This is a genomic window from Brevibacillus aydinogluensis, assembly GCF_961514395.1.
Lineage (GTDB): Bacteria > Bacillota > Bacilli > Brevibacillales > Brevibacillaceae > Brevibacillus > Brevibacillus aydinogluensis.
Window position 1 is genome coordinate 2,217,419 of the sequence record NZ_OY569118.1, and the last position, 54,876, is coordinate 2,272,294.

The following is a 54,876-nucleotide window of genomic DNA, read 5'->3' on the forward strand; positions in this document are numbered from 1 at the left end:
TCAGACCGGTTGCCACCGGACGGCGGGACGGACGGCGTTCTTTGCTGGTATCCAGCCACGGAGCCAGCAGCAGCGCACCAAAGGCAATACCCGGAATGATGACCGTACCCAGGACTACCCAGTCACCTGCCGCCCACGGATACTTGAGCATTTGATACAGAAACAGGAAGTACCAGTCCGGCAGCGGAATGAACGACGTGTCGTTCGGGTTGGCCTTGTCGGTCAGCGGGGACGGGTGAGAGACAGTCAACACCAGAAACCCGACCAGACAGACGGCTGCCACCATCCACTCTTTCAGCAGGAAGTTCGGCCAGAACGGCTCCGTTTTTCCCGGAAAGTCGGAGTACGACGGGGCAATGTTTGGAATGCGCTTCGCCGGTATCCGGGAGTCTCCGACGAAGGTAGCATCTTTTTCGTGTTTCGCCATGCTATTTCCTCCTTATAATCGAAGACTCATCATAGTGGACCCGAGATACCTTGCGCGCGAATCATGATAAAGTGTGCTCCCAACAGACCCAAGAGGGCACCTGGCAGGAAGAACACGTGAATCGCGAAGAAGCGGGACAGGGTTTGTGCCCCTACGATTTCGCCGCCGGTCAGCAGGGTTTTGACGTACGGACCGATTAACGGCACGGAGTTCGCGATCTCCAGACCTACCTTGGTCGCGAAGTACGCTGTGTTGTCCCAAGGCAGCAGGTAACCGGTGAAACCAAGGCCGAGCATGACGAAGAAAATCAACACGCCCACTACCCAGTTCAATTCACGCGGTTTTTTGTACGCACCGGTAAAGAACACACGCAGCGTGTGCAGAAACATCATGACAATGACCAGGCTGGCCCCCCAGTGGTGCATGCCGCGCACGATTACCCCGAATGCCACTTCGTTCTGCAGGTATTTGACCGATTCATACGCATTGATAATGTCCGGTACATAGTACATGGTCAGGAACATACCAGACAGGATTTGAATGACTGTAATAAAGAACGTAAGGCCACCAAAGCAATACACAAACGCGGAAAAATGGTGTGCCGGGTTTACGTGCTCTGGGACTTCGTGGTCGGCCAAATCGCGCCACATCGGGGTGATGTTCAGGCGCTCATCAACCCAGTCATACATTTTTTGCAACATCTTAGCCACTCACCCCCGGACGAGGATTTGGTTTCAGTTTGCCCAAATAGAGCTTGCCGTCCTTCACTTCCGTCTCGTATACATCGAGGGATGCTGTCGGCGGAGTTCCCAAAATGTGCGCACCTTCCTTGTCATAACGACCCAGGTGGCACGGACAGAAATACTGGTTGGGATGATTCGGGTCAGTGTTCCAGTCCACTGTACAGCCCAAGTGCTTACAGATCGGGGACAGTGCGAGAATCTCGCCCTTCTCATTCTTGGTCACCCACGCAGCCAACGTCGACTCGGACTCATACCACCCGTCCTTGGTATGTACCTTGAAATCCACACGCTTCGGCTCTGGACCGAACTCGTCCACGCTGCCGACAGCCACTTTATCTGTACCCGCACTGCTTTGCAGCAAGGGGTCGACTGCAAAACGAAGCATTGGTGTGATTATTCCTGCAGCGAGGAATCCGCCTGTTCCCATGAGTGCGTAGTTGAGGAACGTACGTCTGGAAATTTCCCGTTTGTCGCCCATGTCTTTTTCCCTCCTTACTCTGTAGAATAGCGCAACTTTGGCGATTTCCATACATATACACTAGGTCAATCCCAATCATAGCTAAACGCCTATAGAGATGTCAAGAATATCCGGGGGACGGGCCCGGCTCCAACCTCGTCTGATTGAGAGATTGTTGCCATTTTGTCAAATATGGCAACTCTCCCCTGATTGATATAGTATTTCCTGAAATATTTCCGCTTATTGACGGCCGCCGTGCTGCCAGTGACGAATAATTTCCTGGCTGAGGACATCGATCGTTACCTCAAAGCGGAGTGCCGATTCCAGGTCTTCATCTCCCACTGTCAGCCTCAAGCGACTGCCTTCACCCTCGTGTGCATCCAGCCGATCCCCGCTGAACTGCAGCAGGACGTAGTGGGCAAACCCGGCCGGCAGCCGTTGGGCAAGCGGCTCGTCACCGATCTGGTAACAGAGCGGGAACATCAGCACCCGTCCCTTCAAACGCTGTTCGATTGAAGCGGCCACCTGCACCAGATAACTCATCCGCTGCACGTGCTCCTTCACCGGCTTCTCCGGTCGGTACAAATAAAGAGGGAGCAGCGCGGTGTCCACATAGGTCCGCAGCTCCTCCCAATTTTCCAGTTCTTGAACATTCCACTGCATCAGGCGTCTCCTCTTTCCATTACTATCTGAAATTAAGCGTACCATGAACAGGAGGAGACAGGCAATCCACCATCACCTGCCCAACGTTACGATTGTTCGTAGGCCATGATCTGGCGCAGTTCGTCGGTCAGACGCATAAACCGCTCCTTGTTTTTCATCGCCAGCGCTTCGTCGATCTCCTTGTACAGGGTGCGCTTACGATACAGACGCACTTGCTCGTCAATCACCATTTCCGACAACAGCCCCGACACCAATTGGTTATTCGTCCCGTACACATTGGAATTGGAATAAAAATTTGGCCACTCCATGATACATCCCTCACTTCAATAAAATAGTCGATTCGGCAAAGCCATTGTATTTGCGAAGCCATGTCTGGCTGGCATACGTCCCGGCGTACAGCCACTGACCGCTTTCATCCTGTCCGACCCGGAGCAGCCCCAGATGGACCATCATTTTCAGGACGCGGTTGGTCAGAATGTTGACTGGGTCATCGTAGTAAAACGGCCTGATCCAGGGTAGCAGCCGGTCCGAAAGCGCGTCTTGGCTGACCCAGCCTCCCGCTCCCAGCAGGGGAATCAGTTGGACAAGCATCGGCAGATTGGGGACCGACCGCTTGTACAGCCGCATCCAGAAGCGGATCAGATCGTGGTGCAGTTGATCGTCATACGGCTGGTTCAACCGTTCTTCTCCCGCTTCCGTAAGCATTACCTGCCCCGGCATCTCTTCGATCCATTTCTGGTAGTAGCAGTAGTCGTAAAGCAGCGAGAACCGGTCCGGGTACAGGTCGAAGTGAAGCCCGTAGCCAAAACGCCATTTCTGCGGCGTGAGCGGCTCTTCCTTGATGTGCAGAAACTGAAACAACTGCTGCTGGTACCGCTTGTACATGGCACCGTCCGCAGTCAGCGGAACAGGCTCCTGCTGCAGGAATTGTAAAAATTGCATGATATCGTCACAGAGTGCGGTTCCTTCGTCGCGATAGGCCGTCGGTTCCGCTGCTGTAACAGTAACCCGCCATTTGTCCAGCCACGCCTGCAGGTACGGTTCCCGCATGTCCAGGGGAATCTGGTACTGGCCGCCCGCCCTGCTTTTTGCCGGGAAGATCCAGCCGCGCCGCATTGCGTCGGCGATAAATTTGCGCGCGTTTTCAGCCTTACGTTCCTTGTGTGCATCCAGTGCCAAGCCGGCCTTGGCCATCAGGTCTTCGAGCGACATCAACGTGCGCTTGTCGAGAAAGAGCAGGAGGAAAAAATGGGCTTCTTCCAGCGAAAGCCGCTCCACTTCCCGGGTGATGGTCTCCCGGTATCGTAAATTGGCAAGAAGTGACGTGATCAGTTCATTCTTGGAGTGAGGGTTGCATTCACAGCCGTAGTAATCGGCGATTTGATGGAGCTGCCGGATGTCGGTGTACACCAAGATCTCAGCCAAGTTCATCTGAGCATCCCTACTTTGCAAGGGTTTTTCTTACCCACCATTCTTGCCAAATTACGGCAAAATAAACAGGAAGCCGCCAGTGCAGCTTCCTGCCAGAGCCGTTTGTTATTCGTCGTCTATATTCCATTCGTCGTGCAGCTTTTGGTATTCCTTGGCTTCTTCGTAGCGGCCCGCTTGCGTCAACAGGGCGATCAGGCGGCGAATGTGGTCCAGGTCAAACCCGGACAGTGCCACGTATTGCTTGAGCGCATCGATCGCCTTTTCCGTTCGGCCGAGCGAGAGGTAGATGTCAGCCGCAAGCGGATAGGCGGCGACGTATTCCTCATCGATCGCCTGCAGGCTGGACACCAGCTCCGCCGCTTCCTCCAGCCTGCCGAGGTGAAACGCCATCAGCGCGCAGCCGTACAGCACTTCCTCCGAGCGCTCCAGGGCCAGCGCCTGGTGATACACCTGATACGCCTGTTCAAACTGTCCGCTTTGGGCGAGTGAGCGTCCCTTGGCCAAAAGCAGCGGCAAGCTCTCCGCTCCGGCCTGCTCCAGCAGTTTCATTGCCTCCGCATCGCGTCCCACGCGGAAATACATGTCGCCCAGTGCGGCGAGGATGTCGGGATCGTCCGGCTCCTTCTGACGGGCCTGTTCCAGGTACTTGACCGCTACTTCGTCGAGGTCCTGCATGGCGTACAGATCAGCCAGCAGCAGATCCAGCCGGATGTGTTCCATCCCCGATTCCTTCAATTCGTACAACAGGTGCTGCGCGGTCTCAAAATCACTCAGATCCAGCGCAATTTCCGCCATCATCATCTGGCATTCTTGCCGCTGCGCCGCCTGTAACCCGGGATGTTCCTGCAGTATGTTGGAGAGCAGACTGGAAGCCTGTTCGAGATGGCCAAGGCGGTACCACACTTCCGCCAGGTACATCATGACCTCCGGCAAATCCTTGCCGTGCTCCTGTACCTTTTGCAGCGCTTTGAGCCCCAGTTCCACCTCGTCGTTTTCAATCCGTTTGATTGCTTCGTCTATGACGTACAGCCATTTGTCTGTCATCGTCCTCACCTCGTATGTATGGTTGCTCTCGTCATGTAAAAGAGCCGCAAAAGACCGTCCGAAGACGGTCTTTTTCCGTATGTTCCTTCTATTAAATCATATACCATTATGCCCGTGTCAACCAACTCATGGAGAGGACGGTGACCAAGATGCCAAACACGCTCAGCACGATCCCGTAGTTGGGTTGGGTTGGGTCAGTCGGCGAATGCACACTGTTGAACGGTACGATCGAGGCCGTCTCCCTGACCAGCGGCTTTTCATCAGATACCAACGGCTGCGGTTCCACGACGTAGGTGCCGTCCTCCGTCTGCATGGAGGATGTGATGACTTGCGCCTTTTTCCCCATCGCTACCACTTCCCCGTCAATCATCAGGGAGTTGGCCTGCTCGGTACTGCTCGTATTGACGTACAACGTAAACGAGCAGAGCATCAGCAGGATAATGGCGGCACACGCGCCAACGCGTCGCATCCGGGCCGTCACGGTAAACACTTTTTTCCCAATCGGAATCGCCCACTTCTCTTCCGAAAGAATTCGGGCCATTACGGCATCGACAATCGATTTGGAAGGCGTGACAGCATGGTACCGTTCCCTGTCCGCTTTCATCCAATCGCTGCTTCCTTTCCACAACGCGAAATCGGCACTGCAGGCACGGCAGTTCGTCAAGTGATTGTCAATCCGCCGGCGCGTCAATTCGGACAGCAGGCCGTCGGCGTAATCAGGCATCAATTCCTGTACTTCTTCACATCTCATCATCGATTCATCCCTTCAGCTTCATCCAAATGAGGGTCCAGGATGTAGGCTTCCAACTGTGCTCTAATGCTCTGCCGCGCCCGAAACAACAGGGATTTTACCGAACTCACCGTCAAGTCTAGAATGGTGGCGATCTCGTTGTAATCCATCTGCTCGTATTCCCTCAGGATCAAGGCTGAACGCTGCTTTTCCGGCAGGTTGTTGATTGCCTGTCTGACCAGGTGCTCCCGTTCGTTTCGCAGCAGGACCTGCTCCGGCAGGCGATCGTACGACGCAAGCGGAACTTGCGGATTATCCTCAAGGTATACGTCCGAATTCCGGCTTTTGCGCAGCTCGCTCAGCACGGTATTGCGGGCTATGGTGTAGAGCCACGTAGAAAAGGTCGCTTCTACATCGCGGAACGAGTGAATGCTTTTATATGCCTTGTAAAACGTATCCTGACAGATATCCTCCGCCATGTGCTCCAGATGAGCCTGGCGAAGCAAGTGAGTGACAAATGCAAGAATCTTTTTTTCGTATCGCCGGATCAGTTCGGCATAGCATTCCAGGTTGCCTTCTTTAATTTCACGGATAAGCTGGGAATCGGTCATGTGCAGGAATACCTCCTATTGCAATTCCGATCCCTCAGCGGCCTTTGTTACATTAGACTGCTGGGGATGTAAAAAGTTGCGCTGCCCGGGCAATTCTTTTGCCTCACCCGAGGCTGGCATCCACTGCGAAAAAACCCCAGATGTTGGGGCTATATGACATAATTATACGGCTTGATATCGAGGAGGCATCGTCCCATTCCTATTGTCGAAGCATAACACTGGTTTCGGTACAACCACTTTCCATTTGACATGACAGATGTTGGCAGAAAAAATTCACTCAGGTTGAGAATAGTGGAAAGAGCAAAATTTGTCAACCAGTGTTCTTTTTTCAGGAAAAGAATGTCAGCATCAGCACCAGGCATGATGCGGCCCTTGCGCGGATACAGACCAGCGGCCTTGGCAGCGTTTGTCGAAGCGACGCGAACAAGCAGGCACAAGAGCGATTCGGGGTCATAGTCTGTGTGTCGCAAGTCGACCTGCACCTCGTCCAGCGCAGCAACGACCGGCAGCGAACGGAACCAGTGGCCGACGAGCTGACGCAGCGCCCGTTCACATTGCTCGCCGCGAAGACGGAAGACGTGGTAGTACGGGTCGCAGTCCTTCAAGTCAAGCGCGGGATCTCCCTCCACCCACGTGCGGATTTTCCAATGGCGGCACAGGGAAAGCCACTGCCGATGCAGACGGAGACGCTCCTCATGATGTAATTTCGCTTCCTTCGGCACCCGCAACTGCAGCATCACCTTGTATGACGTAAGAAGGGGTGAAATCGTTTCCCAATCTATGCGAAAAAGTTCTTCGGGTCGGTGCACGACGACCCGCAGCAACCGGTATCCTTCGCCGCACCACCTGCGGACCGTCTTGCCGTTCAGCCACGAAGCCGGCAGTTCCACCAGCAACGTGTAATCGATCAGATTGTTAAAGTGCATCGCCGTCTGGTAGCGCACCTGCGAATGATCCATCCACGCTTCCGGCTGGAGCGTGTCCACCAGACAGGTATATCCCTGCCGGATGAGCAGACGGATTGCATCAAGGTACTCGGGCAGCCGCCTGGTCCGCCCGTGCGGCCGTTCCGGCATGGCGACAAAGCCTGGCAGCAGGTACATCCCGGATGCGTCGATCTCGTAAGGACGTGCCTTTCCCATCACAGCTTTTGGCAAGCTGTCTTTGGCGATCCGGCGGATAATCCCACGGGAAATCCAGACGTCTGCTTCGATGATTCCGTATGACGTCACGACGTTTCCTCCACGTATCACAACCTCTTCCTGCCCCACAGCTCGTCCCTCCCCCCGCCATCCGGCGGCTTGTTTCAGTACGAACTTATGCGCAGAAAGTGAAAAAAGAACAAAAAAAGACCGCCGTTAATGTAAGCGCATTCAAAACGGCGGTAGCACTATTCGTGCAACAATATATTGGATAGGAGTGGAGAGAAACCATACTGTACCTTTATTATAGCGTAAGGTAAGCTCTTGTCAAATCTTTTTTTTCAAGTTTCGTTTTATATTGGTCACTGGCACGAAGCAGCAAACAGCGCGATCGCGATGAAAAAACCCGCGCTTGGCGGGTTTCTCTCGCTTGGTTCTGGACGCTCTAGTTTGCTTACCGTATGCTGATGCGCGCCAACAGGTCGGCAAAGCCGGGGAAAGAGACGTTGATCGCCGCGTCATTTGCGATCACGGTTTCGCCCTCCGCCGCCAGACCGGCGATCGCCATCGCCATGCCGATGCGGTGGTCGCCCATGCTGTCGATCGCTGCTCCGGTCAGCTGCGTCGCCCCCTCCACGATCAAACCGTCCGGTGTGGGCGTTACGCTCGCCCCAAACTTGGACAGTTGGCTGGCTACGGTCGCGATCCGGTCCGTCTCTTTTACACGCAGTTCTTCGGCGTCGCGAATCACCGTACGACCGTTGGCCCGCGTGGCCATCACAGCGATGACGGGGATTTCATCGATCAGGCGCGGAATGATTTCACCGCCGATCTCGATGCCGCGCAGCTCGGAATGGGTGACGAGCAGGTCGGCTACCGGCTCTTCGTTGACGATCCGTTCGTTTTGCAGCTCGATACGGCCGCCCATGGCGCGGACCACATCGATAATCCCCGTGCGGCTGGGGTTGACGCCCACGTTTTCGATCAAGAGGGAACTGCCGGGCACCATCATCACGGCTGCGATCAAAAACGCCGCTGACGAGATGTCGCCTGGCACGCGGATCGCCCTGCCCGTCAAGGTTTGTCCACCTTCGACGGATACGGTCAGACCGTCGCGGACCACCTTCACGCCAAACGCCTGCAGCATGCGTTCCGTATGGTCGCGGGAGAGCTGCGGCTCTGTCACACTGGTGACGCCTGTGGCCTGCAGACCGGCCAGAAGAATCGCCGATTTTACCTGGGCACTGGCAACCGGCGACTGGTACGAGATGCCTTGCAGGCCGCCGCCGCGGATGGACAGCGGAGTGTATTCGCCGTCTTTGCGGCCGTCAATTTTGGCCCCCATCTGACGCAGCGGTCCGATGACGCGCCGCATCGGCCGCTTGGCAATCGACTCGTCCCCCTCCATGACGGCGTGAAACGGCTGCGTTGCCAAAATCCCCGCCATGAGCCGGATGGTCGTGCCGGAGTTGCCCACGTCCAGGTGCTGCGACGGTTCCTCCAGTCCGTACCAGCCTTTGCCGTAAACAGTAACACGATCTCCGGCCTGTTCGATCTTCACGCCCATCCTGCGGAAGCAGTCGATGGTGCTCAGGCAGTCAGCCCCCGGCAGAAAGCCTTCGATCGTGGTGGTTCCTTCCGCCAGTGCGCCAAACATGACGGCACGGTGCGAGATTGACTTGTCCCCGGGCACCCGGACTGTCCCTTCTATCCGTTTTACTGGTTGTACGCGAAGCACAGTTCCACTCCCCTTTTTCTCTGTTACGTCTATTACGTCTATCGGTGCAAAAAGTTGGCGACAGTCGCGCGTCAAAGCGTCTACGCCTCAAAGCACGAAGGTACGCCCACGCTACTCGCGCCTGTATACATTGTAATCGAAAAAGCGCAGGAGTTCTTCACCCTTTTCCAGTTCCGCCAGGGAGCGGAAGGTGATCCGCAGCACGCCCAACATATCTTCCCGGGTTTCCCTGATTTGGATGTTGGTGATGTTGATCTGCTTGGCACCAAGCAGGGTGGTGATCCGTCCGATCTCCCCCGGATGGTCGGGAATGTCGATGTACAAGTCGTACAGCGGCGGCAGCGCTCCCTTTTTCCGCTCCGGCAGTCCGTCGCGGAATTCGCGTGCCGACTTGAAAAACTGCTCGATGCGGTCGGCGTCTCCCTCGCGGACCAATGCCATGACTCCGTCCAGCGCCCTGGCCCAGTCGTCGGCGATTTTCAGCAAGTGCTCGCGGTTGTTCAGGAGCACATCCCGCCACATGCGCGGGTTGCTGGACGCAATGCGGGTGATGTCGCGAAATCCTCCGGCGGCCAGCCTGTGGTGCCAAGGGTTTTCGTTGTCATACCCGGCCACCAGATTGACCAGGGCGGAAGCCAGGATATGCGGAAAATGGCTGACTGCTCCCACTACCTGATCGTGTTCGTCCGGGTCCATCCGCACCACTTTGGCACGGGTCAGCGCCAGCAGCTTCTCGAGCCGCTCCACCTGCTCCTCCGGTGTCCCCGGCGCGGGCGTCAGCACGTAGTACGCATTTTCAAACAGACGATCCGAAGCCGCTTCCACGCCCGACTTGTGCGAGCCGGCCATCGGGTGACCGCCGATGAACGTCACATCGGACGGGATATGTGCCTCGGCAAAGCGGACGACGCCCGATTTGGTGCTGCCCACGTCCGTGACGATGACGCCGGGCTTCAGGTCCAGATTGCGTAGTCGGTCCAGTGTGGCATATATCTGTTCCACCGGCACGGCGAGAAAAATCACGTCCGCTTCCCGCACGGCCTCCTGCAGGTCGGTCGTGCCCGCGTGAATGACGCCGAGTGCCAACGCCTTGTCCAGAAAATCCTGCCGGACGTCGAAGCCGATGATACGGTTGTGCTCATCCCCACGCAGGGCAAGTGCGATCGAACCGCCGATCAACCCGACGCCGATTACAGTGATGGTTGTCGTATTCATCTCCACTGTCTATCCTCTCTGTGTACGTGTAGACAAAGATGCCGGACGAACGCCGGCATCCTCGTCGTTATTTCAATGCGCCAGCCACGATGCTGCCAAGCGCCTGCAAAACCTTCTCGTTTTGTTCCGCCGAGCCGACCGTGATCCGCTGATATCCGGGGAAACCAAGCGCCCGGCCGGAGCGCACGATGATTCCCTGCTCCAGCAGCTTGCGGAAGACAGCGTCGGAGTCCTGCTGCAAATCGACCAGGACAAAGTTGGTCTGGGACGGAAAATACGACAGTCCCCACTCGTCAAAGCGGTCGGTCAACTGCTTCATGCCCTCCCGGTTGCGCTTGCGGCATTCCTCCACGAACGCCTGGTCCTGCAGCGCGGCGCGGGCGGCTGCCTGAGCCAGGGTATTGGTGTTGAAGGGTTCACGCACATGGTCGAGGTGGCCGACAATCTCTTCCGACGCGATGCCGTATCCGATCCGAAGCGCCGCCAGACCATAAATTTTGGAGAACGTGCGCAGGATGATCAGATTGGGGTAGTGCTCCAGCATCGGCACGGTTTGCGGATAGGCCGGGTCCACCACGTACTCGTAATAGGCCTCGTCCAGCACCACCAGGACGTCCTTCGGCACTTTTTGCAAAAACGCCTCCAGCTCGTCACGCGTGACGATCGTTCCGGAAGGATTGTTGGGGTTGCACACCCAGACGACGCGCGTCTGATCGTTGATCGCCGCCGCCATCGCTTCCAGATCGTGCACACCGTTTTTCAGCGGCACCTCGATCAGTTCCGCGCCCTCGATGATGGCATTGGAGCGGTACTGCGAAAAGGTGGGCGTCGCCATCACCGTGTTGGTGCCTTGCTCCAGATAGGCGCGGGCGATCATCTGCACCACTTCGTCCGAACCGTTTCCGAAAATCAACTGCGCAGGCTTGACGCCGAGAAACTCTGCCAACTCCCAACGAAGCATGAGACTGGCGCCGTCCGGATAGATGGCCAGCGTATCCAGTTGGGCGGCAATCGCTTCTTTCGCCTTCGGTGAGCAGCCAAACGGATTTTCATTGGACGCCAGCTTGATTACTTCCGTCAGTCCGAATTCTCGTTTCACATCGTCGATCGGCTTCCCGGGCTGATACACCGGGGCGCCGAGAATGCGCTGTTTCGGCAGCATCTGGTCTCACTCCAGTCAAGTCGCATTTTCCCCTTATTGTAGCGCACCGGCCAGCCGTTGTACAAACGTTTTTATTTTTTTGACACCCTGTTTTAACTGTTTGGGATCGGACAGCAGCTCCAGATGCCGTTCCATCTCCTGCACGATCGCACTGCCGACGATTACCCCATCCGTGTGCTGTGCCACCGCCCGAACCTGCTCGGGTGTGGAGATGCCGAACCCGACAGCCGTGGGCACGGAGGTGCTCGTCTTGACCCGCTGCAAAAACTGGGCAAGATCCTCACGCAGGCTGTCGCGGGCGCCAGTCACGCCGAGCGACGACACGCAGTACAGAAATCCGCTCGCCTGCGCGCCAATTGTCCGGATGCGGGATTCCGATGTGGGGGCTACCAGCGAGATGACATGCAGCCCGTGCGCTTGGGCAGCAGCCACTGCCGGCCCGTTTTCCTCCACCGGCAGGTCAGGAATGACGATGCCGTCCGCGCCTTTTTCCGCCAGTACGGCAAAGAAGCGCTCCACGCCGTACTGCAGGACCGGGTTGTAGTAAGAGAAAAGCACGATCGGCACCTGCATCCCGGATGCGCGCAGGTTGGCGACCAGTTCCAGGGCGTCGTCGATCGTCACCCCGTTTGCCAGTGCCCGTTGGGAAGCGCGCTGAATGGTCGGGCCATCCGCCAGCGGGTCCGAATAGGGAACCCCCAGCTCCAGCATGTCGGCTCCCGCTTCCACCAGGGCGTGCGCAATCTGAAACGTCGCGTCAAGGTTTGGGTCGCCAACCGTGATGAACGGGATGAAACGCTTGCGGCTGCTGTCGGCAAACAGCCGGTCGATTCGATTCACGGGCGCTGTCATTGTGCGTCTCCCCCTCTCGGTTCGTCGTCAAGCGCTGCCTGGATCGTCGCCACGTCTTTGTCTCCGCGGCCTGACAGACAGATGACCAGGACTTGATCCGCTCCCATCTGCGGCGCCCGTTTGATCGCCTCGGCAACGGCGTGGGCGCTCTCCAGAGCCGGGATGATCCCCTCCGTCCGGCAAAGCAGTTGAACCGCCTCCAGCGCCTCCCGGTCCGTGACGGAGGTGTACTGCACCCGTCCGGTTTCCTTCAGGTAGGCGTGCTCGGGTCCCACGCCCGGGTAATCCAGCCCGGCCGAGATGGAGTGCGCCTCCTGCACCTGCCCGTACTGATCCTGCAAAAGATACGTCATCGCGCCGTGAATCACGCCGGGCCGTCCGAGCGTAAGCGTCGCCGCATGCTTGTCGCTGTCCAAGCCATGTCCGGCTGCCTCCACGCCCCGCAGGGCAACATGTTCGTCCTGCAAGAACGGGTAAAACATGCCGATCGCATTGCTTCCTCCGCCCACGCAGGCAATCACTTCATCAGGCAGGCGTCCCACCTGTTCGAGAATCTGGCTGCGCGTCTCTTCGCCGATGATTTTCTGAAACTCCCTCACCATGTAGGGATACGGATGGGGGCCTACGACCGAGCCGATCACGTAAAACGTCTCATCCACGTGGGAGACCCAGTAGCGAATCGCTTCGTTCGTCGCGTCTTTCAGGGTGCGGGTGCCGGTCACGGCGGGAATGACCTCCGCACCGAGCAGCTTCATGCGAAACACGTTCAGCGCCTGCCGTTTGATGTCCTCTTCGCCCATGAACACCTTGCAGGACAGCCCCAGTTTGGCGGCGACCGTGGCGCTGGCCACACCGTGCTGCCCTGCCCCGGTCTCGGCGATAATGGACGTCTTGCCCATCCGCTTGGCCAGCAGACCTTGTCCCAGTGCGTTGTTCAGCTTGTGGGCACCGGTGTGGTTGAGATCTTCCCGCTTCAGATAGATACGCGCCCCTCCCAGCGCTTCCGTCAGTTTGTCAGCGTAGGTCAGAGGAGTCGGCCGTCCGGCGTATTCGCGCAACAACTGCCCCAGCTCAGCGCGAAACGACGGATCACGCCGCGCCTCTTCAAATGCCTGTTCCAATTCCGCCAGGGCGCTCATCAGCGTCTCCGGCACAAACTTGCCGCCAAATGGTCCAAAGCGTCCATGCTTGTCAGGCACGGTACGCGTTTCCTTCTGTGATACGGTCATGTTCCCTCACCCTCTCCACGAATTGTCTGATTTTCTCCGCGTCTTTTTCTCCGTCGCTCTCCACGCCGCTGGACACGTCGATAATCGCGGGCCTATATCTGCCCACCAGCTCGGCTACGTTGTCCGCGTTGATGCCGCCTGCGATGATGCAGGGGGCAGGTGCCGTCCATTTGCGCAACAGGGGAATCTGCTCCCAGGAAAAGCGTTTGCCCGTGCCGCCCGCCTGCCGGGGATCATAGGTGTCAAACAAAAACGCGTCGGCTGCTCCCCGGTACGCGTCCACGACATTCTCCAGCGGCTCGCCGCCCCCGACTGCCAGCGCTTTCCAGACCGGCAGGGAAAACCGCTGCCGCACGCTCTCGCAAAAGGCGGGAGATTCCTGCCCGTGCAGTTGAATCACGGCAAGGGGGGCATGGGTCAGCACGTGCTCCAGCTCCGCTTCCGTCGGGTTGACAAACACCCCGACCGCCGGCGGATGATCCGGCACGGCTGCGAGCAGCGCCCCCGCCGTCTGCGCGTCCACTCGTCGCCTGCTTTCCGCAAATACCAGTCCCACGTAGTCAACATCGAGCCGGGCCAGCAGGCGAAGGGTCTCCGCCCGCTTGACGCCGCAAATCTTGATCCGCGTCATGACCGCACCTGCGGGCTGGCGCCTTCCCGCTCACCTACCAGTTGGATTACGGCTTTGCCCACATCCTCGTGCCGCATGAAGTGTTCCCCGACCAAGATCGCCCGCGCGCCCGCCTGCCGCACTTCCTCCACGTCCGCCGGTGAAGAAATGCCGCTTTCGCTGACAGTGAGAACACCGGATGGGATCTCCCCCGCCACCTCACGGGTCACAGCCAGGTCTGTCCGGAACGTCCGCAGGTCGCGATTGTTGATGCCGATCAGCATCGGTGTCACATGGCGAAACACCATCTCCAGCTCACGCCGGTCATGCACTTCGATCAGCACGTCCATGCCGAGCGCTTCCGCCGCCTGCGACAGATCACGAAGCTGCTCCCCTTCCAGAATCGCCGCGATGAGCAGGACGCAATCGGCGCCGCACGCCCGGGCCTCGGCGATTTGCCACTCGTCGATGATAAAATCCTTGCGCAGCAGCGGTTGGTCCACGGCCGTGCGGATGTTTCGCAAATACTCGGTCTTCCCTTGAAAAAAGGGTTCGTCCGTCAGTACGGAGATGCACTCTGCACCGGCAGACGCGTAGGACCGAGCGATTCCCACCGGGTCAAAGTCAGGCCGAATCACACCTTTGGACGGCGAAGCCTTTTTCACTTCCGCGATGACGCTGACCGGCCGCGTGCTGTCTGCCAGTGCTGAACGGAACCCGCGCGGTGCGGGCATGTGTTTCGCCTCGTCCAACAGGGACTGCAGGGTCGTGGAAGCGTGCAGTCTGGCCACCTCTTCTCTTTTGGCCTCGACGATCCTACGAAGCATGTATCATCCCTCCCGCCACCTGCCGGATTTGTTCCAGTTTACGCTGGACCGCGCCGTCGTCGATCAGTTCCGCGGCCCGGATCACCCCTGCCTCGATGCTGATTGCGCGATCCGCCAGGTACAGGATGGCACCCGCGTTGAGCAGGACGATGTCACGGGCGGCTCCCCGCTTGCCGGCGAACACTTCGCGGATGATCGTCGCGTTTTCATACGCGTCGCCGCCGCGCAGTTCCTCCATCGGATACCGTCTCAAACCGAACTGTTCGGGCACGATCTCGTACGTGCGGATCTCACCGTCGCGCAGCTCGGCGATGCTGCTCGGACCCGTCACGGTCAATTCGTCAAGGCCGTCAGCACCGGCCACCACCAGGGCCCGTTCCACTCCCAATTCGCGCAGGACGGCCGCCACGGTGGGGAGAAGCTGTCTGTCGTACACGCCCAGGAGCTGCCGCTTGGCCCCCGCCGGATTGGTCAGCGGTCCCAACAGATTAAACACCGTCCGCACCGCCAGTTCTTTTCGCGGGCCGGCTGCGTGCTTCATCGCCTGATGGTAGAGCGGCGCAAACAGGAAGCACAGATTGGTCACCCGCAGGCAGTCGGCCGCCGCTTCCGGCGTCAGTGTGATCGGAATGCCCAACGCCTCCAGCACGTCGGCGCTGCCGCTCTTGCTGGAGACAGCCCGGTTGCCGTGTTTCGCGATGCAGACACCGTCACTCGCCGCCACGATGGCGGCTGCGGTGGAGATGTTGAACGTATGGGCACCGTCCCCGCCTGTGCCGCACGTGTCCATCAATCCCGGCACTTCCAGCGGGAACCGGACCGCCCGCTCCCGCATGGCCTGAACAAACCCGATAATCTCCTCCACCTGTTCCCCTTTCAGCCGCAGTCCGGCGAGGAAGGCACCGATCTGGGCGGGGGTGGCTTTGCCGTCCATGATCTCGCCCATCGCCTGGCGGGCGGTCAGACGGTCCAGATCGCGTCCGCGCAATATGTGTTCCAACGCTGTGGTCAGCATGGCTGTTCCTCCTTTGGGGCAAACAACTGCTCCGCCTTCTCCAACGCGGAGAGCATGGCTGCCGCTTTGTTCACTGTTTCCTGATACTCGTTGGCCGGGACGGAGTCGGCGACGATGCCGGCGCCCGCCTGCACGTAGGCGTATCCGTTCTGGAACAGGAGGGTGCGGATCGTAATGCAGGTCTCCAGCGTCCCGTCAAAGCCGAAATAACCGATCGCCCCGGCGTACAGATGGCGCCCGTCCGGCTCCAGTTCGGCAATGATTTCCATCGCTCTCAGCTTGGGCGCGCCGGACACCGTTCCCGCCGGGAAAGCGGCGAGCAGCGCGTCGAACGGATGCAGTCCCTCGCGCAGCTCTCCGGTCACGTGGGAGACCATATGCATGACGTGGGAGTAATGTTCGATGACCAGTGCTTCCTCGACGCGAACGCTGCCGTACCGGGCGACACGTCCCACGTCGTTGCGTCCCAGGTCAAGCAGCATGTAATGCTCCGCCCGCTCCTTGGGATCAGCGAGGAGATCGGCGGCCAGGGCCTCGTCATCTTCCGCTGTGCGCCCTCGCCTGCGCGTGCCGGCGATCGGCCGCATCTCCACCCGGTTGTTTTCGACCCGGACCAGCAGTTCTGGCGACGTACCGACGACCGTCTCGCCTTCGTATTGCAGGTAGTACATGTACGGCGAAGGGTTCAGCGTGCGCAGCAGCCGATAGACGGCAAACGGATCGACGTCCGTGCGCACGCGGAAACGCTGGGAGATCACTACTTGAAAAATGTCGCCGGCCGCGATGTACGCCTTGGCACGCTCCACCATCTGTTCAAACTGCTCCCGGCTCATGTTGGGCTCTGGCTTTAGCTCGCCTTGCGCGCCGGTGCCAACGGAAATTCGACTGCCGTCCGTCTCGACCGGAGCGGTCACCTGTGCGGCAAGTTGCTCCAGCCGGCTGCAGACCTGTTGGTATTTGCGGGCGATCGTCTCCGGCGAATCATCCGGGTCGACGTGCAGATTCACGATCACCTGGATCTCCTGCTTGAGATGGTCAAACGCGATCAATTCATCCACGAACCAAAATCGCATGTCCGGCACATCCAGGCTTTCCTGACGGTGGTAGGGCAGATTTTCAAAGTAGTGCAGGGTGTTGTATCCAAAGAACCCCACGGCCCCACCGCACAATCGGGGTGCTCCCTGCAGTTTGGGACTGGTGTAGCGGGACGTCTCTTCGCGTAAAAAGTGAACGGGATTGCCGTAAAACGTCAGCGTATCCCCTCCGCGGCGGCGGACGGTAATCTGCTCCCCGCGGGCCTCCACCGTTTGAAACGGATTCATGCCGATGAACGAGTATCGGGCCCAGCGTGTTCCGCCTTCCACGCTTTCCAGGAGAAACGAATCATGCGTGCGAATTTTCTGGTAGATTCGGATAGGCGTCTCCTCATCTGCCAGCACGGTCAAGCGTACGGGTATCAGGGAATGGTTGGCCGAAAGAGATTGGACTTCAGCCAGGGTAGGGGAATACATCTCTTTTCTCACCTCTCGCCGCGTGGTGCCCTGCACGCCTGAAAACACAGGCTTTACATGCACCCGCACGTTTGTCAGGTGAAGAGATAGGGGGAGAAAAAGAAAAAATCCAGGAAGAGTCCTGGATTGGTCTGTACGAATCCATCCGGCTCGCTCTTCTCTCCTCTGCCCAACTCTTCTCAACTCTGCTCTGCTCACTCTCAACTCTCAGCCGGTATTTTGCATTACCGGTAAAACGAGGCGTTCTCGTTTCGTTTTATGGTAATCGAGAACGCCCACATTGTCAACCACGATTTGACAAATCGGGACGAAGCTGTACGGCATCGCGCATGAACACGTGATGGATTTCCGAGGCCGCCTTGCTCGTGTTGACGTGCATCATTACGCGGATACAGCGAGGCAGACTGCCCGGCACGGGAATTTCCCGGGCGCACATCAGCGGCACGTACTGCCACCCGTCCAAGAGGCGCGCCGCCTGCGCCGGAAATGCCGCCTTGATGTCCTCCGTCGTGGTGATGAAAACGCTGGCGATGTCGTCAGCCCGTACGCCGTTTCGACTGACCATCTCCTCCAGCAGCAGCTTGGTGGCGGAAACGATCTCTGCCTGTGTGTCGTTTTCAATCGTGATCGCTCCCCTGATTCCTCGCACTCCCATCTCTCTATGCCCCCGCTTCTTTTTTCATCGCTGTCAATATCTCTTGTTCATCCACGTCTTTGACCAGTTCCACCTTCCCGATGGCCCGCGGCAGCACCAGGGCCAGCTTGCCGCCGACGGCCTTTTTGTCCCGCTTCATGACATCCAGCACCGCTTCCGGCTCCAGGCCGTCTGGCCAGTCAGTGGGCAGGTGGAAGAGGTGAAGCAGCCGTTTTGTCCGTGCATAAACGCCTGCTTCAGCAAAACCGATGCGCTCAGCCACTTTGGCCGCCAGGCACATGCCGATGGAAATCGCCTCCCCGTGGTTCAACACGGCGTATTCGCACAGCGCTTCGAACGCGTGGCCAAAGGTGTGCCCCAGGTTGAGCAGCGCGCGCTGTCCCTGCTCTGTCTCGTCAGCCGAGACGATTGCTGCCTTGATCGCGCAGCCCCGGCGTATGGCGCGGCCCACCCGTTCAGCATCAAGCTGCCACAGGCTCGCCGCATGTTCCTCCAGCCAGTCGACGAATGACGCGTCGGCGATCAGCCCGTGCTTGATCACCTCGGCAAAACCAGCCGCCACTTCCCGCTCGGGCAGCGTGCGCAGCGCAGCCGTATCATACAACACCAGCCGCGGCTGGTGAAAGGCGCCAATCAGATTTTTGCCCAGCGGATGATTGATGCCCACCTTGCCGCCTACCGAACTGTCGTGCGCCAACAGCGTGGTCGGCACCTGCACAAAGGCGATGCCCCGCATGTAGGTGGCGGCAACAAAGCCGGCCAAGTCACCGACCACGCCGCCTCCCAGCGCGAGAATGGCTGATTTTCGGTCCAGCCCCGCCTCGATGGCCCGGGTCAGCACCTGTTCATAGACCGCAAGACTTTTCGACTGCTCCCCCGGAGGAATTACGCAGTCCGCCACCCGATAGCCTGCCGTCTCCAGCGCCTGTTTCAGCGGCTGCAGATAGCGCGGGGATACGTTCTCATCGGAGATGACAAACAACCGGCTCGTTGGAGATATGCCCGCATCCTGCACCAGGGCCGCCACCTGCTGCATGACACCATCGCCGATAACGATGGGATACGTGCGCTCTCCCAACTCTACGTAAAGGGTTTCAACCGCCATCAGAACCGCTCCGTGTATGCGCGATACTGGCGCACGTTTTCCAGCATGTCGTCCAGTGAGTCGGACGGGAATTTTTCGCACATGGCGCGAGCGATTTCCCAGGCGACCACCGCTTCGGCCACGACGCTGGCGGCAGGAACAGCGCAGCTGTCCGAACGTTCGATGCTGGCGGAGAACGGTTCCTTGGTGTCGATGTCCACGCTCATCAAAGGTTTGTACAGCGTCGGAATCGGCTTCATCACCCCGCGCACGACAATCGGCATGCCTGTGGTCATGCCCCCTTCCAGGCCGCCCGCGTTGTTCGTCTTGCGGCTGTATCCGGTGTCCTGGCTCCAGACGATCTCATCGTGAACCTGGGACCCTGGCAAGCCCGCGGCGCCAAAGCCAATCCCGATCTCCACACCTTTGAACGCCTGAATGCTCATGATCGCCTGAGCCAGCCTGCCGTCCAACTTACGGTCCCACTGGACGTGGCTGCCCAGCCCGATCGGCACGCCTTCCACGATTACTTCGACGATGCCGCCAAGCGAATCGCCGTCCTGTTTGGCCTGGTCAATGGCCGCCATCATGCGCTGCTCCGCTTCCTTGTCCAGACAACGCACGGGGGATTCCTCGGAACGCGCGATCAGTTCGTCCAGCGTGACATCCTGCCGGTTGGCCACCACATCACCGATCTGTAGCACGTGACCGCCGATCCGAATGCCAAACGCGGCCAGGAGCTGCCGGGCAACAGCACCGACGGCGACGCGGATGGCTGTTTCCCGCGCGCTGGAACGTTCCAGAATATTTCGCATATCCCGTTGATGGTATTTGATCGCGCCGTTGAGATCGGCATGACCCGGACGGGGACGGGAGACGCGACGCTTCTCTTCCGCTCCTTCCACCGGCTCGGCACTCATGATACCCTGCCAGTGCGTCCAGTCTTTGTTTTCCACAACCAGCGTGATCGGCGCGCCTGTCGTGTACCCGTGCCGAACGCCGGAGAGCACTTTCACCTGGTCTTTTTCAATCTGCATCCGCCGGCCGCGTCCGTGTCCCTTTTGCCGTCTTGCCAGCTGTTCGTTGATGGCTTCGACAGAAAAGGGCAGGTTGCTCGGAACCCCTTCAATTATGGCAGTGAGCTGCGGCCCGTGAGATTCCCCTGCAGTCAAGTATCGCATCTCTCTCTTCCTCCATCCTCAGGCAGCATTTCCTTCTCTGACTACGGATGCTGTCCTTTATCACTTTTAAGCGTTATAATATCATACCTGTCAGTCCGTGCAAATACAAAAGTGACGAATTGTCCCGACGCCCTTGGCAGACAGGCAAAACGCTTCTCCCTCGCAGGAGAAGCGTCATCGAATTGGCGGAGCTCACATGTGAGAATCGACCGTCAGAAACGAGGAAAGCGGCCGCCGCAGGTGATTCGCGCGGACGAGTTTGTCCAACTGCTCCTTTTCCGCACCGAGGATTTGCCCGCACTCTTGCAGCGTGATCAAACCGCGTCGGTATGCTTCGATGACCTTTTGCTTGTCCATCTGCTTCCTCCCTTTTTGGTAGATAGCATGGTAGATAGCATTAGTGTTGGGAAAAAACAACAGGGATATACCAAGCTGCGTCCGCTTCAGCCCATTTTCCGATAAAAAAACGTGTCTTCCGACTCCAATTGATACTGCTGCGGCTGGAAAATCTGCTCCGTGCTTCCGACGAACAGCACCCCGCCCGGTTTTAGCGCCCGGCTGAACTTGTGGTACAGCTCGTGCTTCGCCTCCTCGGTGAAGTAGATCATGACGTTGCGGCAGATGATCAGGTCGAATTGGGAGTCGAACGGATCAGCCAGCAAGTTGTGCTTGCGGAACGTCACCCGGTTTTTCACCTCGTCGGCAATTCGGTAGCTCATCGTGTCCTTGACAAAGTACTTGGCCAGCAGATCCTTGGGACAATCCTGCAGCGATCGCTCCGTGTAGACCCCTTGTTTGGCCTTGGCCAGCGCCCCTTCGTCAATGTCGGTGGCGAGCAGTGACGCCTCCCAGCGGTTGCGCATCAGGATCAGAGTCAGCGTGTACGGCTCTTCGCCCGTGGAGCAGGCGGCGCTCCAGCACTTCAGCCGATGCGACTGCTTGACCAGACGGGGCAGAATTTTGTGTTCCAATACTTCCCAGCGGCCCGGGTTGCGGAAAAATTCGGACACGTTGATCGTCATCCGGTCGAGGAATTCGTAGAACAGGTCCTTGTTCTTGGAGATGGCCTCAAAGTACTGGGCAAACGTGGGATAGCCCCGCTTCAGCCGGAGCGAGGTCAACCGCCGCTTCATCTGGGCTTCTTTGTAAAGGGCGAGATCGATTCCTGTCAGTTTCTTTACATTGGCGATAAACTGGAGAAAGTCCTTGTCTTCCATGATTGCGAAAATACCCCTTTTACGTGTGGTGAGGCGTACCCGCCAGCAAGCGCTGTTCGATTGACCGCGACAAACGCCCCCTGAAAAGACCATGCTTCACGCAGCGGGGACGGCGCTTGTTGCCGCTTATCCATGCGATTCGCTCTTTTTCTGCAAAATCCTGCCGATTTTTGTTGACATTTGGCGAAAAAAGAAAAAGACCCCGCATGCGGAGTCTTTCCCCTATCCCGCTTAGATCCAGCGTTGGATTGTTTTTTCGTAGGAGAGTACTTCCCCTTCGTTGAACCAGAGTGCGATTTCGCGCTCAGCGCTTTCCGGGGAATCGGAACCGTGGATGATGTTCATGCCCACGGACGTAGCGAAGTCACCGCGGATGGTGCCCGGTGCTGCATCTGCCGGGTTGGTTTTGCCCATCATGGCGCGTGCAGTCGCAATCACGTTGTTGCCCTGCCATACCATGGCAAAGACCGGACCGGACGTGATGAAGTCGACCAGTTCGCCGAAGAACGGGCGCTCTTTATGTTCAGCGTAGTGCTTCTCAGCCAGTTCGCGGCTAACGTTCATCAGTTTCGCCCCTACCAGTTGGAAGCCTTTTTTCTCAAAGCGGGAAACGATTTCCCCGATCAGGTTGCGCTGTACGCCGTCAGGTTTCACCATCAGAAACGTTTTTTCCATCGTAAGTATGCCTCCAGTACCGCTATGTATTGGTGCTTGCACACCAACGAAAATTTTATCAAAAGAAAGTGGGGCAAGCAACAGCCCCCTTGTGAAAAAACGATTAAAATTTCCGGTTCACCATGAAATTGGCGATGCCAAGCAGGGACTTTTTGGTCTGGTTGTTCGGCAGTCCGTCCAGCGCCTCCCGTGCACGGGCAATGTACCGCTCCGCCAGCCCCTGGGCATAGGCGATGCCGTCGTCGTTTCGCACCAGTTGAATCGCTTCATCTACGTGATGGTGGAGCGTATTGTCGCGTATCCACGCCTGAAAGCGGTCGCGCGACTTGCCGAACCGGGCGGTGTACATCGCCGGCAGCGTAATGTTTCCCTGACGCAGGTCGCTGCCTGCCGGTTTGCCCAGCTGCTTTTCCGTTCCGGTGAAGTCGAGGATATCGTCGGTAATTTGAAACGCCATCCCCACGTTGTAACCGTACCGGTACATTTTGCGGACCAGTTCGGGACCTGCACCGCTGGCAATCGCCCCCATCTGGCAGCTAATGGCGATCAAGAGCGCCGTCTTCCGCTTGATCCGGCGCAGGTAAGTGCGGAAGTTCTGCTCCCAGTTGTTCAGGTCGCGCACTTGTTCGATCTCGCCCTTGACCACTTCCACGATCGCGTTGGCGAGAATCCGGTGCAGCTCGGGAATGCGCAGCTCAGCCGCGATGGACAGTGCCCGGGCGAAAATGTAGTCCCCCGTGTACATCGCCACCTTGTTGTCCCATTGGGTGCGCACGGTGTCTCGCCCGCGCCGCTTGTCCGCATCGTCGATCACGTCGTCGTGCACCAGCGTCGCCATGTGGATCAGCTCCAGCGGTACTGCCACGTGCTTCAGCCGCTTCACGTCGTAGTTGCCCCACTTTCCGCCGAGCAGCACAAACACCGGGCGTATCCGTTTCCCCCCCGCCTTGAGCAAGTGTGTGGACGAGAGGTACAAGTCCCGCACACTGGTATCGATGGACTGTTCCAGTTCCTTTTCGATGTACTGGACGTCGTTTTTCAGTTGAAAGTAAATATCGACAAGGTTCATCCGCTCCACCTATTTCGTCAACGTAATGTGGGACTGACAACCGGGATGTTCCCAGACGGACACGGTCACTGGTGCGGGCAGCAGCCCCAGCTCAGCCGCGCACCGGTAGTAGTATTCCAGGCCTGTCCGATGCTCGTCCCGAAAATCGTGCATCAGCCCCCGGAAATACTGATACCACAGTTCCTTTCCTCCGCCTAACTGCCCGTTCACGTAGTCCACCAGCGGGATCAGGTTTTGGCGGGTCTTCTCCTTGCTGGCCAAAAAGGCCTCGTGAACCTCTCGCAGCAGGTCAGCGTGTTCGCCGATCACCTCTTTGCGCACGGCCCACAGGGCAAACGTCATGGTATAGCCGGTAAAGCGATGCCACAGCTCACCCAGATCGTAGACGTGATAAGGCCCGCCCTGGAGTTTGGCGAGAATGGCGTCGTCACCGATCAAGAGCGCCCCGTCCGCATCCCGCAGCATCTCCGCCAGCACGGGTTCCTGTGTAACGTACGTGACGTGCAGACCGTAAAACGTTTGCAGAATGATTTTCAGCAAATTGACTGACGTTGCGGACGTGTTGGTCAGGGCGATCCGGGCACCGTCCAGCGCCTCGATCGGCCGTTTGCTGAACAAGAAAATGGAGCCTACTCTCCCTTTGGCGCTGACGGACAGGTCGGCCAGCGCCAGATAGCGGGAGGCATGCTCGGCGTAACTGAAGGACGAAATCACTCCGAGATCGATCTCGCCGCAGGCCAGCGCCTGATTCAGCTTGGCTGGCACCTGCCGGACGAACTCAATCCGGCCGTTGAAACGCTCCTTGTCAAAGTGAAAGTAGACAGGGAGTACGTTGGTGTAAAGGATTTGTCCAATGCGCAAGGACTTTTGCATGATCTATTCCCCCCAGCGCCGGAACAGCTCGTGCGGCACATCCAGCGCGTCCAGTGCTTTTCCCACGACAAAATTGACAAGGTCGTCCATCGTCTGCGGCTTGTGGTAGTACCCTGGCATGGCAGGCAAAATGGTGACGCCGAGGCGGCTCAGCTTCAACATGTTCTCAAGCTGGATGGCATTCAGCGGCGTCTCGCGCGGGACCAGCACCAACCGGCGCCGCTCCTTCAGCATCACGTCAGCCACCCGCTCCAGCAGGTTGCCCGACGCCCCGTGGGCAATGCCGGACAGCGTCCCCATCGAACAAGGGATGACCACCATCCCGTCGCACCGATATGAACCGCTGGCGGCCGGGCAGTTGAAGTCGCGCATGCCCCAGTAATGGAGCGCGCCGGGTGCATCCTGCTGCAGTTTTTCCCGGATCAGGGCCTCCCGGTCGTCGGTGTTCCAGTCCAGCTCGTCCCGAAATACCTGCCAGCCGGCCTCCGTGATCATCAAGTGTACGGTATGGCCGCCGCGCAGCAGTTCCCGGACAAGCCTGACGCCGTAGATGGCGCCGCTCGCCCCGGTAATGCCGACGGCCCATTTTTGTGCGCTCATGCTATCACCAGATCAATCATGGTAAACGTAAACATGACCATGCTTAATATGCCGTTCATATTGAAAAAGGCCACGTCCAGCTTGGACAGGTCTGTCGGTTTTACCAGCAGATGCTCGTAAACCAGGATGGCTCCGGAAATCAGCACGCCGACCAGGAACCAGACGGACAGGTTGGCGGTAACGTACAGGGCCAAAAGACCGATGAAAGTGATGACGTGGCAGACCCGTGCGACCAGCAGTGCGTTGGCGATGCCAAAGCGGCTTGGCATGGAATAGAGCCCTTCCTTGCGGTCAAACTCATAGTCCTGGCAGGCGTAAATAATGTCAAAGCCGGCGGTCCAAAACATCACGGACAAAAACAGCAGAAGTCCGGTGAAATTCACCTGCCCGGTCGTCGCCACAAAGCCCCCCAGCGGTCCGAACCCGATGGCCACGCCGAGCACGAAATGGCAAAGCCATGTAAAACGTTTCGTGTACGAGTACAGAATCAGGACAAACACCGCGAGCGGCAGCAGTTTGACGGCCAGTGCGTTCAATTGGAAGGCGGCGAAAAACAATAACGCGAAGGAAGCAATAATAAAGACGACAACCTCGGCCACGGAAATCAGTCCGGCCGGAATGGCCCGGTTGGCGGTACGCGGATTTTTCGCATCGATGTACCTGTCGATCAAACGATTCAGCGACATCGCCGCGCTGCGCGCTCCCACCATGGCCACGGTCACCCAGAAAATCTCGCTCCAAGTGGGCCAGGTGTGCTCTACTACAATGTTCCCCAAGACCGCTCCCATAAAAGCAAACGGAAGGGCAAAAATCGAGTGCTCAAACTTGATCATTTCCAAAATAATTTTCAATTTGCGAAGACTCACGTGAAAACACTTCCCATCCACAGAAGGATGCCTATTGGCAAGCTATGCTTTTGTGCCGATGTGCAAAGCGGCCACACCGCCCATAAACAGTTTTACCTGAACCGGCTCCAGTCCTGCCCGTTGAAACATGCGGGCTAGTTCTCGGCTGTCTGGAAAATGGGTCAGTGACTGCGGCAGCCAGGCATACTCCTCGTATTTGTTTACCGTCCATTTGGCGATCAACGGCAGAATCTTGTAAAAGTACAGGTAGAACAATTTGCGGTACGGTAAAAACGGCGGTTTGGACACCTCCAGCGAGACCACTTTCCCGCCGGGTTTGACCACGCGCGTCATTTCGTTCAGCACCGTCTGAATGTCGGGTACGTTGCGCAGCGCAAAACCGATGGTGACGAAGTCAAATGTGTTGTCTTCGTACGGGAGCTGCATCGCGTCGCCGTTCACCAGCGTGACCACGCTGTCAAGACCTTCCCGTTTCACCTTGAACGCGCCGACATCGAGCATGTTCTGGCTGAAGTCAAGACCGACGACCCGTCCTTTTTCCCCGACCGCCTTGGCCAGCGCAATCGTCCAGTCGCAGGTGCCGCAGGCCACGTCAAGCGCCGTGTCGCCGGGTCGTATGTTCATTTGCTTCATCGTGTAATTGCGCCAGGCGATGTGGCTGCCGAAACTGATGATGTTGTTCATCTTGTCGTACTCTGCCGCGATGCTTTCAAACACGGAATGGACGTACTTCGCTTTTTCTTTCATCTGGTTCTGATTCACCTGGATTTACAACTCCTCAATGACCCGTTTCAGCCGGTTGACGCGGTGCGAGTAACGGGATGTGATCCACGTCAGCACGTGACGGGTCTCCGGCGGATGCAGCGAACGAACCAGCTGTTCACAGATGCTCATCAGTTCCATCGCTTTTGCTTCCAGAGCCGCCGCCACCTGGGCGATCGTCGCTCCCGGTTTTTGCAACAGAAAGCGGGAGAAGCCAAAGGGAACCTGTTGTTGCCACTTTAACTGCTCCCACTCGCCCAGCATGTTCTCCACGGCCGCCGTCTCTGCAAACAGGGCCGTCCAAAACCGGCGCGTTTCTTCATTGTCCGCATACTTGTCCACGATAGCCACGTACAGCCCCGTATCGATTTCCGTCCGCAGCGTCAGGTACTCGTCGGACGACAACCGGCCGTCGCGTTCCGCCATGTACAGCTTCATTTTCGCTTCGTTTACCCGCTGGATGGCGCCCGACAGCACTTGTATCGCTTCCATTTCACCAGCTTCGGCAAGCATTTGGTAGTACCGGCTGCTGTAGTAGTCGCCGGCCAAAACGGTGAGCTGCCGGTTGCGCTCTGCCGCCAGCGAATTGTCATAGGAATTTTTCACGTTCTCGTGCATGTCAAGACCCAACTGAACAAGGGCTGTTGACATGGTGAACGTCCGCGCCCGTTCCTTGGTCATGCCCCGCTCCAGCAGAAACAGGTACAACAGCGCAAGCCGGTTTTCCGCTATGGCCGGAACATCGACATATTGTTCAACAAACGAATGGGTGATACTTTGGCAGATCTGGTCGATGATCGCTCGAACCTCGTCTACATATGTGGTCTGTTCTTTGTTCATGCGTCCTCCTCCACAAGCGGTTCAACCTGGTAGGTGCCTGTTTCCGTTCACTTTCACGTTCTCGCCGGGACCCGGCAAAAAGTCCGTCCCTACAATCATACCACACTTCTTTGGTCAGGGACTAACTCTCCGGTAAAAATAAGGGTCGATACGTACGGAAAAACGGGCTCTGATGTGCGATTCCAGATCGGCAATCTGCTCCGGCGGCGTTTCGTAGGCTGACTTGTCCTTGCGCTGGGCTTCGACGGCGATCAGGAGCTTGGGGGCAGGCGTATCGGGTTCAACTTCCAACAGGCGGATGTAGACCTGCTCCACATTTGCAGTCAACCGAAACAGATCGCGCACCAAGACGTAAAAATCGCGGTATACAAGCGGCAGTTCCGCACGCTGACCGGAGGAAACGGCCAAATCGACATGAACCGACGGATTTTCCCATTTTACACGCTTAATATTATAATGAGTCGACATGAAAGTAAATAAATCCACCACATTTTGCTCGCTCAGATCGACCGGGCGAGACGCCTGGAACGCGGGTATATCGGGTTGGTTCCAGGTCACCCCGGGAACAAGCGACAGCGTGAGAGCGAGCAGCGTGGAGACGGCAATGGCGGCCAGCAGCCTGCGAGGCATGAGACATCCCTCCTCACCACCATTGTACAAAACAAAAAAGCAGGCTATGCCTGCTTTTACTCCGACGTTTCGATCACGCCGTGGTGAGTGTAGATCACTGCTTTGCCGCGCACCTTGATGGCGGACGTGTGTTCCGTGAACTGGGCGATCATTACCTCGCCCTTGTCCAGCTTTTCCGTGTGGTGAAAACGCGTGTCGGAACCGCGTGTCAAGCCGATGACGTGAACGCCGTTTTCCTTTGCTTTGACGACAAAGTAGTCTTGCTGCGTATAGGGGGACTGTGCCACCTTGTTTCCTCCTTACCCTGCTGAACTGCTACCTCTATGATGTCCCGCCGCTGTTCAACCGTTGCATGATTTTCGCAACGTAGCGCTGGGTCTCACGAGGCAGTTGATCGTACCGGGCTTCCAGCTCTTCGTCGGTGTCGATGCCCAAGCGGTCAATCCGACCGGGACCCGCATTGTAGGCGGCCAGGGCGACCTTCACATTTCCGTCGTACTTATCGAGCAGGCTGCGCAGGTACCTGGTGCCCCCCGCCAGATTTTCATCGGGGTTGTATACGTTTCGCACGTGCATCGCCCGCGCCGTGCTGTCCATCAACTGCATCAGCCCTTTTGCCCCTGCACGGGAAACGGCATTGGGGTTAAAGTTGGACTCTGCCCGAACCACTTCCCTGACCAGATTTTCATCCACCCCGAACGTGCGGGCGACATCGCTGATTTTGTTTAAGATAGACTGTCGGCTGACGGATGTGTTCGCCGTCTTCTCCGCGTCGCGCGGCATCGCCTCGCCGAAGGCCCGGTCAAACTCCCAGTCGGGAGAGCCGTCCAGTTCGGCCAGTATCTCTTCGGCGGCAATGACACGTTGACCGCTGGCCAGTTCCGCCTGCAGCAGGTCGGCAAACTGCGCGTCCCCGGCGAGCGGATCGAGAGACGTGCCCGTACCTGCGATCCGGGGCTGCGTTGTGATGGGGAGATATGGCTGAAACGATACGGACATCTTCATTCGGGAACAACCTTTCCTCGCTTGTCTTCATTTCTCATTATAGGAAAGAAAAATCAGGAAGCCAATAGCCAATTTGGCAGGAAAGCAAAAACGTCTCCGCCGGATGATTCCAGCAGAGACGTTTTGCTTGATATGGTCGGAATGCAGGGATTTGAACCCTGGACCTCACCCACCCCAAGGGTGCGCGCTACCGGACTGCGCCACATCCCGACGTAACATTCTTGTGCGGAACAACGACTATTATAAGGGAAGCATACCCAATCTGGCAAGAGAATCATGGAAAAAAACGTGCAAAAATTTGCGTACATGCCGAGCCGTTCCGTTTCAGCGACATGCGCACACAGCTGAGACTGTTTCAACCCGAAAACAACAACGCCTCTCGTGCCAAACTGCTTGGACAAGAGGCGTTCTTCCATGATAGAAGTAGATGGTCGGAATGCAGGGATTTGAACCCTGGACCTCACCCACCCCAAGGGTGCGCGCTACCGGGCTGCGCCACATCCCGACTGTACATCTGTACTATACAATATTTTAACCAGGGTGTCAATACCTTTCCGTCTTATTTCTACTTCCAAGTTATGCACGTTATGTACGTATGAGACTGAATACTTCTGCACGCGCTGCTGCGTCATGGGCAAAGATGCCGCGCACCGCAGAGGTCACCGTTTTGGAACCCGGCTTTTTCACTCCGCGCATGGTCATGCACATATGCTCCGCTTCCACGACTACAACCACGCCGTGCGGGTCCAGCTTGCGGACGATCGCGTCAGCTACGGTCGAGGTAATGCGCTCCTGCAGCTGCGGTCTGCGGGCTACCGCTTCGACGGCCCGAGCCAGCTTGCTCAAGCCCACCACGCGGCCGCCGCGAGGGATGTACGCAACATGAGCCTTGCCGAAGAAGGGCACGAGATGGTGTTCGCACATGGAGTAGAACGGTATGTCTTTTACCAGCACCATCTCTTCGTGGTCTTCGCTAAACACGGTTTCGAAAAACTCTTCTTCGTTTACCCTCATGCCTTCAAAGACTTCCGCGTACATCTTCGCCACCCGTTTGGGCGTATCCAGCAATCCGTCCCGATCCGGATTGTCACCGATTGCTTCGATGATCATGCGGACCGCTTGTTGAATTTTCTCCAGATCGACCTCTTTCAATGACAAAACCTCCCTCTCCAGCGGATGAAACAAGCCCATCTTATCACATTCCCCAGAAAAAAACAAAACGATCCACATATCGTGAAGCATCTGAGAACGTGAAAAAAATCCACATTTCATCAATGTGGATTTTTATGTAAGAGTTTCGTTAACCGATGTAACGATTACTTGATGGAGTCCTTGAGTTGTTTACCAGGCTTGAATGCCGGTACCTTGCTGGAAGCGATCTCGATCTCTTCGCCGGTTTGCGGGTTGCGACCTTTACGAGCCGCACGCTCGCGAACTTCGAAGTTACCGAAACCAATCAGTTGTACTTTCTCTCCGTTTTTCAGTGCTTCCGCAATTGCATCAAGAACTGCATCAACAGCTTTGGTAGCATCTTTCTTGGTGAGTTCGGTGGTCTCAGCCACTTTTGCAATCAGTTCAGTTTTATTCATTTCTTTTCACCTCCCCTCAATGTGCGCCACATCGTTGGTATTACTACTTTTCTTAACCGAAACCAATCGTTTTATACACATGATTGGGTGTTTTTACCGCTCTGACAAGCATATAGTAATACACTGTTCCCGCAAATTCAAGCCCCCTCCTGTCGAATTTAAGCGAAATCCAAGAAAAAAAGGCTTCCCGTCCCGCCGGGAGCCTCTGTTTGCCCTGCCTTTCGTAGGACTTCACGCCCGATTTTTCGCTTACAGAATGATTGCGATAAGTCCGCCCGATCCTTCGTTGATGATCCTCCCCAAGGTCTCCTGCAGCTTGTAGCGGGCGTTGTCCGGCATCATCGTGATCTTGGCCTGGATGCCTTCCCGCACGATGGAATGCAGTGAGCGGCCAAAAATGTCCGAGTTCCAGATCGACAGCGGGTCTCTGTCGAAGTCCTGCATCAGATAGCGGACCAGTTCTTCGCTCTGCTTTTCGGTGCCGATGATCGGCGCGAATTCCGACTCCACGTCGACGCGAATCATGTGAATCGACGGAGCCGTCGCTTTCAGGCGCACACCGAAACGCGGTCCTTGGCGAATCAATTCGGGTTCGTCCAAGGTCATCTCGTGCAGCGACGGTGCGGCGATGCCGTAGCCGGTCGTCCGGACCATGTGCAGCGCCTCCGCCACCTGATCGTACTCCCGCTTGGCATGGGCAAATTCCTGCATGATTTTCAGCAGGTGATCCTTTCCGTTGATTTCGACGCCGACGATTTCCATCAGGATACGGTCGTACAGTTCGTCCGGCGCGTACAGGTCGATTTCGGCAATCCCTTGCCCCATGTGCATTCCGGCCAGAGTTGCCCGTTCTACAAAATCGTACTCGTTGAAATAGCTGACGACCCGGTCCACGTCGCGCAGGCGGCGAATGTCCTTCACTGTCTCCCGTACCGCTTCTTCGTAGTTTTGGCGCAGCCAGTGTCCATTTTCCAGTACCATTACCCAACTGGGCAGATTCACGTTTACCTCGTGCACAGGGAATTCGAACAGCACTTCCCGCATCAAAAGCAGGATTTCATTTTCCGTCATGTGGTCCACAGACAGGGCCAGCACCGGTACGTCGTATTTCTCCTGCAGTTCCATCCGCAGGGCTTGCGTCTCTTCCGAACGGGGGCGGGTGGAGTTGACCAGGATGACAAACGGCTTGCCGACTTCCTTCAGTTCGGCCACGACCCGTTCTTCCGCTTCGATGTAACTGCTGCGTGGAATCTCCGCAACGCTCCCGTCCGTGGTGACGACAATTCCGATGGTGGAGTGTTCCTGAATGACCTTGCGCGTTCCCACTTCAGCCGCTTCCTCGAATGGAACCGGCTCCTCGTACCACGGCGTGTTGACCATGCGCGGGCCGTTTTCGTCTTCAAAACCCTTCGCGCCCTGCACAGTATAACCGACGCAGTCGACGAGCCGAACGTTGATGCTGAGCCCTTCCGTCACGTTTACCTGTACAGCCTGATTCGGAACAAATTTGGGTTCCGTCGTCATGATTGTTCGGCCGGACGCGCTCTGCGGCAGTTCATCCGTGGCGCGTATCCGCTCCGCCTCCGACTGGATGTTGGGGATGACGACCTGTTCCATGAATCGTTTGATAAACGTCGATTTTCCCGTCCGGACAGGTCCCACGACGCCCAGGTAAATATCCCCACCCGTCCGTTCGGCAATGTCTTTAAAGATGTCGACTCGTTCCACCATCGATGACCTCCTCCTATTTGTCTATTGATACACTATGACCATTTTTCCGAATTATCCCTGACCGTCAGTATTTTCCCGAGAATCTCGTACTAGAATCGTGGACAATACATGTATATGTGCGCCCCGCCGCGCTAGAACAAAAAAATAACCGCCCGGACCTGCGAAAAACGACTCCCCTGCAGACAGCAGTCTGTGCAGCCGGGAATCATCCGCATCAAGTCGGGCGGGATTTATTCACATGAGAAAGGCGGCTGCAGGAGCAAGCCGCCTGTGCGCCTTTTTACAGTTTCTGCAGGCGGGGTTCGCCGTCCACCAGTTCGTAGGGAAACGACTTGGCCGGGACGAACATGGAATGACGCGCCATCACGTACCGCGGGTCGGTATTCTCCATGACCTCCGCTTTTTTGCTGCGCAGGATGTTGGCGATGTCGGCAGCGTAATCGATGCCAACTTCACCTTTGGCATTCATGACGAGCGGGAGCAGATAGTTGCCTTCCGTCGACATGACTTGCACGTCCTGCATGGACATCTTCTGAAAATCGATGGAGTAATAGCCGTTGCCGAGATCAGCTTTGATCGGCAGCTTGCCGTAATTCCGCACGTAGTTGTTGACGGCGCTCTGCACGTCGGCCACTTTGCTGACAGCGCCCAAATGAATCAGCCGAACGGTTGGCTTGGTTTCCACATCGATCAGCACGTACTTGTATACGCCGCCTTTTTCAAACGAGTTGCCCGGCGCATCCGGCAGGTATTTGGGCATCATTTTGCGAAAATCGAGCTCGTACTTCTCGAAGATCGGCGTATCCGCCGGTTTCGTCACAATCGGCAGCACGCCCGTGTCTTGTTGGTACTGTTCCACCGCTTTTTGCGTTGCCTCCAGATAAAATTCGCTGGGAATCTGGTTCTCCATTTTCCGTTCTTCCGGATACAGGCAACCGCCCAGCAGGACAGACAAGACCGCCAGCATTACCGGCAGCCGCAACGCAGTGTGCCATGTTTGCCACATCACCTGTTACACCTCTTGCTACCATTCTTCTTGCCGGGCGCGCTGCGACTCCAGCGCCGCCCGCACGACCGACTTCCATCGGCTCTCCGGGATACGCACCGTGCAGTCCTGCCCGGTAGTTTTCGCCTGACAGGCCAGCCGGATGCCTTTGCGGATATCATCTTCCGGCATCTTGCGCCGCTCCAACGGCGACGGTTCAGACAAGCGTCCGCTTTCCACGATGATGCGGCACATCAGGCAGGAAGCGTGTCCGCCGCACCGCTGCGGGATGACGACCCGCGCCGCCATGGCTGCACTTGTGACCAGTTGGCCCGGCCGCGTCTTTACGCTTTTTCCCGAGGGCAAAAACGTCAGTTTTCCCACGCTGTCAGCCCCCTGTCAATACGGACGGTGCGCCAATGTCACGCGCCCCTGTCTGACTATTTGGATTTGGCAGCCCAGACGGTATCCTTCCGCTCGCTCTGCCTTGCGAAGCCGCAGCTTCTCCTCCTTTGTCACTTCATTGAGGCAGTCGGCTCCTTCCTGCACCAGCGTCCGGCACTGGGCACATATTCCCCGCTCACAGGCGTATCCCCACCCCAGCTTGTGCCGTTTGGCGATGGACACGATTGTCACATCGGTTTCCACGGGCAGTTGATGGGTGCCGGTGCGGGAGATCAATGTCAGTTGCCCCATCGCGTACCCTCCTTCATGCAAAAATCACTATTAGAATCATTACGAATACAGCCAGCAGCATCAAAAATGCGACTGTCTTCAGCAGGAACGACACCAGGCCGTTTTTCGTCTTGCGCGCATAGAGCACCATGAAATTGCATACGAACATCAGCGCGATGGCGATCAGCGAGATGTTCATCTTGGTCATTGGATCGATAGGCATATGTACGACAGCATCCTTTTTTCCGTTTTTGAAATAGTATACCATACTTCTTGTTCTGCCGCTCCCGTCCGGTGAACCTCACTCTAGACGTTCGCATAGACTATCGTGATGAATCCGCCTATTGGAGGGATGGCTGATGACCACTCGGAAATGGCGTAATCCCTACGCTCCCATACCGAGCAGAAAACTGAGCGACAAGGTGCAGGAGGTGTCGCTCGCCGTCACGCCGCGAAAGACGGTGCCGGAAGTGACCGACCTGCGCTCGTCTGTTTCGCGGATGCGCAGCAACATCAAGGGGATCAGCAGCACGATCCGCCAGGTCGAAGAAACGATGGATACGCTGTACGGCGCGATGCAGCTCTTTGAAAGACTGGGAAAACGCTCGGCGGAGGCGGCGGATACGGAAAAGCCCGCCGGCAAACGGCAGTCTGCGGAGACAAGCAGCCCGGCCAACGAAGCGGCCGAAGGTAACAACGGGGGCGGCAATCTGCTGGGAAACATCGACATCAACCAGCTTCTCAGCCTGCTGCAATCCCCGCTGGTGCAAAGCCTGCTGAACCAGACGGCAAACGGTGCCGCGAAACGAAAAAAAGAGGGATGACATCCCTCTTTTTTTCTTGAATCTGTAGGCCAGCCATGTCCCTGTAGAGCCATGATTGTTCCTAGTCATACTGTATGACGTTTTGCGCAACAGGGAACGGGCATAATCGCCCAAATCGCTTACTTCAGCAATTTGCTGAGCGAGGACAGGTCGCTGAGGTTGATCTCCTGGTTGCGGAACATCTGCACGACCTTGTCTTCCTGCTCTTCGTTCAAGGTATTGCCGTTCAGTGCGGCGAGCGATCGGATTACGTGGCGCAGTTTGGCCTCGTCCTCAAAGTCGTCTCGCGTAAAATTGCTGGCCAGCGTGCGCAGCCTGCCCTCATCCACGTTTCCTCCCGCTTTTGCCAGCAACCGTTCCAATAAACGATACGACACGTTATTGCTCATCCCTTCAGCTCCTCCTTACGGCTTAGGCAATACTGCCACATCAATAACGTATGTACAGGAGCCTAATATGGTGAGCGAACGTCCGTGACTTTACACGCCAAACGGCCCGAGGTATTCCATTTCGCGCGTGCGGCCGCGTCCCATCAGTTCTTCCACGCCCTGACGGGGCGACTTGCCTTCAAATAAAATCCCGTACAGCACCGAGGCGATCGGCATGTCCACCTGATTGCGGCTGGCCAGCGCGTACGCGGCTTTGGTCGTGCGTACGCCTTCCACCACCATGCCCATCTGCTCCAGCACCTCGTCCAGCGGTTTTCCCTGGCCAAGCAGATATCCGGCCCGCCAGTTGCGGCTGTGCTTGCTCGTGCAGGTGACGATCAGGTCGCCCACGCCGGCCAGTCCGGCAAACGTCAGCGGCATGGCGCCCAGTTTGATACCAAGCCGGGTAATTTCCGCCAGGCCGCGGGTGAGCAGCGCTGCTTTGGCGTTGTCGCCAAATCCCAGCCCGTCGGACATCCCCGCTCCCAGCGCGATGATGTTCTTCAGGGCCCCGGCAATCTCCGCTCCGACCAGGTCGGGGTTGGTATAGACGCGGAAATACGCGTTCATGAACAGGTCCTGTGCGCGCAGCATGCGGTCCTCGCAAGCGGAAGCGACGACTACCGTGGTCGGCGACCGGCGCACCACCTCCTCTGCATGGCTCGGTCCTGTCAGCACAACGACTCCTTTGCCGATCGGCTCGGGCACTTCCTCGCCGATCACCTCCGTCATGCGCTTCAAACTCTCCAGTTCAAAGCCTTTGGCGGCGTGAATCAGCAGCACATCCGGACGCAAAAATGGCGCAAGCTCGCGCGTCACCTGTCGCATCGCGTGCGAGGGGACGGCCAACAGCACAACCGGTTTGTCCGACACGACCTCCCGCAGATCGACCGAGGCACGAATCCCGGGTGACAGCATTACGCCCGGCAGGTATTTTTCATTGGTATGACGGGTATTGACCTCGTCGGCCAGTTTCGGATCGCGCACCCAGACGTTTACGCGATGGCCGTTATCCGCCAAGACCGAGGCCAGCGCCGTACCCCAACTGCCGGCGCCGATAACAGCAACATCCTGACTCACATGATTCCCTCCACGTTACCTTACTGCAGATTGCGCTGGGACGGTTCCCCCAGTTTGCGCTCTCTGCCTGCAAGAAGATTTTGGATATTGTTGTAATGGCGGACGTAGGCGAAGACAGCAAGGGCAATGCTGACCCAGACGAACGCCATGTCCTTGGCGAGAAAATACAGACACACCGGCAGCAGTGTCACAAACACGAGCGAACCCAGCGACACATATCGCGTCAGAGCAATGACCACAACGGTGACGATGACCGAGATGAGAAAGGCCAACGGAGAGAAGCCCAGTGCCACACCCAGCGTGGTGGCGATACCCTTCCCCCCGCGAAATCCGTAATAGACAGGCCAGTTATGCCCGACGATGGCAAACAACCCGGACATCGCGTACGCCGTCGGATCGCCGTTTGTCAGCAGGTTCGTGATGCCCATCGCGGCCAGTCCCTTCAGCGCGTCCAGGACCAGCACGACGACGGCCGGTCCTTTTCCCAGAACGCGCAGGGTATTGGTCGCGCCTGCGTTTCCGCTGCCGTGGGCGCGAATGTCAATGCCCGCAATCTTTTTGGCAATAAGATAACTGAAGCTGATCGAGCCGATCAGGTAACTGATCACCCAGGACAAAAACAGCATGTTGTTTCCTCTCCCTATGTTTTTTTGCGCGTCCAAATCCGGATCGGCGTGCCTTCGAAGACAAACGCCTCCCGTATTTTGTTTTCAATGTAACGCTCATAGGAGAAATGCATCAGTTCCGGGTCGTTGACAAACAGAATGAAGGTTGGCGGTTTGACGGCCGCCTGGGTCGCGTAGTTGATTTTCAGCCGCTTGCCCCGGTCCGACGGCGGCGGTGTCATGATCGTCGCGTCCGTGATCAGATCGTTCAGCACCGATGTGGAGACGCGCATCGAATGCGCTTCCGCCACCTGGTTGACTTTCGGCAAAATCGTGTGAATCCGCTGCTTGGTTTTGGCCGAGACAAACAGAATCGGCGCGTAATCCAGATACTTGAACTCTTCCCGGATCAACTCGGTGAAGCGAAGCATCGTCTTGTCGTCCTTTTCGACCGCATCCCATTTGTTGACGACGATAATCACGGCGCGGCCTGCTTCGTGGGCGTACCCGGCGATCTTCTTGTCCTGCTCGATAATGCCTTCTTCCCCATTCAGGACGACCAGCACGACATCCGACTCCTCGATCGCCTTCATCGCCCGCATCACGCTGTATTTTTCCGTCGTTTCATATACTTTGCCCCGTTTGCGCATCCCGGCAGTGTCGATCAAAATGTAGTGCTGCCCGTCGCGCTCAAACGGCGTGTCGATGGCATCCCGCGTCGTGCCGGCCACATCGCTGACGATGACGCGCTCTTCACCAAGGATCGCGTTGGTGAGTGAAGATTTCCCTACGTTGGGCCGCCCAATGATGGCGATGCGGATTACGTCGTCGTCCCGCTCTTCTTCCTCTCCTCCCGGGAAGTGCTTCACCACCTCTTCGAGCACGTCGCCCAAGCCAAGCCCGTGACTGCCGGAAACAGGGAATGGATCGCCCAGTCCCAGCGTGTAAAAGTCGTAAATGTCAGCACGCATGTCCGGATTGTCGATCTTGTTGACGATCAAAACGATCGGCTTCCCGGTGCGGTTCAGCATGCGCGCCAGTTCCTGATCGGCATCGGTTACGCCGGCGCGGCCGTCGGTCACCATCAGGATGACGTCTGCCTCGTCGATGGCCAGTTCCGCCTGGTGGCGCATTTGTGTGAGAATTGCGTCGGTCTCACCAAATTCGATGCCGCCGGTATCGATGACGTGGAAGTAGCGGTTCAGCCATTCCCCCTTCCCGTACAGGCGGTCGCGGGTCACGCCCGGCTTGTCCTCCACGATGGCGATGCGCTCACCGACCAATCGGTTAAAAATCGTGGACTTGCCCACGTTGGGTCTACCCACAATGGCTACCACTGGCAATCCCATAGTTGACAACACTCTCTCTCATATCTGTTTTGACTAGCTAATCATACCACACTCTAGTTGTGACGAACAACGATCAGCGTCTCGTCATCCAACTCGTGCACCATCGCGTCCATCACTTTTTCCAGTGTAAAAGCCGTCTGCTGCATCCGCTCCCGGCTGGGAACGACAAAGACGGGAACGCCCCCGGCGACGTGCTCTTTGTTGGTGGTAACCACTGCTACGATTCTGGCGGACATGCACTACCCTCCTTGTTCGACCGGCTGTACCTCATTCGGCATGCGATAGACGCTCTCCAGAATCGGCACCGCTTCTATGACCGCTTTGGCCCGCTCGCGGCTAGGCACCTGCGGAAGCAAGAACACGCCCAAGCGCCCTGTCTCCAGATCCCGTTTCACCAGCGGTGTGAGTGACGGCTCTCCCTCGTCGGTAAACACCCCCATCTGCGTCGCCACGTCGTGCAAAATCGCCTGCCGCTGACCCGGATGGGCAATGGAGACGGAGGCGTTGTCATCCTTGGGCACCAGAATGAAACCCATGCCCCGTTTTTGAATCAGTTCCTGGGCCTCCTTCAGGCCGACGTTCATGATGTATATGTCGCCTACGTACAGGTTTTTCCCCTCTACCCGCACGTCAGCCGGCTGCACCTCCACGATGCTGCCGAGGGTTTGGCCGGATTTGAGCAGGCGGGAGATGACCAGTGCCGCGATCCCCACCAGGCAGCCTCCCCACCAGTTGAACAGCACGGTGGCAAACGTCGTCAACAGTGAGGTGAAAATGACCAGGTAGTTGCGCCCTTCAAACACCATCGCAATTCCCTCGATGTACGGTCCGCCCCGGGGCACCAGCTCCCGCTTGTCGATCTCCGTCAGCGTCGTCCGCTCCATGTTGCGGACATCGCGAAACTGTTGGGCCGCTAAGGTCAGAAAGGTGACCGCAGTGTAGTCCTGCTTCAGCAGCGACGGCACGGCCAGCGCCCCCAGCGCAGACGCGATCACCCCCAGGGAGATGTGGATGATCTTGCCGTGGGGAAAGGTCGGATACTGCCGGTAATCTGTGCGAAGCAGATACAGCCGGCAGAGAATGCCAAAACTCAGCCCTATCGTGAGCGGAATGATGTACTCATTGGCAAGCAGTTCTCGAAACATCGGCATCACCTGTGCGTATCGGAATGGGACGTTTCTGTCTCCCGGTATCCAAACAGTCGTCTGACGGCTGCCAGTGTCGATCCGGTCAGACTCCAAAGCGAGACAGCGCTCCACAACAGATCTTGCGCATAGCCGCCGCCGATCTCACAGGTTCCCGACAGCTTCCACACATACAGTGCATACAGCACATCGGCACCGGGAAGGGAGACGGCGAGCAAATAGAGGCGGGCCAGTCCGCGGCGAGCGATGGCAAACACGGCCAGCACCGCCGCTGTTGGCAGGAGGACCGCTTCGTCCCACACCTGCAGAACCGGGTCGGTAAAAAAGAGCCAGCGCAACCAGAACAGTGCCAAGCCTGCAGCGGCACCAGCCAGCAAATAGAGGCGTCGTTTCTCTTTGGCCAACCGTCCGTACAACCAACCGCCGCAAAGAAGAGGCAGAATCGCTCCGCTGAGGCTGACCTGCACGGGCAGAAACGTGATCTGCCAGCTGACAAACGAGCATGCGAGAAACGCGGCGAGCACAGCCAGGGTGCCCGCGCGCGACACGCCCCAACGCTTCAGCGGCCGGTCGAAACTGCCCATCCAGACGAGACAGAGAAAACACCACTGGATGAGGATCGCAAGCGTTCCCTCGTTCATGTCCATCTCCTCACGTTGCGGATGTCTTCCAAAGTATGCCTCATCTGGCGATCTTTCATGAGCCAATCAAAACGGTTCCTCGTCCCAGCGGGCATAACGCTCCGGTTTGCAGCCGCGCAGCCGCGCCCGCTCCGCCGTCACGCCCGTGATCAATACCGGCACCCGCTGCAATTCAATCAGCTCCGACACACCCAGCGCCGTCATCGCCACCCGCAGTTGATGATGCCAGGCATCGACAGCGGCAAGGCACGCCTCCAGCGGCACGTTCGTCACCAGGTGCAACAGGGCACCCGCCACGCCCACGGCGGAAGCTCCCAACGCCAGCGCCTTGGCCGCATCCAGCCCGTGCCGAATCCCGCCTGTTGCGATCAGACGGACCCCATCCAGGCGGCAGTTATCCGCTTCCAGCAGGCTCTCCGGCGCAGACAGCCCCCAACTTTCAAACATGGTCAGCGGCGCAGAATGGCGCTGATTTTCCACTTTGGCAAAATTGGTGCCGCCCCTGCCGCCCACGTCGATGATCGAGACACCGGCGGAGGCCAGCTGCTCGATCGTGCGGCGGGACATGCCAAACCCCACTTCCTTGACAATCACCGGCACCCCGAGCGCCTCGCGAATCGCGCGAATCCGTTCCAGATAGCCGGTAAAATCGCGGTCTCCTTCCGGCATCAATAGTTCCTGCATGACGTTGAGATGAATCTGCAGACCGTCGGCGCGAATCATCTCCACCGCACGCTGAGCCTCTTCCACCGTCGCTTCCGCCCCCAGATTGGCAAACACGATGCCGTCCGGATTTTCCCGACGCACCACCGCATAGCTCTCCACCACGGCCGGATCGCGCAGCGCCGCCATTTGCGAGCCTACGGCCATCGCCAGTCCCTTTTCCCGGGCGACGATCGCCAGCAACCGGTTGATCTCGGTGACGGCAGCCGCTCCCCCAGTCATCGCATTGATCAGGAAAGGGGACGAGAGACGAAACGGAGGGATATCCGCTTCCACTTTCGTGTTACCATAAGATATATTCGGTAAACTATTTGGCACAAACGACAGGTCGTCCCAGGCGTTTCTGTGGGCTTCCGCCGTCGCCAATGCGTACTCGATATGCTCCACTTTTCGCTTCGATCGCTCCATGTCCGCCTCCCGTATCACTAGCCCTCCTCGTCCGTCATGGGCAATGCCCACGGCGGAATGGATCTATATAGACCTATAAAAAAGGGATACGCCTGCGCGTATCCCCTCGGTATTTACTTCAATTTTTCTTTCAGATCGCCAAACAGTTCGCCCAGCGTAACGCCCAGCGGCTGGTTGTTTTCCTGCTGGAACTGCTGTTGTTCCCGCTTGCTGGCACGCTCCGCCTGCTCGGCGCGCTCTTCTTCGACGGCGCGAATGCTGAGGCTGACGCGCTGCTCGGAGGGAACGACATCCAGCACTTTCACCTGCACCTCTTGGCCTTCCTTCAGCACTTCACCCGGCGTTGCGACGCGGCGGTTGGCGATTTGCGAGATGTGCACCAGTCCCTCGATGCCCGGAGCGATTTCCACAAAAGCGCCGAAGGAGACGAGGCGTTTTACGGTGCCGGTCACAATATCTCCCCGCTTGAACTGTTCGCCCACCGTTGCCCAGGGACCAGGCTGTGTCTCCTTGATGCTCAGGCTGATTCGCTCGTTTTCCTTGTCAACTTTCAGCACTTTTACCTGCACCTTGTCGCCTTCCTTGACGACGTCGGACGGTTTTTCCACGCGGTGCCAAGCCAGTTCGGACACGTGCACCAGACCGTCTACACCGCCGATGTCGACGAACACGCCGAAATCAGTCATGCGCTGTACGGTTCCCTCCAGCACCTGACCCGGCTGCAGGCGTTCCAGTACGGCTTGTTTTTGCTGTTTTGCTTCTTCTTCCAGCACCGCTTTGTGAGACAGGATCACTTTGTTCTTTTCCTTGTCCATCTCCACCACTTTCAGCCGCAGCGTCTTCCCTTTGTAATCAGAAAAGTCTTCCACGAAGTGGCGTTCCACCATGGAGGCCGGAATGAAGCCACGCACGCCTACGTCTACGACGAGACCGCCTTTCACAACTTCCTTGATTTCGGCTTCAATGATTTCTCCGGATTCCATCTTTTTCTCCAGGTCCGCCCACGCTGCTTCCATGGCGACGGCTTTCTTGGATACGACCAGTTCTTCTTTCTCGTCGTTCAGCTTCAGCACCTTTACGTCAAAGGTGTCGCCAACCGAAACCACGTCGGACACCTTCTCCACGTGCAGCGGAGAGAGCTCGCTGATCGGAATCAGGCCGTCGTATTTGTAGCCTACGTCTACCAAAGCCTGTTTGTCTTCCACTTTGGTGACGGTAGCCTTCACTACATCCCCTACGGAAATGGTTGTTGCATCCGTCAGGCTTACGTTGCTTTCTTCCATCATGAATAAAACCTCCTTAAATACCATCCAGTCCCATGCTGTCTAAAAAGAAGCGGGAGCAGTATATTTTTAACTACCGCCGGTAGGCTAGCAGTTAGTTGACAAGCCAAGAAGTTCCAACAGATTTAGTATTCTACCCTTTGTTATTTCTATACCGACTCACGATGAACGGTGCTGATCGAGCAGTGACTGAATATGAGCCATGATCAGGTCGGTAGTCTCCTTGAGGGTATCGGACCCCGGTTTTGCTGCACGCTGCGCGGACAGGTCGATGGGCGGGCCGTACACGATTTTGATCGGGCGGAACCATTTGTAGTTGCCGATAATCGCCACCGGTATGACCACGGCCTCCGATTTCAGGGCAAACATGGCCGCTCCTGGCATGCCCGGTCCCAGTTTCCCCGTTTTGCTGCGGGTCCCTTCCGGAAAAATTCCAAAGATTTTTCCATCTTCCAGCAGCTTGAGGGCGGTGCGGATGGCAGCGCGGTCGCCAGCCCCCCGCTTGACGGGAAAAGCGCCAAACTTGGTGATGAAGTAGGAGAGGATCGGTATGCGGAACAGCTCCTCTTTTGCCATAAAGTGCACCGGTCGGTCAATTCCCGCACCCAAAAGGGGCGGGTCCCACAGCGAGATGTGATTGGCACAGAGAATAACAGGGCCTTTCTTAGGTATATGTTCAGCGCCGATTACTTGCCAACGAAAGATGATGGAAAATAAGGCGCGGAACAGGCTGTGAAAAAAACGATACGTCCTCACTGTATCGACTCACCCGACCGTTCGCAAATTTTCAAGATTTGCTCCACGACCTGTTCGATCGTCATCCCTGTCGTGTCCACCAGCACAGCGTCCGCCGCCTGGCGCAGGGGAGCCGCTTCCCGCTCCATATCCCGCTTGTCCCGTTCGGCGATCTCCGCTTCCAGCGTAGCCAGATCGGTTTGGAGCCCCTTCGCCAGCAGTTCTTTCAACCGCCGCTCGGCACGTTCCCGGGTAGAAGCAGTCAGGAAAATTTTTACATCGGCATCCGGCAGCACGTGGGTGCCGATGTCCCTCCCGTCCATGACGACGTTGCCGCCTGCTGCCATTTGACGCTGCAGCACCAGCATCTGCTCACGTACGGACGGGTAGCTGGCGACGATGGACGCGTACTGGCTCACTTCGGGCGTGCGGATCTGGTCGGTGATGTCCTGGCCGTTCCAGAATACGCGCTGGCTGTCGCGTTCCCGTTCGAGCCGGATGTCGCTTGACCGCAGCAGTTCGGATACCGCTGCTTCGTCGTCGATCGGAATGCGGTTGTTCAGCACTGCCCACGCCAGCGCCCTGTACATCGAGCCCGTGTCGATATACAAGTACGCCAGCCGTTTTGCCACCTGTTGAGCAACGGTGCTTTTCCCGCCCCGGCCGGACCGTCGATTGCAATGTTCATTTTGTTCTCACCTGCTATGTATGAAAGTCCTGGAAGAAATGTAGAAAAATAGAAACAAGAAAAGCTTCTGTCGAAGCCCCATTCGCGTCGTCGCCACTCTATGTTATCTTTAATAGTACCATAGTATGGAAGCACGCGCAAACCTTTAGGGGCGTCCGGGCACCCCCTCCAGCCAATGGGTCTCCACGAAAAAGGCGCGAACCGGTTCGAACTCGATCAGCAATTCCCCGCACGCCAGCATGATAACGCTGATGACGATCAGCGCCATGATTCCCTTTTCCACGCGCCGCGAGAATCGGCAATAACGCGAGTCGAAGTCGTTGGCCATCGGGGATCATCCTTCTCTCGTTGCCATCAATCGAGTACACCTTTTTTCCGCCAATCAAGCTGCCGTTCGTAACAGGCGCGGACAATTTTCGCCCGGTCCGCTTCGCTGATCTGCACAAACTTTCCGGAGATCCACTGATGCAGACCCTTTTCCTCCGCGGGATTGCAGCGGACGATTTCCACCACGCCATAAGCGTGCTGTACTTGTCCGTTTTTTCCGGGCAGTGCCATCCACACCTGCAGCCGATCTTTTACCTGCAGCTGATAGGATGCTTCGCACGTAAACGAGATGCCGCCCCCGCTCAGATTAATCGTCCGCGTAAGGAAATGATAGCGCCGAACAGGGTCTGTCGTTTTGACGGCAATTTCCACCGCCGTGTTGATGCGCAGGTAACTGCGCCGCTGTGTTCGTTTCACCGCGGTTTTTTCCGGCTTCCTGATCAACAGGACGGGAATGTTTTCGCTTTGCCTGCCGTTGATGACAGTGCGGAACTCATAGCGGGAACCGTCATCGCCTATGTACCACACGTTGCATTCGGTCCCTGCAGGAAAGGGGCCGGTTCTGCCCGTTGCCTCACTGATTGGAAGCTCGATGACGATGTGTTCCTCCGTCAGATCGGCGACCCGGGTCTTGAACGTCTGGCCGTTTCGCTCTTCGGAAGCGTGGACAAGGCTCAGTCGGAGTGTTTGTCCAATTCGTGGCAGCTTCATGTACGGAATGTTCCCCCTTTTCTCCTCACCTGTTTATTATAACCTGTTTTCTTTGGAAACGGCAAATAGGGAAAGCCGGACATCCCCCGTCTTTCCCTATTTCGATGGGGCAGAGGATTTATCCCGCCTCTTCCTCTGCACCGGTGTCCATTTTGATGATGTCTTCCTCATCTCCGGTCAAGGCGTTGATGTAAACCGTGTAGGTGCTGTCCTCATACGTCCCGGTGATTTCCCAGCACAGCACGTCCCGGCCGTCGTCCTTGCTCTCGATCAAGGCCAAACGCTGACTTTTCACATTGACGGCGGGATTCACCCTGGCTCTTGCCTGTTCCTTGGTCACGCGCGGCGCGGGCAGCTTGCGCGGCTTGTGATTGAACAGGTATTCGGCCGCATTGAATGCGATGACGGAGCCGTTGTCCAGCGCCGTTTTGACCGTGACGGCATCGGGGTTGAGGCGCACCCCGTTTTGCTCCGGCACGAAGGTAAAGATGCCGATTCTGTCATAGGTGTCGCTTTCCGACACCACCATGTTGCCGAACCCGTGATCCCGCAAAAACTTGCGCGCGCTTTCCTCCGCTTCGTCCAGACTGATGCGTTCTTCGCCGACTTCCCGTTCGTTCATCATCCACACAACTTTTCCGCTCCGTTTGGTCACATCCAGGTTGATCGGGGCGCCCGCTTTCTTGGAGGTTATCCGGACGCTGTAGGCGGTGTACCCTTCGGCCTTGCCGTTATCGTCCACTTCAACCGTCGCTTCCGCGGGATTCAATCCTGTGAATGCCAGCGCGATCCGCTTCGCCTCTTCCTTGTCAATCGGTTTGCCATCGATACCTTTGATCCGCTTCAGTTTTTTTGTTTCCAGGCTCCGAATGCCGACGCCCCAGTCGATCTCGGGGTTTTTCGACATGTTTTTTTCAATCGTGCGGAACCCGTCAATAATCGTGTTGTCCGATTTTTTGTCGTCCGAGGCCAACGCCGTCTCCACGTCCATCCAGCGCAGTTGTTTGGCAAACACGTTGGCCTGCACGTTGCGCAACTGGTTCTGGATGTTTTTGGAGTGTTTGTGCAGCTCTTTCAGCGTCTGGTACTCCTTTGCTGTCAGCGGCTCCTTGTCCAGATCGCGCACCGCTACCCGGTATGAAAAGTCAGCGACGCGGGACAAAAACTCTTCCGTGTTGTTGAACGGCATCAAGGTCAGCGGCAGTTGACCGACCTCCGACCGGGCCTCGTTGGCAAGCCGCCAGACATTGGTGAGGCAGGGGGTCATCTGCCTGCGCGTGTTGATAACCAGCGATTTACCCAATTCGTCATGCAAGTTGTCGATGTGGTAGTTCAAATCGTGAAAGGCGCGCTGATACTGGTTTTCCGCCTTGATCAAAATGGAGTTTTTTTCGTTGTGCTCCTGATAGCCCCACACCCCGACACCGACAAGCGCAATCAAGGTGACGGGAAAGAGGACGCGCGCAACCGTTCCGTATCCCATTTTTATCCAATCCTCCCTTCACCAATTCCAGCCGCATTGCTGGCGGTCATCACTGTGCCAGTCGAACCGTTTATCCTGGGGCCCGTTGCTTCCTTTGCTGCCGGGGCGCTGTCCGCTTCAGTCCCGCCGGCCTTCCAAGGAAAACCGCCCCTGGCCGCCGTTACAGGCCTTATGGCAGTCAGCTTGGTTCGCACGGTTTACATCCCCCTTGGCACGTAATGAAATCTTTGCATAGTGTTGGTGGAGCGAGAGCGGATTATGCATATGCGTATGGAAAGGGCGAAGCGTGTTACCGACAAAAAAAGAACCGGCGCTTGCCGGTCCCACTGCTTGCGGCAGGGCTTTCCCCCGCCGCCATTCCATATGTTCGCCCCTGGCTGCTGCCGCACGCAGGGGATTCAGGGTTCTTCCTGAATGCTGAAATGCTTGTCGTTGTCGCACAGACACTGCTTGAAGCCGGTGTCCACACCGCCGCCGGGTTCCCTGCGGCCGCGAAGGGTGAAAGTTTCTCCACATACGTTGCAGCGTATCGTCACTTTTGCTCGTTGGCTTTTTGGCACGATGACCCTCCTCCTTACGTCCTAGTGTGGACGGGAGGTAAGCGTTTTAGAACCAAAATCGTGCGCGCGCTGCACTTTTTTCAGCCCCTGCCACCAGAGGACGGCCATGAACGGCACGATGAGCACAAGCCAGTGTTGGGTTGCAAGAAATATGGCGTTGTAGACCGCGTGCAGGCTGATCGGCAACCCCACCGAGATCCACAGGTATCCGGCCTCTTTTCGCGCCGTGCCGGAAAATTTCGCCCGGCCGAGATAATACCCCATCCAGACGGCAAAGAGCGCATGGCTCGACACAGGCAACAACGCACGCCAAAACGCGATATCCAGCCCGTTGATGAGCAGATAGAACAAGTTTTCCAGCGTAGCAAAACCCAGTGAGACCGCCACCGCGTACACAATGCCATCGTACGGCTCATCGAACTCCACATGCTTGTATGCGGTAAAATAAACGACCATCCATTTGAAAAACTCTTCCACCACCGCGGACTGTACCACGTCGGCGACGAATTCGCTCCGCCAGTTCCACTCGGTCTGCATGATGTACTGCAGCACCATCACCGGAAAGACGAGCAAAACGCCAAAAATAAATGTCCGGATGACCATCGAGATGGGCTCCGGCTGAAGATTGTCGCGCAGGTAAAAATAGCTTAGAATGGCAATACCGGGGGCAATCGCCGCTCCGATGACAGCAATCATCTGCGTATTGCTCCTTTACACAAGACTATCACTCATCGTACCATGAATACGTCTTGATTGAAACCCCGCTACAGGAGAGACGGCACATGAAAAAAATTCTGGTGATCAATACAGGCGGTACCATCGCCATGTCTGTCGACGCATCCGAGGGTGTCAAACCGCTGGACGATCAGGCTGTGGTAAAAAATCTGCCCTTTTTGCAGCGGTATGCGGATGTGACGATGGTCAACTTTTTGAATCTGCCAAGCCCCCACATCACTCCTGCCGTAATGAACGACCTGCGTCTCTTTATCCAACAGGAACTGGACCAGCACGGCTACGACGGTGTAGTCGTGACGCACGGCACTGACACGTTGGAAGAAACGGCCTACTTCCTCGACATCACCCTGCCGGTGACGGTGCCCGTCGTGCTGACCGGCGCCATGCGAAGCAGCAACGAATTGGGCGCAGACGGCCCGGTCAACCTGATTTCCTCTGTACGTGTGGCAGCTGATCCGCAAAGCCGCGACAAGGGTGTTCTGGTCGTGTTCAACGACGAAATCCACGCTGCCCGCCACGTGACCAAAACGCATACCAGCAACGTGGCCACGTTCCAGTCGCCGGCGTACGGCCCGATTGGCACCATTTCCAAAAAAAGCGTCAACTACCACCATGCTCCCCTGGTTCGCGAGCACTATGCGATCGAACATGCCAACGCCAACGTGCCGCTGATAAAAGCGGTCGCCGGAATGGACCCAAACTGGCTGGATTTTCTCTTCACGCAGCAGGTGGACGGCCTGGTGGTGGAGGCGTTCGGCCTGGGCAACCTGCCCCCTGCTGTCGTGCCAGTGCTGGGTAAGCTCCTGGACAAGGGAGTGCCAATCGTCCTGGTTTCCCGCTGTTACAATGGCCAGGTACAGGACGTGTACGACTACGAGGGAGGCGGCCGCAAGCTGAAAGAGCTGGGCATCGTCTTTTCCAACGGCCTGAACGGCCAGAAAGCACGCATCAAGCTGATGGTGGTGCTGCAGCAGACCCGCGACTTTGGCGAACTGCAGCGCTTGTTCGAGCAGTAAGTGCTGACTTCTGCAGGCGGTCAGCACTCACACCCTCACTCAAAACAAAAACCTCCTTGGACGAACCAAGGAGGTTTTGTTTTTCGCACTTGCGTTTGACCGATTCTCTTACACCCAACCGCGGAAGCGGGAGGCTTCGGCCATCTTGCGCACGCCCACCATGTAGGCAGCCAGACGCATGTCAACACGGCGCGTTTGAGCCAGCGTGTACACGTTCTCAAACGCTTTCACCATTACTTTTTCCAATTTCTCCTGAACTTCTTCTTCGGTCCAGTAGTAACCCTGGTTGTTTTGAACCCATTCGAAGTAGGAAACGGTTACACCGCCGGCGCTTGCCAGCACGTCAGGTACCAGCAGGATGCCGCGTTCGGTGAGAATTTTGGTCGCTTCGAGCGTGGTCGGGCCGTTGGCTGCCTCCACCACGATTTTCGCCTTGATGTTGTGAGCGTTGGCAGCAGTGATCTGGTTTTCGATCGCCGCCGGAACGAGAATGTCGCAATCCAGCTCAAGCAGTTCTTTATTTGTAATCGTATCGGTAAACAACTTGGTAACCGTGCCGAACGAGTCGCGGCGGTCCAACAGGTAATCGATGTCCAATCCGTTCGGATCGTACAGGGCGCCGTAAGCGTCGGAGATGCCGATTACTTTCGCCCCTGCATCGTGCATGAACTTGGACAGGTAGCTGCCGGCGTTGCCGAAGCCCTGCACGACGACGCGAGCGCCTTTCAGGTCGATGTTACGACGTTTGGCTGCTTCACGGATGCAGATGGTTACACCTTTGGCCGTCGCTGTTTCGCGTCCGTGCGAACCGCCCAGCGCGATCGGCTTGCCCGTAATGAATCCCGGCGAGTCAAACTCGCGGATGCGGCTGTACTCGTCCATCATCCAGGCCATGATTTGAGAGTTGGTGAAGACGTCTGGTGCCGGAATATCTTTCGTCGGTCCCACGATTTGGCTGACCGCACGTACGTAACCGCGGCTGAGACGCTCAAGCTCGCGGAAAGACATTTCACGAGGATCGCAGATAATTCCGCCTTTCCCGCCGCCGTATGGCAGGTCGACGATGCCCGCTTTCAAACTCATCCAAATAGAAAGCGCTTTAACTTCTTCCTCTGTAACATCCGGGTGGAAACGAATGCCCCCCTTGGTCGGTCCAACTGCGTCGTTGTGCTGGGCGCGATAGCCTGTAAACACCTTTACCTCCCCGTTATCCATGCGGACAGGGATGCGTACAGTCAGCACGCGCAGCGGCTCCTTCAGGAGTTCATACATCGATTCCTGGTAACCTAGTTTCTCCAGTGCTTCCTTGATCACCGTCTGGGTAGATTCAAGCAAGTTCGCTTTCTCTTCCTTTTGTTCTTTCCCTCGGGTGTTTTCGGTTACCGTTTCTTGATTACCCATTACATATTCACCTCAAAATAGTTGTCGGTAGACCCACCGTTAAGTATACACGCTTGTATCAGGGATGAGAAGATGAAAATTCCCATTTGTCTCCGAAAAAGAGATTGCAGGTGTTTGTTCTGTCCCGGGCGCGTCCTGAAATCGTTCCGGAACGAGGCGCTTCACACGCAGGGCAGTACTGTTAGCGTGCCCGAAACGATAGAAGATTATATTGCCCCGACGTACACCCGCGCATGTCAAATCGTCCGGGTTGTGCGATAATAAACGGCAGAGCAGCATGTTGCAATACGGAGGGGTTGTAATGGCACCAAAACATATCCTGTTTGTGTTTGCCCATCCAGATGATGAAACGTTCACGTCTGGAGTGACGATTTGCAAGTACGCACAGCAACCGGACACGACCATTTCCCTGGTGTGCGCCACTCGCGGAGAGGCTGGCAAGGCGGGAGATCCGCCGCTGTGCACACAAGCCGAACTGCCGAGCTTCCGGGAGCGGGAACTGCGTGAGGCGGCAACCATCCTGGGCATCGACAACCTGCTTTTCCTCGACTACACTGACAAACGGCTCTCCTCCGTGCCCGAAGACGAATTGATCAGTCGCATCCAGGCCGTCATCGCCTCCTGTCAGCCTCAGGTCGTGGTCACCTTCGCTCCGCATGGCATCTCCGGCCATCCGGACCATCAGGCCATATCCGCAGCGACGACGCAGGCCGTCAAACAGCTTCCTCCCGGCTCTCCGGTGCGCAAGCTGTATCACGTGACGTACGCGGCGGGCGCACCCGCCGGGATGTTTGTGCCTCCCTGCACGGATCCCTACGAAGCGATCACGACGGAAATCCGCGCGCCGGAGTACGCCCTGCAGGTGGCCCGGGCGCTGGCGGCTCACCGGACACAGCACATGTCCGTGGAGCGTGTTTTCCCGGGGGTGCTGGCCGGCCGCCTCGACAACGTCCGCACCGTGAATCAGTTCATGCTCGTCTGGCACAACCTCAAGGGGTACGTGCCCGATCGCGAAGGCAAGGAGAGCGACCTGTTCGCCGGGCTGTAAGAACAGCAAAAGCACCTAGCAACCGCTAGGTGCTGTTTTATTGTACAGGAATGTCCGCCAGACATGTTACTGAAAATGTCTGCAAATCTCCTTGACAGCGTCGTCAGCAACGACAACCTTGCCGTATTCCTCCAGGACGTAAACGGTAGTCGGCGTCGCTTCTCCGTATTCAGAGAGGATCGCAATCAGCTTCTGGTACTGCTCCTGATCCAAATCGAGCTCTCCCAGTACAAGGTAGTATTTGCCCTGGTAAAAATAAGCGGCTCCGCCATTGGTCAACATCGCGTTTATGCGATGAGCTGCTTCAACCAGATGCTCAAAGTCGCGGAAGGAATAGATGACGAGTTCACTCTCTTCCAGAGTGACTTCCAATTCATATACGTCATCGTCCTCGTACTCTTCCTCTTCCTTCTCAAGCATTGAGCCTGTTTTGCCGCGCGTTACGATTACGACCATTCCCTGTGCTGGCAAGGCAAACACTTCAACGGCGACAGGCCCGGACACTTCAAAGCCCAATTCGTGGTAGGCCTGTTCCATCATGTCGTTGAACAGTTCATGTACCTTTGGAATGTCACGCCACATGTCTTCTTTTTCAATTCCTCGCTCCGACAGATCGTCGAACGTTAGGAAGATCCGTATCTTGTCTTGACCAAGGCGTTCAACACGCATGACTGTCCCTCCTCGCCATCCAGTCGTATTACAAAGTATGAACCAGAGCCTGTAAGAGTTCTCCGCATTTCCGGCGGATACCCCTCGGCCATCCACCATTTTCACAATGTCGTGAAAAAAAGGGGACTGGCTCTATCATAACATAGTTGCGCGGAAGAATATAGCGCTCGGGTCCATTCGTGTGTGCTGAAGGGAGGAGCAACCGGGAATCCTGTCGACCGGACACGCAGAACGGTTGATTCTGTAAAGGTCTGTCAGATTCTGCGCTTTCCCGGGAAAGCCGTGGACAGGAACTGCTTCTGCGTGCTTTTCATCAATTCAATGATTTCCGTCTGCAGCGCCCACCTGCGCTGCATCCGAACCAACAGGATCAAGATCGCAGCTCCGCCGAAAATGAGCGTCGGCATGGGCATTTTGAGATACTGAATGTACCCGAGGAAACCTGCGTACACGCACAGCACAGCGTTCAGACAGCCCTCGCCAAACACCCCTCGCCGGATGGCCTCGGCCGCATGGGTGCGGATCATTCCACCCAACAAGACCGACCCCAGCACAAACAAGATGGCCGCCATTACCAGTTCGACCGGCTTGAACAGCAAAAAGGCAACCCAGTCCCCCAGCCGATCAGGGTGAAGCGGCGTGACGGGAAACAGCCGAATCGCACCGTTTCCGCACCACCATGCCAAAAGTCCCAGCAGCAAATCTCTCAGGTAGGTAATCATCTTGCCAATGTCCCTCCGTACTGCCCATGTTCGATCAAACAAAGCATACGGTGGACTGCGGTTGCTTGTGCCTGGTCACCAAATGAATACAAAATGCGATCCGTCCCGTGATATGCTATGTGATGCTTTCCTGCAGGCGCTTGTGAATCCAGATCGCGGCCTGCGCCCCATCTCCCATTGCGATCGCCACCTGCTGGGAATGGGGAATCACGTCGCCCACGGCCCATATATTCCGGTGGTCTGTTTCCTTGGTACGGGGATCGACCAGGACGTGCCCCTTTTCGTTGAAGCGGACGGCAAACGGACGCAGCAAGTCTGTGTTTACACGGGCGCCGGGAAACGCGAGAAAGGCCCGGCTGACTGACAACGTGGCGCCGCCGGACAAGACGATGCCGGTAAGCATTCCGTTTTGGTGTGCAAGCCGTTCTACCCGCTCGTTGATCACGTCGATCGAGAGCGATCGGATTGTTTCGCCTTCCTGCGCTCCGAGCGGCGATCCCGCGTGGTTGATAACCGTCAGGCGGTCGGTGTAATAACGAAGCTGGACGGCCATTTCTGCCGCTTGCGGAGCAGCTCCGATGACCGCTGCCGCCTGACCGACCGTCTCGTACCCGTCACAATCGGGGCAGATGAAGATTGATTTTCCGAGACAGTCGACAAGCCCCGGAATGTCCGGAAACGGGTCGCTGATTCCTGCTGCCAGCACCACTGTACGTCCCTCGAGCCGGTAACCGGAGACGCGGAGACGGGCAAAAAAACGTCCCTCGTGTTCCGAGAGCTCTGACACCTCGTCAGAAAAAAAGCGAACGCCCATACGGAGCGCATGGGTTCGTCCGGCATCGCGCAGCGCCTTTCCGCTGACGCCGTCGGGAAATCCGAGGATGTTGCGGTACGCTTTGGCCACCGTTGACCTGCCATTGTTGGCATCTACCACGGCGACGTTTCGCAGGCATCGGGAAAGCTGAATGGCCGTCTGCAATCCTGCAATTCCCCCGCCAATGATAATCGTGTCAAAGACCATGCCATCGTCACCTGCCCGTCTCTCGGTTTTCCCTTAGCATGTCCGTTTGACTGCCGGCTCATCACGGCGACAGAGGAATCGACAATACGTCACCTGCTTTCAACTTGGCCTCCGGACTAATCCCATTGTATCTCGCAATCCGGGAGACCCCTCCGTTGTTTCCATAGTAGAGTCGGGACAGCATGAACAGCGTCTCCCCCTTTTGAACGACGTGGCGCTTTACCTTAGGCTTAGGCGCCGGCTTGGCGGCTTGGACTTTACCGGAAGACGAAGTATGCCCGAAGGAGGCAGGAGTGGTGGCGTTTGTCTGTTCTGTGGCAGGCTTTTCTGACGCCGTTCCCGCGACAGCATTCGCTTTTGTCTGCGCCGATTCATTAGGCAGCGATCCGCTGCTTGGGTTGTTCACGATGGCCGCTGCGTGTCCTCCCTCACCGCCACTGACAGCGGCCGAACCGACGGGGGAAGCAGACGGAGCCGAGCCGTCCGCTTGGGCGATAGCAGACGGCTGTCCGGCTGCGGCTTGCTCCGCTCGTGCTGTCTCATTACCTGGGGGATTCGACGACGTTTGATGGGCCTGGTACAGTTCTGCGGCCACCAGCACGAGAAACAGCGAGCCGAAAATGGCCAGGCCGGAACTGAGAACAGCTTTGTATGAGAGCCGCCCCCTTTTGTGGCGCAACCGCCGCGGAGGCAGTTCGTGCACGTCCGATTCCGGACTCACCCGGAACGTTTCCGGCATCCGTTTGCTTCTGCCCTTTGTCACTCCTGATTCCTCCTCTCGCTTGCACATCCGTATTGAATGTAGAGAGCCAGCAGCAAATCGATCGCCATGTGGGCCAGTATCGGTGTGACGAGCTGCCCGCCCGATTCAAACAGCCAGCCCAAAAGCCAGCTGGTGCCATAGACGCTTGCGACAAGCAGCGGCTTTTGCAGGTACCGGACGTGAACCAGGGTAAAGACCAGACTTGTCCATCCATTGCCGATCAGCGGCAGAAGCACACCGCGAAACAGCCATTCTTCCCCGATTCCGATCACTGCGCACAGCAAAGCGGTGGTCCCAAAAGGCAGACCGCGAAAAATTCGTTCATTAATGTCGCCGTCATCCTGCCATCGTCGCGGCAGATACCGGTCCATCAGGATGCTGGCCAGAACGACCGCAAGCGCGACGGCTCCTGCACGCGCCAGTTCCGGCAGGGTCGGCAGCGCAAACAGCAGCAGGGTACCTTTCCAACCGTGCACCCATAAGCTGCCGATTGCAGCCACCGCCAGCACGATGAACTGGGTCAGCCACAAATTGAGCCTCAGAGCGGCCGGATCGAATTCTTCCCATCGTCGCTTCACGGCCCCTTCCCTCCCTTACGATTCGGCAGCAGCCGGGCCAATGCCTCCCGCAAATTCCAGATCGTTTCTCTCTGAGGCGGACGAGCCAA

Annotated in this window: 66 protein-coding genes, 2 tRNA genes and 1 pseudogene (2 of these 69 only partly in view); 3 read left to right on the plus strand and 66 right to left on the minus strand. The window is 57.2% G+C overall.

Features of this window, described 5'->3' with window-relative positions; all coding sequences use genetic code 11:
* From Q7F15_RS10820 to Q7F15_RS11030, 43 genes are all read right to left on the minus strand, one after another.
* On the minus strand, positions 1-427 hold the 5' portion of the coding sequence (locus tag Q7F15_RS10820; RefSeq protein WP_304414351.1) for a menaquinol-cytochrome c reductase cytochrome b/c subunit. It extends 368 nt beyond the left edge of the window; only the first 427 of its 795 coding nucleotides appear in the window; its start codon is at positions 425-427; the stop codon falls past the left edge of the window.
* 29 nt (positions 428-456) lie between these two features.
* Complete coding sequence (qcrB, locus tag Q7F15_RS10825; RefSeq protein ID WP_171564958.1) at positions 457-1,128, minus strand: menaquinol-cytochrome c reductase cytochrome b subunit; 672 nt, start codon at positions 1,126-1,128, stop codon at positions 457-459.
* Position 1,129: 1 nt separating this feature from the next.
* Positions 1,130-1,648: a Rieske (2Fe-2S) protein gene (locus Q7F15_RS10830; protein WP_212132008.1), complete on the minus strand. Its 519-nt coding sequence runs from the start codon at positions 1,646-1,648 to the stop codon at positions 1,130-1,132.
* Positions 1,649-1,867: 219 nt separating this feature from the next.
* Entirely contained in the window at positions 1,868-2,290 is a 423-nt protein-coding gene (locus Q7F15_RS10835) for a DUF2487 family protein (RefSeq protein ID WP_304414352.1), read from the minus strand.
* A gap of 86 nt (positions 2,291-2,376) precedes the next feature.
* A complete protein-coding gene (locus tag Q7F15_RS10840) occupies positions 2,377-2,598 on the minus strand; it encodes an IDEAL domain-containing protein (protein WP_171564961.1) in 222 nt (73 codons plus the stop codon).
* 10 nt (positions 2,599-2,608) lie between these two features.
* Positions 2,609-3,721 (minus strand): hypothetical protein, encoded by a 1,113-nt coding sequence (locus tag Q7F15_RS10845; RefSeq protein ID WP_304414353.1) that lies wholly within the window; start codon positions 3,719-3,721, stop codon positions 2,609-2,611.
* 105 nt (positions 3,722-3,826) lie between these two features.
* Entirely contained in the window at positions 3,827-4,765 is a 939-nt protein-coding gene (locus Q7F15_RS10850; protein WP_304414354.1) for a tetratricopeptide repeat protein, read from the minus strand.
* 106 nt (positions 4,766-4,871) lie between these two features.
* The gene (locus Q7F15_RS10855; protein WP_304414355.1) at positions 4,872-5,519 is read right to left on the minus strand and encodes an anti-sigma factor family protein; all 648 of its coding nucleotides are present in this window, start codon (positions 5,517-5,519) and stop codon (positions 4,872-4,874) included.
* Positions 5,516-6,106 (minus strand): RNA polymerase sigma factor, encoded by a 591-nt coding sequence (locus Q7F15_RS10860; RefSeq protein ID WP_171564965.1) that lies wholly within the window; start codon positions 6,104-6,106, stop codon positions 5,516-5,518. The genes Q7F15_RS10855 and Q7F15_RS10860 overlap by 4 nt, the downstream gene beginning before the upstream one ends.
* Positions 6,107-6,255: 149 nt before the next feature.
* On the minus strand, positions 6,256-7,338 hold the full coding sequence (locus tag Q7F15_RS10865) for an amidohydrolase family protein (RefSeq protein ID WP_171564966.1): 1,083 nt from the start codon (positions 7,336-7,338) through the stop codon (positions 6,256-6,258).
* A gap of 364 nt (positions 7,339-7,702) precedes the next feature.
* The gene (gene aroA, locus Q7F15_RS10870; protein ID WP_171564967.1) at positions 7,703-8,986 is read right to left on the minus strand and encodes a 3-phosphoshikimate 1-carboxyvinyltransferase; all 1,284 of its coding nucleotides are present in this window, start codon (positions 8,984-8,986) and stop codon (positions 7,703-7,705) included.
* A gap of 111 nt (positions 8,987-9,097) precedes the next feature.
* Positions 9,098-10,201 (minus strand): prephenate dehydrogenase, encoded by a 1,104-nt coding sequence (locus Q7F15_RS10875; protein ID WP_171564968.1) that lies wholly within the window; start codon positions 10,199-10,201, stop codon positions 9,098-9,100.
* A gap of 67 nt (positions 10,202-10,268) precedes the next feature.
* Positions 10,269-11,363, minus strand: coding sequence for a histidinol-phosphate transaminase (hisC, locus tag Q7F15_RS10880; RefSeq protein ID WP_171564969.1), 1,095 nt, complete (start codon positions 11,361-11,363; stop codon positions 10,269-10,271).
* Between the two features lie 33 nt (positions 11,364-11,396).
* Positions 11,397-12,215, minus strand: coding sequence for a tryptophan synthase subunit alpha (gene trpA / locus Q7F15_RS10885; protein WP_171564970.1), 819 nt, complete (start codon positions 12,213-12,215; stop codon positions 11,397-11,399).
* Positions 12,212-13,444, minus strand: coding sequence for a tryptophan synthase subunit beta (trpB, locus tag Q7F15_RS10890; protein WP_171564971.1), 1,233 nt, complete (start codon positions 13,442-13,444; stop codon positions 12,212-12,214). Before trpB ends, trpA begins: the two co-directional genes overlap by 4 nt.
* Positions 13,407-14,075 (minus strand): phosphoribosylanthranilate isomerase, encoded by a 669-nt coding sequence (locus Q7F15_RS10895; RefSeq protein WP_171564972.1) that lies wholly within the window; start codon positions 14,073-14,075, stop codon positions 13,407-13,409. Before Q7F15_RS10895 ends, trpB begins: the two co-directional genes overlap by 38 nt.
* Positions 14,072-14,881: an indole-3-glycerol phosphate synthase TrpC gene (trpC, locus tag Q7F15_RS10900; RefSeq protein ID WP_304414356.1), complete on the minus strand. Its 810-nt coding sequence runs from the start codon at positions 14,879-14,881 to the stop codon at positions 14,072-14,074. The genes Q7F15_RS10895 and trpC overlap by 4 nt, the downstream gene beginning before the upstream one ends.
* Positions 14,871-15,896, minus strand: coding sequence for an anthranilate phosphoribosyltransferase (gene trpD / locus Q7F15_RS10905; RefSeq protein WP_171564974.1), 1,026 nt, complete (start codon positions 15,894-15,896; stop codon positions 14,871-14,873). The genes trpC and trpD overlap by 11 nt, the downstream gene beginning before the upstream one ends.
* Positions 15,890-17,407, minus strand: coding sequence for an anthranilate synthase component I (trpE, locus tag Q7F15_RS10910; protein WP_304414357.1), 1,518 nt, complete (start codon positions 17,405-17,407; stop codon positions 15,890-15,892). Before trpE ends, trpD begins: the two co-directional genes overlap by 7 nt.
* 283 nt (positions 17,408-17,690) lie before the next feature.
* A complete protein-coding gene (aroH, locus tag Q7F15_RS10915; protein WP_171564976.1) occupies positions 17,691-18,062 on the minus strand; it encodes a chorismate mutase in 372 nt (123 codons plus the stop codon).
* A 4-nt stretch (positions 18,063-18,066) separates the two neighbouring features.
* The gene (gene aroB / locus Q7F15_RS10920) at positions 18,067-19,167 is read right to left on the minus strand and encodes a 3-dehydroquinate synthase (protein WP_304414358.1); all 1,101 of its coding nucleotides are present in this window, start codon (positions 19,165-19,167) and stop codon (positions 18,067-18,069) included.
* Positions 19,167-20,327 carry a chorismate synthase gene (aroC, locus tag Q7F15_RS10925; RefSeq protein WP_171564978.1) on the minus strand — a complete coding sequence of 387 codons (1,161 nt, stop codon included), beginning with the start codon at positions 20,325-20,327 and terminating at the stop codon, positions 19,167-19,169. Before aroC ends, aroB begins: the two co-directional genes overlap by 1 nt.
* Positions 20,328-20,519: 192 nt before the next feature.
* Positions 20,520-20,684: a hypothetical protein gene (locus tag Q7F15_RS10930; protein ID WP_171564979.1), complete on the minus strand. Its 165-nt coding sequence runs from the start codon at positions 20,682-20,684 to the stop codon at positions 20,520-20,522.
* Between the two features lie 86 nt (positions 20,685-20,770).
* Positions 20,771-21,544, minus strand: a complete 774-nt coding sequence (locus Q7F15_RS10935) for a CheR family methyltransferase (protein WP_212132014.1) — start codon at positions 21,542-21,544, stop codon at positions 20,771-20,773.
* 231 nt (positions 21,545-21,775) lie between these two features.
* A complete protein-coding gene (ndk, locus tag Q7F15_RS10940; protein ID WP_029099606.1) occupies positions 21,776-22,219 on the minus strand; it encodes a nucleoside-diphosphate kinase in 444 nt (147 codons plus the stop codon).
* A gap of 103 nt (positions 22,220-22,322) precedes the next feature.
* Positions 22,323-23,288, minus strand: coding sequence for a polyprenyl synthetase family protein (locus Q7F15_RS10945; RefSeq protein WP_171564981.1), 966 nt, complete (start codon positions 23,286-23,288; stop codon positions 22,323-22,325).
* Positions 23,289-23,297: 9 nt separating this feature from the next.
* Complete coding sequence (locus tag Q7F15_RS10950; protein ID WP_171564982.1) at positions 23,298-24,161, minus strand: menaquinone biosynthetic enzyme MqnA/MqnD family protein; 864 nt, start codon at positions 24,159-24,161, stop codon at positions 23,298-23,300.
* Positions 24,162-24,164: 3 nt separating this feature from the next.
* Positions 24,165-24,761, minus strand: coding sequence for a UbiX family flavin prenyltransferase (locus Q7F15_RS10955; RefSeq protein WP_171564983.1), 597 nt, complete (start codon positions 24,759-24,761; stop codon positions 24,165-24,167).
* Positions 24,758-25,627 (minus strand): UbiA-like polyprenyltransferase, encoded by an 870-nt coding sequence (locus tag Q7F15_RS10960; protein WP_171564984.1) that lies wholly within the window; start codon positions 25,625-25,627, stop codon positions 24,758-24,760. Before Q7F15_RS10960 ends, Q7F15_RS10955 begins: the two co-directional genes overlap by 4 nt.
* A 42-nt stretch (positions 25,628-25,669) precedes the next feature.
* Positions 25,670-26,389, minus strand: coding sequence for a demethylmenaquinone methyltransferase (locus Q7F15_RS10965; RefSeq protein WP_304414359.1), 720 nt, complete (start codon positions 26,387-26,389; stop codon positions 25,670-25,672).
* Positions 26,390-26,395: 6 nt separating this feature from the next.
* Complete coding sequence (locus tag Q7F15_RS10970; protein WP_171564985.1) at positions 26,396-27,229, minus strand: heptaprenyl diphosphate synthase component 1; 834 nt, start codon at positions 27,227-27,229, stop codon at positions 26,396-26,398.
* A 114-nt stretch (positions 27,230-27,343) separates the two neighbouring features.
* Positions 27,344-27,859, minus strand: coding sequence for a hypothetical protein (locus Q7F15_RS10975; RefSeq protein WP_171564986.1), 516 nt, complete (start codon positions 27,857-27,859; stop codon positions 27,344-27,346).
* 56 nt (positions 27,860-27,915) lie between these two features.
* Entirely contained in the window at positions 27,916-28,146 is a 231-nt protein-coding gene (gene mtrB, locus Q7F15_RS10980) for a trp RNA-binding attenuation protein MtrB (RefSeq protein ID WP_029099598.1), read from the minus strand.
* 34 nt (positions 28,147-28,180) lie between these two features.
* Positions 28,181-28,864, minus strand: a complete 684-nt coding sequence (locus Q7F15_RS10985; RefSeq protein WP_171564987.1) for a lytic transglycosylase domain-containing protein — start codon at positions 28,862-28,864, stop codon at positions 28,181-28,183.
* Between the two features lie 133 nt (positions 28,865-28,997).
* A tRNA-Pro gene (locus Q7F15_RS10990) sits at positions 28,998-29,074 on the minus strand.
* A gap of 218 nt (positions 29,075-29,292) precedes the next feature.
* Positions 29,293-29,369, minus strand: a tRNA-Pro gene (locus Q7F15_RS10995).
* Between the two features lie 80 nt (positions 29,370-29,449).
* Positions 29,450-30,016 carry a GTP cyclohydrolase I FolE gene (folE, locus tag Q7F15_RS11000; RefSeq protein ID WP_171564988.1) on the minus strand — a complete coding sequence of 189 codons (567 nt, stop codon included), beginning with the start codon at positions 30,014-30,016 and terminating at the stop codon, positions 29,450-29,452.
* 164 nt (positions 30,017-30,180) lie between these two features.
* On the minus strand, positions 30,181-30,453 hold the full coding sequence (locus Q7F15_RS11005; protein ID WP_029099595.1) for an HU family DNA-binding protein: 273 nt from the start codon (positions 30,451-30,453) through the stop codon (positions 30,181-30,183).
* A gap of 249 nt (positions 30,454-30,702) precedes the next feature.
* On the minus strand, positions 30,703-32,181 hold the full coding sequence (gene spoIVA / locus Q7F15_RS11010; protein ID WP_171565025.1) for a stage IV sporulation protein A: 1,479 nt from the start codon (positions 32,179-32,181) through the stop codon (positions 30,703-30,705).
* Positions 32,182-32,464: 283 nt separating this feature from the next.
* Positions 32,465-33,190, minus strand: a complete 726-nt coding sequence (locus Q7F15_RS11015) for a YphF family lipoprotein (protein ID WP_304414360.1) — start codon at positions 33,188-33,190, stop codon at positions 32,465-32,467.
* 18 nt (positions 33,191-33,208) lie between these two features.
* Entirely contained in the window at positions 33,209-33,553 is a 345-nt protein-coding gene (locus tag Q7F15_RS11020; RefSeq protein ID WP_304414361.1) for a 2Fe-2S iron-sulfur cluster-binding protein, read from the minus strand.
* A gap of 15 nt (positions 33,554-33,568) precedes the next feature.
* Positions 33,569-33,865, minus strand: a complete 297-nt coding sequence (locus tag Q7F15_RS11025) for a 2Fe-2S iron-sulfur cluster-binding protein (protein ID WP_171564991.1) — start codon at positions 33,863-33,865, stop codon at positions 33,569-33,571.
* Positions 33,866-33,878: 13 nt separating this feature from the next.
* Positions 33,879-34,067, minus strand: coding sequence for a DUF2768 family protein (locus Q7F15_RS11030; RefSeq protein ID WP_171564992.1), 189 nt, complete (start codon positions 34,065-34,067; stop codon positions 33,879-33,881).
* A 136-nt stretch (positions 34,068-34,203) separates the two neighbouring features.
* Here Q7F15_RS11030 and Q7F15_RS11035 point away from each other — a divergent pair, with 136 nt between their 5' ends.
* Positions 34,204-34,668, plus strand: a complete 465-nt coding sequence (locus Q7F15_RS11035; RefSeq protein WP_171564993.1) for a hypothetical protein — start codon at positions 34,204-34,206, stop codon at positions 34,666-34,668.
* A gap of 119 nt (positions 34,669-34,787) precedes the next feature.
* On the opposite strand, the gene Q7F15_RS11040 is transcribed toward Q7F15_RS11035, so the two are convergent.
* The 16 genes and pseudogenes from Q7F15_RS11040 to prsW all read right to left on the minus strand — a co-directional run bounded on the left by Q7F15_RS11040 (position 34,788) and on the right by prsW (position 47,530).
* Positions 34,788-35,057 carry a stage VI sporulation protein F gene (locus tag Q7F15_RS11040; RefSeq protein ID WP_171564994.1) on the minus strand — a complete coding sequence of 90 codons (270 nt, stop codon included), beginning with the start codon at positions 35,055-35,057 and terminating at the stop codon, positions 34,788-34,790.
* Positions 35,058-35,147: 90 nt separating this feature from the next.
* Positions 35,148-36,176: an NAD(P)H-dependent glycerol-3-phosphate dehydrogenase gene (locus Q7F15_RS11045; RefSeq protein WP_304414362.1), complete on the minus strand. Its 1,029-nt coding sequence runs from the start codon at positions 36,174-36,176 to the stop codon at positions 35,148-35,150.
* Positions 36,177-36,196: 20 nt separating this feature from the next.
* Positions 36,197-36,802, minus strand: a complete 606-nt coding sequence (gene plsY, locus Q7F15_RS11050; RefSeq protein ID WP_304414363.1) for a glycerol-3-phosphate 1-O-acyltransferase PlsY — start codon at positions 36,800-36,802, stop codon at positions 36,197-36,199.
* A gap of 14 nt (positions 36,803-36,816) precedes the next feature.
* On the minus strand, positions 36,817-38,130 hold the full coding sequence (der, locus tag Q7F15_RS11055) for a ribosome biogenesis GTPase Der (RefSeq protein ID WP_171564997.1): 1,314 nt from the start codon (positions 38,128-38,130) through the stop codon (positions 36,817-36,819).
* 53 nt (positions 38,131-38,183) lie between these two features.
* Entirely contained in the window at positions 38,184-38,366 is a 183-nt protein-coding gene (locus tag Q7F15_RS11060; RefSeq protein WP_171564998.1) for a capping complex subunit for YIEGIA, read from the minus strand.
* A gap of 3 nt (positions 38,367-38,369) precedes the next feature.
* Entirely contained in the window at positions 38,370-39,275 is a 906-nt protein-coding gene (locus tag Q7F15_RS11065; protein WP_171564999.1) for a YIEGIA family protein, read from the minus strand.
* Positions 39,276-39,280: 5 nt separating this feature from the next.
* The gene (locus Q7F15_RS11070) at positions 39,281-39,916 is read right to left on the minus strand and encodes a YphA family membrane protein (protein WP_171565000.1); all 636 of its coding nucleotides are present in this window, start codon (positions 39,914-39,916) and stop codon (positions 39,281-39,283) included.
* A gap of 66 nt (positions 39,917-39,982) precedes the next feature.
* Entirely contained in the window at positions 39,983-41,047 is a 1,065-nt protein-coding gene (gene fni, locus Q7F15_RS11075) for a type 2 isopentenyl-diphosphate Delta-isomerase (protein ID WP_304414364.1), read from the minus strand.
* Positions 41,048-41,160: 113 nt separating this feature from the next.
* Complete coding sequence (rpsA, locus tag Q7F15_RS11080; protein WP_171565002.1) at positions 41,161-42,333, minus strand: 30S ribosomal protein S1; 1,173 nt, start codon at positions 42,331-42,333, stop codon at positions 41,161-41,163.
* 156 nt (positions 42,334-42,489) lie between these two features.
* Positions 42,490-43,086: a lysophospholipid acyltransferase family protein gene (locus Q7F15_RS11085; protein WP_212132023.1), complete on the minus strand. Its 597-nt coding sequence runs from the start codon at positions 43,084-43,086 to the stop codon at positions 42,490-42,492.
* Positions 43,083-43,753 (minus strand): annotated as a pseudogene (gene cmk, locus Q7F15_RS11090) ((d)CMP kinase). The gene Q7F15_RS11085 and the pseudogene cmk overlap by 4 nt, the downstream one beginning before the upstream one ends.
* A 145-nt stretch (positions 43,754-43,898) precedes the next feature.
* Positions 43,899-44,081: a hypothetical protein gene (locus Q7F15_RS11095; protein ID WP_171565005.1), complete on the minus strand. Its 183-nt coding sequence runs from the start codon at positions 44,079-44,081 to the stop codon at positions 43,899-43,901.
* A gap of 26 nt (positions 44,082-44,107) precedes the next feature.
* Positions 44,108-44,791: a flagellar brake protein gene (locus Q7F15_RS11100; RefSeq protein WP_304414365.1), complete on the minus strand. Its 684-nt coding sequence runs from the start codon at positions 44,789-44,791 to the stop codon at positions 44,108-44,110.
* A 118-nt stretch (positions 44,792-44,909) separates the two neighbouring features.
* Complete coding sequence (ypeB, locus tag Q7F15_RS11105; RefSeq protein ID WP_171565007.1) at positions 44,910-46,274, minus strand: germination protein YpeB; 1,365 nt, start codon at positions 46,272-46,274, stop codon at positions 44,910-44,912.
* Positions 46,275-46,672: 398 nt separating this feature from the next.
* Positions 46,673-46,834, minus strand: coding sequence for a hypothetical protein (locus tag Q7F15_RS11110; RefSeq protein ID WP_171565008.1), 162 nt, complete (start codon positions 46,832-46,834; stop codon positions 46,673-46,675).
* Between the two features lie 21 nt (positions 46,835-46,855).
* Positions 46,856-47,530 carry a glutamic-type intramembrane protease PrsW gene (prsW, locus tag Q7F15_RS11115; RefSeq protein ID WP_171565009.1) on the minus strand — a complete coding sequence of 225 codons (675 nt, stop codon included), beginning with the start codon at positions 47,528-47,530 and terminating at the stop codon, positions 46,856-46,858.
* An 86-nt stretch (positions 47,531-47,616) separates the two neighbouring features.
* Between prsW and Q7F15_RS11120 the strand changes: the two genes are divergently transcribed.
* Positions 47,617-48,585: an asparaginase gene (locus Q7F15_RS11120; protein WP_171565010.1), complete on the plus strand. Its 969-nt coding sequence runs from the start codon at positions 47,617-47,619 to the stop codon at positions 48,583-48,585.
* 108 nt (positions 48,586-48,693) lie between these two features.
* Here the strand turns inward: Q7F15_RS11120 and Q7F15_RS11125 are convergent, their stop codons facing one another.
* Entirely contained in the window at positions 48,694-49,986 is a 1,293-nt protein-coding gene (locus Q7F15_RS11125; protein ID WP_171565011.1) for a Glu/Leu/Phe/Val family dehydrogenase, read from the minus strand.
* 301 nt (positions 49,987-50,287) lie between these two features.
* Here Q7F15_RS11125 and Q7F15_RS11130 point away from each other — a divergent pair, with 301 nt between their 5' ends.
* Positions 50,288-51,034, plus strand: a complete 747-nt coding sequence (locus tag Q7F15_RS11130; RefSeq protein ID WP_304414366.1) for a PIG-L deacetylase family protein — start codon at positions 50,288-50,290, stop codon at positions 51,032-51,034.
* 66 nt (positions 51,035-51,100) lie between these two features.
* Here Q7F15_RS11130 and Q7F15_RS11135 read toward each other — a convergent pair whose 3' ends face one another.
* From Q7F15_RS11135 to Q7F15_RS11160, 6 genes are all read right to left on the minus strand, one after another.
* Positions 51,101-51,703 (minus strand): genetic competence negative regulator, encoded by a 603-nt coding sequence (locus tag Q7F15_RS11135; RefSeq protein WP_171565523.1) that lies wholly within the window; start codon positions 51,701-51,703, stop codon positions 51,101-51,103.
* 254 nt (positions 51,704-51,957) lie between these two features.
* A complete protein-coding gene (locus Q7F15_RS11140; protein WP_304414367.1) occupies positions 51,958-52,425 on the minus strand; it encodes a hypothetical protein in 468 nt (155 codons plus the stop codon).
* Between the two features lie 115 nt (positions 52,426-52,540).
* A complete protein-coding gene (locus Q7F15_RS11145) occupies positions 52,541-53,446 on the minus strand; it encodes an NAD(P)/FAD-dependent oxidoreductase (protein WP_304414368.1) in 906 nt (301 codons plus the stop codon).
* Between the two features lie 61 nt (positions 53,447-53,507).
* Entirely contained in the window at positions 53,508-54,209 is a 702-nt protein-coding gene (locus Q7F15_RS11150) for a LysM peptidoglycan-binding domain-containing protein (protein ID WP_304414369.1), read from the minus strand.
* Positions 54,206-54,787 (minus strand): CPBP family intramembrane glutamic endopeptidase, encoded by a 582-nt coding sequence (locus Q7F15_RS11155; protein WP_171565527.1) that lies wholly within the window; start codon positions 54,785-54,787, stop codon positions 54,206-54,208. Before Q7F15_RS11155 ends, Q7F15_RS11150 begins: the two co-directional genes overlap by 4 nt.
* Positions 54,784-54,876 carry the 3' end of a RecQ family ATP-dependent DNA helicase gene (locus Q7F15_RS11160; RefSeq protein ID WP_304414370.1) on the minus strand. The gene runs 1,485 nt beyond the window's last position, so only the last 93 of its 1,578 coding nucleotides appear in the window; its start codon lies off the right edge, out of view — the gene reads right to left on this strand; its stop codon occupies positions 54,784-54,786. The genes Q7F15_RS11155 and Q7F15_RS11160 overlap by 4 nt, the downstream gene beginning before the upstream one ends.

What these genes read in the sequence shown, in the direction of transcription:
- Q7F15_RS11095 (WP_171565005.1), bottom strand. Translation starts at nt 44,081, where the DNA reads ATGGCCAACGACTTCGACTCGCGTTATTGCCGATTCTCGCGGCGCGTG.
- Q7F15_RS10875 (WP_171564968.1), bottom strand. Translation starts at nt 10,201, where the DNA reads ATGAATACGACAACCATCACTGTAATCGGCGTCGGGTTGATCGGCGGT.
- Q7F15_RS10955 (WP_171564983.1), bottom strand. Translation starts at nt 24,761, where the DNA reads ATGAGCGCACAAAAATGGGCCGTCGGCATTACCGGGGCGAGCGGCGCC.
- Q7F15_RS11100 (WP_304414365.1), bottom strand. Translation starts at nt 44,791, where the DNA reads ATGAAGCTGCCACGAATTGGACAAACACTCCGACTGAGCCTTGTCCAC.
- Q7F15_RS11125 (WP_171565011.1), bottom strand. Translation starts at nt 49,986, where the DNA reads ATGGGTAATCAAGAAACGGTAACCGAAAACACCCGAGGGAAAGAACAA.
- Q7F15_RS11035 (WP_171564993.1), top strand. Translation starts at nt 34,204, where the DNA reads ATGACCACTCGGAAATGGCGTAATCCCTACGCTCCCATACCGAGCAGA.
- Q7F15_RS11060 (WP_171564998.1), bottom strand. Translation starts at nt 38,366, where the DNA reads ATGTCCGCCAGAATCGTAGCAGTGGTTACCACCAACAAAGAGCACGTC.
- plsY (WP_304414363.1), bottom strand. Translation starts at nt 36,802, where the DNA reads ATGCTGTTTTTGTCCTGGGTGATCAGTTACCTGATCGGCTCGATCAGC.
- trpB (WP_171564971.1), bottom strand. Translation starts at nt 13,444, where the DNA reads ATGACCGTATCACAGAAGGAAACGCGTACCGTGCCTGACAAGCATGGA.
- ypeB (WP_171565007.1), bottom strand. Translation starts at nt 46,274, where the DNA reads ATGGGATACGGAACGGTTGCGCGCGTCCTCTTTCCCGTCACCTTGATT.
- trpD (WP_171564974.1), bottom strand. Translation starts at nt 15,896, where the DNA reads ATGCTGACCACAGCGTTGGAACACATATTGCGCGGACGCGATCTGGAC.
- Q7F15_RS11145 (WP_304414368.1), bottom strand. Translation starts at nt 53,446, where the DNA reads ATGGTCTTTGACACGATTATCATTGGCGGGGGAATTGCAGGATTGCAG.
- Q7F15_RS11070 (WP_171565000.1), bottom strand. Translation starts at nt 39,916, where the DNA reads ATGAACGAGGGAACGCTTGCGATCCTCATCCAGTGGTGTTTTCTCTGT.
- trpA (WP_171564970.1), bottom strand. Translation starts at nt 12,215, where the DNA reads ATGACAGCGCCCGTGAATCGAATCGACCGGCTGTTTGCCGACAGCAGC.
- Q7F15_RS11065 (WP_171564999.1), bottom strand. Translation starts at nt 39,275, where the DNA reads ATGTTTCGAGAACTGCTTGCCAATGAGTACATCATTCCGCTCACGATA.
- Q7F15_RS10840 (WP_171564961.1), bottom strand. Translation starts at nt 2,598, where the DNA reads ATGGAGTGGCCAAATTTTTATTCCAATTCCAATGTGTACGGGACGAAT.
- aroH (WP_171564976.1), bottom strand. Translation starts at nt 18,062, where the DNA reads ATGGGAGTGCGAGGAATCAGGGGAGCGATCACGATTGAAAACGACACA.
- Q7F15_RS11030 (WP_171564992.1), bottom strand. Translation starts at nt 34,067, where the DNA reads ATGCCTATCGATCCAATGACCAAGATGAACATCTCGCTGATCGCCATC.
- Q7F15_RS10855 (WP_304414355.1), bottom strand. Translation starts at nt 5,519, where the DNA reads ATGATGAGATGTGAAGAAGTACAGGAATTGATGCCTGATTACGCCGAC.
- Q7F15_RS10835 (WP_304414352.1), bottom strand. Translation starts at nt 2,290, where the DNA reads ATGCAGTGGAATGTTCAAGAACTGGAAAATTGGGAGGAGCTGCGGACC.
- Q7F15_RS10985 (WP_171564987.1), bottom strand. Translation starts at nt 28,864, where the DNA reads ATGAAGATGTCCGTATCGTTTCAGCCATATCTCCCCATCACAACGCAG.
- hisC (WP_171564969.1), bottom strand. Translation starts at nt 11,363, where the DNA reads ATGCTGCCGAAACAGCGCATTCTCGGCGCCCCGGTGTATCAGCCCGGG.
- Q7F15_RS10830 (WP_212132008.1), bottom strand. Translation starts at nt 1,648, where the DNA reads ATGGGCGACAAACGGGAAATTTCCAGACGTACGTTCCTCAACTACGCA.
- Q7F15_RS11025 (WP_171564991.1), bottom strand. Translation starts at nt 33,865, where the DNA reads ATGGGGCAACTGACATTGATCTCCCGCACCGGCACCCATCAACTGCCC.
- Q7F15_RS10950 (WP_171564982.1), bottom strand. Translation starts at nt 24,161, where the DNA reads ATGCAAAAGTCCTTGCGCATTGGACAAATCCTTTACACCAACGTACTC.
- Q7F15_RS11015 (WP_304414360.1), bottom strand. Translation starts at nt 33,190, where the DNA reads ATGTGGCAAACATGGCACACTGCGTTGCGGCTGCCGGTAATGCTGGCG.
- fni (WP_304414364.1), bottom strand. Translation starts at nt 41,047, where the DNA reads ATGGAGCGATCGAAGCGAAAAGTGGAGCATATCGAGTACGCATTGGCG.
- aroB (WP_304414358.1), bottom strand. Translation starts at nt 19,167, where the DNA reads ATGGCGGTTGAAACCCTTTACGTAGAGTTGGGAGAGCGCACGTATCCC.
- Q7F15_RS10850 (WP_304414354.1), bottom strand. Translation starts at nt 4,765, where the DNA reads ATGACAGACAAATGGCTGTACGTCATAGACGAAGCAATCAAACGGATT.
- rpsA (WP_171565002.1), bottom strand. Translation starts at nt 42,333, where the DNA reads ATGATGGAAGAAAGCAACGTAAGCCTGACGGATGCAACAACCATTTCC.
- Q7F15_RS10930 (WP_171564979.1), bottom strand. Translation starts at nt 20,684, where the DNA reads ATGGACAAGCAAAAGGTCATCGAAGCATACCGACGCGGTTTGATCACG.
- aroC (WP_171564978.1), bottom strand. Translation starts at nt 20,327, where the DNA reads ATGCGATACTTGACTGCAGGGGAATCTCACGGGCCGCAGCTCACTGCC.
- Q7F15_RS10975 (WP_171564986.1), bottom strand. Translation starts at nt 27,859, where the DNA reads ATGCCTCGCAGGCTGCTGGCCGCCATTGCCGTCTCCACGCTGCTCGCT.
- Q7F15_RS10945 (WP_171564981.1), bottom strand. Translation starts at nt 23,288, where the DNA reads ATGAACCTTGTCGATATTTACTTTCAACTGAAAAACGACGTCCAGTAC.
- Q7F15_RS10845 (WP_304414353.1), bottom strand. Translation starts at nt 3,721, where the DNA reads ATGAACTTGGCTGAGATCTTGGTGTACACCGACATCCGGCAGCTCCAT.
- qcrB (WP_171564958.1), bottom strand. Translation starts at nt 1,128, where the DNA reads ATGTTGCAAAAAATGTATGACTGGGTTGATGAGCGCCTGAACATCACC.
- Q7F15_RS11040 (WP_171564994.1), bottom strand. Translation starts at nt 35,057, where the DNA reads ATGAGCAATAACGTGTCGTATCGTTTATTGGAACGGTTGCTGGCAAAA.
- Q7F15_RS11120 (WP_171565010.1), top strand. Translation starts at nt 47,617, where the DNA reads ATGAAAAAAATTCTGGTGATCAATACAGGCGGTACCATCGCCATGTCT.
- Q7F15_RS10935 (WP_212132014.1), bottom strand. Translation starts at nt 21,544, where the DNA reads ATGGAAGACAAGGACTTTCTCCAGTTTATCGCCAATGTAAAGAAACTG.
- Q7F15_RS10970 (WP_171564985.1), bottom strand. Translation starts at nt 27,229, where the DNA reads ATGAACAAAGAACAGACCACATATGTAGACGAGGTTCGAGCGATCATC.
- trpE (WP_304414357.1), bottom strand. Translation starts at nt 17,407, where the DNA reads ATGTATTCCCCTACCCTGGCTGAAGTCCAATCTCTTTCGGCCAACCAT.
- Q7F15_RS11140 (WP_304414367.1), bottom strand. Translation starts at nt 52,425, where the DNA reads ATGATTACCTACCTGAGAGATTTGCTGCTGGGACTTTTGGCATGGTGG.
- Q7F15_RS11130 (WP_304414366.1), top strand. Translation starts at nt 50,288, where the DNA reads ATGGCACCAAAACATATCCTGTTTGTGTTTGCCCATCCAGATGATGAA.
- der (WP_171564997.1), bottom strand. Translation starts at nt 38,130, where the DNA reads ATGGGATTGCCAGTGGTAGCCATTGTGGGTAGACCCAACGTGGGCAAG.
- Q7F15_RS10895 (WP_171564972.1), bottom strand. Translation starts at nt 14,075, where the DNA reads ATGACGCGGATCAAGATTTGCGGCGTCAAGCGGGCGGAGACCCTTCGC.
- Q7F15_RS10860 (WP_171564965.1), bottom strand. Translation starts at nt 6,106, where the DNA reads ATGACCGATTCCCAGCTTATCCGTGAAATTAAAGAAGGCAACCTGGAA.
- trpC (WP_304414356.1), bottom strand. Translation starts at nt 14,881, where the DNA reads ATGCTTCGTAGGATCGTCGAGGCCAAAAGAGAAGAGGTGGCCAGACTG.
- Q7F15_RS11135 (WP_171565523.1), bottom strand. Translation starts at nt 51,703, where the DNA reads ATGCGTGTTGAACGCCTTGGTCAAGACAAGATACGGATCTTCCTAACG.
- prsW (WP_171565009.1), bottom strand. Translation starts at nt 47,530, where the DNA reads ATGATTGCTGTCATCGGAGCGGCGATTGCCCCCGGTATTGCCATTCTA.
- ndk (WP_029099606.1), bottom strand. Translation starts at nt 22,219, where the DNA reads ATGGAAAAAACGTTTCTGATGGTGAAACCTGACGGCGTACAGCGCAAC.
- Q7F15_RS11005 (WP_029099595.1), bottom strand. Translation starts at nt 30,453, where the DNA reads ATGAATAAAACTGAACTGATTGCAAAAGTGGCTGAGACCACCGAACTC.